The 40,531-nt window shown below is 30.0% G+C and carries 37 protein-coding genes and 1 pseudogene (1 of these 38 running past the window's edge); 9 read left to right on the forward strand and 29 right to left on the reverse strand.

The annotated features are described in order from the left end of the window. A protein-coding gene (gene uvrC / locus ACFQZW_RS07395) for an excinuclease ABC subunit UvrC (RefSeq protein WP_386782100.1) crosses the window boundary here: on the reverse strand, positions 1 to 1,239 show its 5' portion. The gene continues 555 nt to the left of window position 1, outside the view; the window shows 1,239 of its 1,794 coding nt (coding positions 1-1,239); it begins with the start codon at positions 1,237 to 1,239; its stop codon lies beyond the left edge, outside the window. A gap of 170 nt (positions 1,240 to 1,409) precedes the next feature. Here uvrC and ACFQZW_RS07400 point away from each other — a divergent pair, with 170 nt between their 5' ends. Continuing rightward, positions 1,410 to 2,642, forward strand: coding sequence for a pyridoxal-dependent decarboxylase (locus ACFQZW_RS07400; RefSeq protein WP_298287826.1), 1,233 nt, complete (start codon positions 1,410 to 1,412; stop codon positions 2,640 to 2,642). Here ACFQZW_RS07400 and ACFQZW_RS07405 read toward each other — a convergent pair. The 11 genes and pseudogenes from ACFQZW_RS07405 to ileS all read right to left on the reverse strand — a co-directional run bounded on the left by ACFQZW_RS07405 (position 2,639) and on the right by ileS (position 11,960). Next, complete coding sequence (locus ACFQZW_RS07405; protein ID WP_386782103.1) at positions 2,639 to 3,349, reverse strand: aromatic aminobenezylarsenical efflux permease ArsG family transporter; 711 nt, start codon at positions 3,347 to 3,349, stop codon at positions 2,639 to 2,641. The two genes, ACFQZW_RS07400 and ACFQZW_RS07405, sit on opposite strands and share 4 nt — an antisense overlap. Beyond that, a complete protein-coding gene (locus tag ACFQZW_RS07410) occupies positions 3,350 to 3,766 on the reverse strand; it encodes a nitrophenyl compound nitroreductase subunit ArsF family protein (protein WP_386782105.1) in 417 nt (138 codons plus the stop codon). A 19-nt stretch (positions 3,767 to 3,785) separates the two neighbouring features. Then, positions 3,786 to 4,763: a permease gene (locus ACFQZW_RS07415; RefSeq protein WP_386782107.1), complete on the reverse strand. Its 978-nt coding sequence runs from the start codon at positions 4,761 to 4,763 to the stop codon at positions 3,786 to 3,788. Positions 4,764 to 4,775: 12 nt separating this feature from the next. Continuing rightward, a complete protein-coding gene (locus ACFQZW_RS07420; protein ID WP_372802185.1) occupies positions 4,776 to 5,078 on the reverse strand; it encodes a thioredoxin family protein in 303 nt (100 codons plus the stop codon). 51 nt (positions 5,079 to 5,129) lie between these two features. After that, positions 5,130 to 5,435, reverse strand: coding sequence for an ArsR/SmtB family transcription factor (locus ACFQZW_RS07425; RefSeq protein WP_298265746.1), 306 nt, complete (start codon positions 5,433 to 5,435; stop codon positions 5,130 to 5,132). A gap of 69 nt (positions 5,436 to 5,504) precedes the next feature. Then, a complete protein-coding gene (gene arsB, locus ACFQZW_RS07430; RefSeq protein WP_298287814.1) occupies positions 5,505 to 6,536 on the reverse strand; it encodes an ACR3 family arsenite efflux transporter in 1,032 nt (343 codons plus the stop codon). A 42-nt stretch (positions 6,537 to 6,578) separates the two neighbouring features. Then, a pseudogene (locus ACFQZW_RS07435) lies at positions 6,579 to 7,052 on the reverse strand (DUF6428 family protein). A 25-nt stretch (positions 7,053 to 7,077) separates the two neighbouring features. Next, positions 7,078 to 7,410, reverse strand: a complete 333-nt coding sequence (locus ACFQZW_RS07440; protein WP_298287812.1) for an ArsR/SmtB family transcription factor — start codon at positions 7,408 to 7,410, stop codon at positions 7,078 to 7,080. Between the two features lie 85 nt (positions 7,411 to 7,495). Beyond that, entirely contained in the window at positions 7,496 to 8,086 is a 591-nt protein-coding gene (locus ACFQZW_RS07445) for a lipoprotein signal peptidase (RefSeq protein ID WP_386782112.1), read from the reverse strand. An 82-nt stretch (positions 8,087 to 8,168) separates the two neighbouring features. Next, positions 8,169 to 8,549, reverse strand: a complete 381-nt coding sequence (locus tag ACFQZW_RS07450; protein WP_298265737.1) for a TraR/DksA family transcriptional regulator — start codon at positions 8,547 to 8,549, stop codon at positions 8,169 to 8,171. Positions 8,550 to 8,552: 3 nt separating this feature from the next. Beyond that, positions 8,553 to 11,960 carry an isoleucine--tRNA ligase gene (gene ileS / locus ACFQZW_RS07455; RefSeq protein WP_386782115.1) on the reverse strand — a complete coding sequence of 1,136 codons (3,408 nt, stop codon included), beginning with the start codon at positions 11,958 to 11,960 and terminating at the stop codon, positions 8,553 to 8,555. 145 nt (positions 11,961 to 12,105) lie between these two features. Here ileS and ACFQZW_RS07460 point away from each other — a divergent pair, with 145 nt between their 5' ends. Further along, positions 12,106 to 12,996 (forward strand): metallophosphoesterase, encoded by an 891-nt coding sequence (locus ACFQZW_RS07460; protein ID WP_298265733.1) that lies wholly within the window; start codon positions 12,106 to 12,108, stop codon positions 12,994 to 12,996. On the opposite strand, the gene ACFQZW_RS07465 is transcribed toward ACFQZW_RS07460, so the two are convergent. Next, positions 12,993 to 13,736 carry a TerB family tellurite resistance protein gene (locus tag ACFQZW_RS07465; RefSeq protein WP_298265732.1) on the reverse strand — a complete coding sequence of 248 codons (744 nt, stop codon included), beginning with the start codon at positions 13,734 to 13,736 and terminating at the stop codon, positions 12,993 to 12,995. The genes ACFQZW_RS07460 and ACFQZW_RS07465 overlap by 4 nt on opposite strands. A 148-nt stretch (positions 13,737 to 13,884) precedes the next feature. Here ACFQZW_RS07465 and ACFQZW_RS07470 point away from each other — a divergent pair, with 148 nt between their 5' ends. Both ACFQZW_RS07470 and ACFQZW_RS07475 read left to right on the forward strand, forming a co-directional pair. Continuing rightward, a complete protein-coding gene (locus ACFQZW_RS07470; protein WP_298265730.1) occupies positions 13,885 to 14,295 on the forward strand; it encodes a BrxA/BrxB family bacilliredoxin in 411 nt (136 codons plus the stop codon). Between the two features lie 65 nt (positions 14,296 to 14,360). Then, positions 14,361 to 15,014, forward strand: a complete 654-nt coding sequence (locus ACFQZW_RS07475; protein ID WP_298265728.1) for an HD domain-containing protein — start codon at positions 14,361 to 14,363, stop codon at positions 15,012 to 15,014. 33 nt (positions 15,015 to 15,047) lie between these two features. Here the strand turns inward: ACFQZW_RS07475 and ACFQZW_RS07480 are convergent, their stop codons facing one another. From ACFQZW_RS07480 to leuS, 7 genes are all read right to left on the reverse strand, one after another. Then, positions 15,048 to 15,626, reverse strand: a complete 579-nt coding sequence (locus ACFQZW_RS07480) for a YceI family protein (protein ID WP_372802507.1) — start codon at positions 15,624 to 15,626, stop codon at positions 15,048 to 15,050. 97 nt (positions 15,627 to 15,723) lie between these two features. Next, positions 15,724 to 16,308, reverse strand: coding sequence for a Crp/Fnr family transcriptional regulator (locus ACFQZW_RS07485; RefSeq protein ID WP_298265724.1), 585 nt, complete (start codon positions 16,306 to 16,308; stop codon positions 15,724 to 15,726). Positions 16,309 to 16,333: 25 nt separating this feature from the next. Continuing rightward, the gene (locus ACFQZW_RS07490; RefSeq protein WP_386782120.1) at positions 16,334 to 17,107 is read right to left on the reverse strand and encodes an enoyl-CoA hydratase/isomerase family protein; all 774 of its coding nucleotides are present in this window, start codon (positions 17,105 to 17,107) and stop codon (positions 16,334 to 16,336) included. A 4-nt stretch (positions 17,108 to 17,111) separates the two neighbouring features. Then, entirely contained in the window at positions 17,112 to 18,566 is a 1,455-nt protein-coding gene (locus tag ACFQZW_RS07495) for a sensor histidine kinase (RefSeq protein WP_386782122.1), read from the reverse strand. 84 nt (positions 18,567 to 18,650) lie between these two features. After that, positions 18,651 to 19,415, reverse strand: a complete 765-nt coding sequence (locus ACFQZW_RS07500; RefSeq protein ID WP_386782124.1) for a hypothetical protein — start codon at positions 19,413 to 19,415, stop codon at positions 18,651 to 18,653. After that, positions 19,415 to 19,672 carry a SemiSWEET family sugar transporter gene (locus ACFQZW_RS07505; protein ID WP_298265718.1) on the reverse strand — a complete coding sequence of 86 codons (258 nt, stop codon included), beginning with the start codon at positions 19,670 to 19,672 and terminating at the stop codon, positions 19,415 to 19,417. The genes ACFQZW_RS07500 and ACFQZW_RS07505 overlap by 1 nt, the downstream gene beginning before the upstream one ends. Before the next feature lie 8 nt (positions 19,673 to 19,680). Then, the gene (gene leuS, locus ACFQZW_RS07510; protein WP_386782127.1) at positions 19,681 to 22,494 is read right to left on the reverse strand and encodes a leucine--tRNA ligase; all 2,814 of its coding nucleotides are present in this window, start codon (positions 22,492 to 22,494) and stop codon (positions 19,681 to 19,683) included. A 121-nt stretch (positions 22,495 to 22,615) separates the two neighbouring features. Between leuS and ACFQZW_RS07515 the strand changes: the two genes are divergently transcribed. Beyond that, positions 22,616 to 23,386, forward strand: coding sequence for a patatin-like phospholipase family protein (locus ACFQZW_RS07515; protein ID WP_298265715.1), 771 nt, complete (start codon positions 22,616 to 22,618; stop codon positions 23,384 to 23,386). A 108-nt stretch (positions 23,387 to 23,494) separates the two neighbouring features. Then, positions 23,495 to 24,409 (forward strand): DMT family transporter, encoded by a 915-nt coding sequence (locus ACFQZW_RS07520; RefSeq protein ID WP_386782130.1) that lies wholly within the window; start codon positions 23,495 to 23,497, stop codon positions 24,407 to 24,409. A gap of 1 nt (position 24,410) precedes the next feature. Here ACFQZW_RS07520 and ACFQZW_RS07525 read toward each other — a convergent pair whose 3' ends face one another. Then, complete coding sequence (locus tag ACFQZW_RS07525; RefSeq protein ID WP_298265711.1) at positions 24,411 to 25,334, reverse strand: ketopantoate reductase family protein; 924 nt, start codon at positions 25,332 to 25,334, stop codon at positions 24,411 to 24,413. Positions 25,335 to 25,363: 29 nt separating this feature from the next. Beyond that, on the reverse strand, positions 25,364 to 26,134 hold the full coding sequence (locus ACFQZW_RS07530; protein ID WP_386782132.1) for a transporter: 771 nt from the start codon (positions 26,132 to 26,134) through the stop codon (positions 25,364 to 25,366). A 77-nt stretch (positions 26,135 to 26,211) separates the two neighbouring features. On the opposite strand from ACFQZW_RS07530, the gene ACFQZW_RS07535 reads away from it, so the two are divergent. Together ACFQZW_RS07535 and ACFQZW_RS07540 are read left to right on the forward strand one after the other, a co-directional pair. Next, entirely contained in the window at positions 26,212 to 26,868 is a 657-nt protein-coding gene (locus ACFQZW_RS07535) for a metal-dependent transcriptional regulator (RefSeq protein ID WP_298265707.1), read from the forward strand. A gap of 3 nt (positions 26,869 to 26,871) precedes the next feature. After that, positions 26,872 to 27,693 (forward strand): ZIP family metal transporter, encoded by an 822-nt coding sequence (locus ACFQZW_RS07540; protein WP_298265705.1) that lies wholly within the window; start codon positions 26,872 to 26,874, stop codon positions 27,691 to 27,693. A gap of 119 nt (positions 27,694 to 27,812) precedes the next feature. On the opposite strand, the gene feoB is transcribed toward ACFQZW_RS07540, so the two are convergent. The 3 genes from feoB to ACFQZW_RS07555 all read right to left on the reverse strand — a co-directional run bounded on the left by feoB (position 27,813) and on the right by ACFQZW_RS07555 (position 30,910). Beyond that, positions 27,813 to 29,924: a ferrous iron transport protein B gene (gene feoB / locus ACFQZW_RS07545; protein WP_298265701.1), complete on the reverse strand. Its 2,112-nt coding sequence runs from the start codon at positions 29,922 to 29,924 to the stop codon at positions 27,813 to 27,815. Positions 29,925 to 29,934: 10 nt separating this feature from the next. Then, positions 29,935 to 30,162, reverse strand: coding sequence for a FeoA family protein (locus tag ACFQZW_RS07550; RefSeq protein ID WP_298265700.1), 228 nt, complete (start codon positions 30,160 to 30,162; stop codon positions 29,935 to 29,937). A 70-nt stretch (positions 30,163 to 30,232) separates the two neighbouring features. Beyond that, positions 30,233 to 30,910, reverse strand: a complete 678-nt coding sequence (locus ACFQZW_RS07555) for an SCO family protein (RefSeq protein ID WP_298287793.1) — start codon at positions 30,908 to 30,910, stop codon at positions 30,233 to 30,235. A 162-nt stretch (positions 30,911 to 31,072) separates the two neighbouring features. Here ACFQZW_RS07555 and rseP point away from each other — a divergent pair, with 162 nt between their 5' ends. Then, a complete protein-coding gene (gene rseP, locus ACFQZW_RS07560) occupies positions 31,073 to 32,389 on the forward strand; it encodes an RIP metalloprotease RseP (RefSeq protein ID WP_298287791.1) in 1,317 nt (438 codons plus the stop codon). A gap of 228 nt (positions 32,390 to 32,617) precedes the next feature. Here rseP and ACFQZW_RS07565 read toward each other — a convergent pair whose 3' ends face one another. The 4 genes from ACFQZW_RS07565 to ACFQZW_RS07580 all read right to left on the reverse strand — a co-directional run bounded on the left by ACFQZW_RS07565 (position 32,618) and on the right by ACFQZW_RS07580 (position 40,207). After that, positions 32,618 to 35,155, reverse strand: a complete 2,538-nt coding sequence (locus ACFQZW_RS07565) for a S9 family peptidase (protein WP_386782138.1) — start codon at positions 35,153 to 35,155, stop codon at positions 32,618 to 32,620. Between the two features lie 162 nt (positions 35,156 to 35,317). Then, a complete protein-coding gene (locus ACFQZW_RS07570) occupies positions 35,318 to 35,596 on the reverse strand; it encodes a F0F1 ATP synthase subunit epsilon (RefSeq protein WP_298265691.1) in 279 nt (92 codons plus the stop codon). Positions 35,597 to 35,609: 13 nt separating this feature from the next. Beyond that, positions 35,610 to 37,118 carry a F0F1 ATP synthase subunit beta gene (atpD, locus tag ACFQZW_RS07575; protein ID WP_298287785.1) on the reverse strand — a complete coding sequence of 503 codons (1,509 nt, stop codon included), beginning with the start codon at positions 37,116 to 37,118 and terminating at the stop codon, positions 35,610 to 35,612. 173 nt (positions 37,119 to 37,291) lie between these two features. After that, a complete protein-coding gene (locus tag ACFQZW_RS07580; protein WP_298265687.1) occupies positions 37,292 to 40,207 on the reverse strand; it encodes a TonB-dependent receptor in 2,916 nt (971 codons plus the stop codon). Positions 40,208 to 40,531 lie beyond the last annotated feature (324 nt).

The following is a 40,531-nucleotide window of genomic DNA, read 5'->3' on the forward strand; positions in this document are numbered from 1 at the left end:
TGGTTTTCCATCTTTGAAAACTACACAAGCCGCAACTGGGTTGGTGCCTTGTATGTTAGAATTATCAAAACATTCTATATGGCGTGGTTCTTCACTTAAACGCAGATCTTTTTTCATTTGCGCCATTAAACGATTCACATGTCTATCTGGATCCACAATTTTAATTTGTTTAAAACGCTCTTGCCTATAATATTTTGCATTTCTTAAACTCAACTCTACAATTCGCTTTTTATCTCCAAGTTTAGGGATGGTTACTTTTATGTTTTCGCCTAAATCTACTTTAAATGGCACGTAAATTTCTACTGATTGAGAGTTAAAACGCTGTCTAATTTCAAAAATTGCTAATTCTAATAATTCCTTATCTGTTTCGTTTAATTTTTTCTTTATTTCTGTAGTATGTGATTGAATAATAGCTCCGTTTGAAATTTTGAAAAAATTTACATAGCTATAACTTTCATCTGAAACAATAGAGAAAACATCAACATTAGTTATTGAAGGATTAACTACTGTTGATTTTGCTTGATAATTAGCTAATAAGTCAATCTTTTCTTTAATTTTTTGAGCTTCTTCAAATTCCATTTCTGCTGCAAAATGTAACATCAAATCTTGAAAAGATTTTAAAGAATCTTTAAAGTTTCCTTTAATTATATTTCTAATAGCAACAATATCGTTGTTATAATTTTCTTCCGTTTGGTAACCTTCACAAGGCCCTTTACAGTTACCAATATGATAATCCAAACACACTTTATACTTTTGATCTTGTATATTTTTTTCACTCAAATCAAAATTACAAGACCTTAAATGGTACAATTCTTTAATTAAATCTAATAAAGCCTTTGCAGTTCTTACTGAAGTATAAGGACCGTAATATTCTGAACCATCTTTAATAACATTTCGCGTTAAAAAAACTCTAGGAAAACGCTCTTTTTTAATGCAAATCCAAGGGTAAGTTTTATCATCCTTCAACATTACATTGTAACGAGGTTGGTATTTTTTTATTAAATTGTTTTCTAATAATAATGCATCTGTTTCAGTATTAACAACAATATGTTTGATATCGGTAATTTTTTTAACCAATACTTTTGTTTTTCCGTACTCGTGATTTTTTGTAAAATAAGAAGCAACTCTTTTTTTTAAATTTTTAGCTTTTCCTATATATAAAATTGTGCCATTCTTATCATAATACTGATAAACACCTGGTTGACTTGGTAATGTTTTTATGAGAATATCTAAATCCAAAAATATGTGTAATTTGAAATTTAAAAATACTATTTTTTATTGAAATTAATTTTTATTTAAAAGCTTAAATTGAAAAAGCTTTTACTAATAAAAAAAGCTTATTTTTGCGAAAAATTTAAAAAACTATAATTTACTAAGCTTTTTTTAAATAATATATAAACTGTAAATGAATGAAATACTGGAAAAAATATTCAAAGGAACAATTAATTAAAAGAATTGATGAAGCTTTAGCTTCAACCATAGATTTTCAAAATAGTAAGCACTTAGGATATCCTGTTTCAAAATTAGATGAAAATGTGTTTAATACTAGTGGGGCTTTTTTAAATGATTCTCCCTTGTTAAAATCATTTATTGCTAACCCAAATAATATTGGTTGCCATACGTTAGGAAAATCTGAACCTGCTTTTAAAGGCTCTCAAGAGTTGGAAAAAGAAGTGGTAAAGGTTCTTGCTGAAGATATTTTCAAAGCTAAAGAAAATGAGTATGATGGTTATATTGCTACAGGAGGAACTGAAGCTAATATACAAGCACTTTGGATTTATAGAAATTTATATAAAAAAGAATACAATGCTACTTTAGATGAGATGGTGATTTTATCTACCAAAGACACACATTATTCTGTTAATAAAGGCTCTAATTTATTAAGCGTTGATAATATTCAAATACCTGTTGATTTTAATTCAAGAGAAATCTTAGTTGATGAACTAGATGCTATTGTGGCTGATTTAATTGCTAAAGGAAAAAAATACTTTATGGTAATTTCAAATATGGCTACAACTATGTTTGGGTCTGTAGATAATCCAGATACGTATGCAAAAATTTTAAATAAACATAAGGTTACGTTTAAAATACATGTTGATGGAGCTTTTGGAGGGTTTATTTATCCAATATCAAATAAAAATTCTACTATTAACTTTCAAAATCCAAATGTATCGTCTATAACAATTGATGCTCATAAAATGCTACAAGCTCCTTATGGAACTGGGGTATTTTTATGTAGAAAAGGATTAATTGAAAATGTTTTAACTAAAGAAGCTCAATATGTTGATGGGATGGATTTAACCATTGTTGGAAGTCGTTCTGGAGCAAATGCTATAGCTGTTTGGATGATTTTATTTAGTTATGGGTATTATGGGTGGTTTGAAAAAATAAATACGCTTTTACTACGTACCGAATGGTTCTGCAAACAACTAGATGATCTAAATATTGAATATTTTAGAGATCCATTTATGAACATAGTTACACTAAAATCTGAATATGTTCCTTCTAAATTAGCTCAAAAATTTGGTTTAGTGCCTCAAACGCATGAAGGAAATAACAATTGGTATAAAGTAATTATGATGGACCATGTTGAAATTGACGATTTATTAAAATTTGTTGAAGAATTAAAGAGCATCAATTAAGCTATTATTTCTGCAAAAATTAATACATAGTAAACTCCTGTAATCATAAAAATTATTCCAGCTGTTATTCTTATAAGTTTTTCGATTTTTGTAATTCTAGTATAAAAAAGCCCTATTTTATTTGCCGTAAAAGCTAATAAATATGTAAATATTATAACTGGTAACCCTGTACCTAATGCAAAAATAATAGGTAAGTATAATCCATCAATATTTGTAATAGTCATTGGAATTAATATTCCAAAATATAACGCACCACTGTAAGGGCAAAATGCTAAAGCAAAAATTGCACCTATTACAAAAGAGCCTAACAGTCCTTTGTTTGTAAATTTTTCAGATAATTTTTCAGTAAAATTGACTTTGTTTAAAATTTTTAATCGAATTATATTTAGCATGATTAGCCCAATAATAATTAACAAAGGCCCTAAATATTTTTCTCCATTTTGACTAAAAAAACGTGCCACATGATATTTACTAGCTCCAAAAAATAAAATTAATCCAATAATGGTATAGCTAAATGCTCTACCAAAAGAATATAAAATTCCACTTAAAAATACTTTTTTTTTGCTTGAAATATTTTTTGAAATATATGCTGTAGCGGTAATATTTGTTGCTAAAGGGCAAGGACTAATTGCTGTCATTAACCCAAGGGCTAAAGCAGAAATAATTGGTATATTGTAATTTTCAATAAGTGATTGTAAAAAATCCATTTATACTTTTTGCAGTTGCTTTTCTAATTTAGTTTTCAATTTTTCAGAAAATTCTTGTTGTTTTTTACCATACATAAAAGCAAATTGAGTTAGATCTACTTGTTTTTCATCTCCATTATTTATCACATTTAAAAACAACGAAGTTCCTGATGCATAAAATTTTTCAGCTATTTGATGATTTTCTTCTTTATCAATATTAATTACTTTAAAAATAATTTTACCGCTTTCTAATTCTTTTTTAAAGTACGTTTCTAATGTATATTTGGTATTTGCCTCAATAGCTTTACAAGTAACACATCGGTTAGTTGTATGAAAATCAAAAACCTGAATCAGATTCTTATTTTGTGCTTTTCCATTAATAGAAAACAAGAATAAGTTAAGAATTAAAATTACTAATGCCTTGTATGAATTTTTCATTTTTAAAATTTTTAAATAGTTAAAAAATAAGGTTAAATATATATCCTGAAATGATAATGCAAAGTGTGACTACTCCAAAGAAAATTCCAATTAACTTAAATGTCATTACTTTTTTTAAAAGCATTGCTTCTGGCAAAGAAAGTCCAACAACCCCCATCATAAAAGCGATTGCTGTACCTAAAGGAATTCCTTTTAAAACCAATACTTGAACTATTGGTAAAATACCTGAAGCGTTCAAATACATTGGTACGGCCATAATAGTTGCTAATGGAACCGCTAATAAATTATCTTTCGCCATATATGTTTCAAAAAAACCTTCAGGAATATATCCATGCATTAACCCTCCAACGGCTATCCCAACAATAACATATGGAATTACTCCTTTTAAAATACTCTTTTCTTCTTTCCAAATAGTTGGCAAACGCATTATAAAAGGTGTTTTTTCAGCTTTAAAAACGGCTTCTTCTCGTTGTGAGTTTTCAAGTACATTTTTTACCCAAGGAGTTAAAAATTGCTCCAAGTTAAATTTGCCTAAAATAAATCCTGAAACAACCCCAAGTAAAATGCCACTTATAATATAGATTAGTGTAGTTTTGACTCCGAAAAGACCTAAAAATAATCCAATGGCAACTTCATTTACTAAAGGAGAAGTAATTAAAAACGCAAAAGTTACTCCTAATGGAATTCCTCCTTTTACAAAACCAATAAATAAAGGAACTGAAGAGCAAGAACAAAAAGGAGTAACCACTCCAAATAAACTTGCCATTAAGTATTCTAACCCATATAATTTATTTCTAGAAAGGTAATTTCTAACTTTATCAATAGGAAAATAACTGTTTACAATTCCCATTAAAAAAATGATAACAACTAATAAGAGTATAATTTTTATGGTATCGTAAATAAAAAAGTTTAAGGCTTTAGCCAAATGTGTGCCTTGCGTCATTTCCAAGGAATCATATACCAACCAATTGGCTAATTTTTGAATCCAATCAAACATTATAGATGATTATTAACAACAAGTATTATTAGAACAACAACCTTCACTTGGTTTATCTAAATCTTCAATTGTTTTGTTTGCCAACAAAATTTCTTTTATTTCTTCTTTTGAAGGAACTCTACCCTTTATCACAACTTCATCATTCATAACCACTGCAGGTGTAGACATCACATTGTATTCCATTATTTTCATAATGTCTTCTACTTTTTCAATCTCAATTTTTAGCTTATTTTCATTTACTACTTGTTGAATAACCTCGGTGGTTTGTTTGCATTTTGCACAACCTGTTCCTAACACTTTAATTAAAATATTCATTGTATTATGTTTAATATTTATTTAAAACAGTGAACCAATTCATTTAAAACATCAATTAAAAAATTGGCTCAATAACTCTTTTGCAACCTTCCAATTATCTTTATTGATACAATACTTTATTTTAGGGGGATTTAATTCTCCTTGGATTAAGCCAGCATTCTTTAGTTCTTTCAAATGTTGTGAAATGGTTGATTGTGCTAAAGGAAATACTTCAACTAAATCACCAGTAAAACAACAAGATTGATTTTTAAGATATTTTAAAATGGCTATTCGTGTAGGATGCCCTAAAGCTTTAGCAAAACGCGCTAATTGTTCTGTGTCTTTATGGTACTCGATATGTTCTATTGTTCTTTTCATTGTTTATCGCAAATTTACGATTGGAATTTAAATTCAAAGATGATAAAGATCATCTTTGAATCATTTTTTTTATTTAAAATACTTTTTTTTCAACCAAAAAGAAACACGCACTAATAAAATAAGTGCTGGAACCTCAACCAATGGACCAATAACGCCTGTAAAAGCTTGACCAGAGTTAAGCCCAAATACAGCTATAGCAACGGCAATGGCAAGTTCAAAATTATTTCCTGCTGCTGTAAATGCAACTGCAGCAGTTTTGTCGTATGTTGCCCCCATAGCTTTAGTGGTAATAAAACCAATAAAAAACATTATCGCAAAATAAATCAATAATGGAACTGCAATTATTAATACATCCATTGGAATTTCAACAATTAATTCTCCTTTTAATGAAAACATTACAACAATTGTAAATAATAGAGCAATTAACGTTAGTGGTGAAATTGTAGGAATGAATTTTTGAGTATACCATTGTTCTCCTTTTAACTTCACCAAAATAATTCTGCTTAAAATTCCAAGTAAAAATGGAACTCCCAAATAAATAGCAACACTTTCTGCAATTGTTGTTATAGAAATATCTACAATTGCACCTTTAAACCCAAAATATGGAGGCAAAACAGTGATAAACAACCAAGCATAAAAACTATAAGCAAATACTTGAAAAACACTATTTAAGGCAACTAATCCAGCTCCATACTCACTACTTCCTTCCGCAAGATCGTTCCATACTAATACCATTGCAATACAACGAGCCAACCCAATTAAAATTAAGCCTACCATATACTCTGGATAATCTTGTAAAAAAATGAGTGCTAAAATAAACATTAATACTGGTCCTATTATCCAGTTTAATAATAACGAAATAGTTAAAATTTTCACGTTTTTAAACACCTTTGGAAGTAAGGAGTAATTTACTTTAGCCAATGGTGGATACATCATAATAATTAAACCAATAGCGATTGGAATATTTGTGGTTCCCCTACTAAAAGAATTTATTTGTGTAGAAAATGATGGAATAAAATACCCAATTCCAACACCTAATAACATTGCCATGAATATCCATAACGTTAAATAACTATCTAAAAAACTTAATTTTTTTTTCATTTTTAATTAATATAATAAATTACCTATTTTTTTGTAACTCATTTAACAACAATTTGAGCTTGGAGTGCAACAGCTATTAGCTTCTTTTGGTAATTCAGAAAGGGCTGTGTTTGTTTTATGCTCAGGTATCTTACAATTATTTTTTGCTAAACAATCTGTTTGTTTAATAGTTTATAAAAAATTGGTTCCGTCAAAATCCAAGCCATATTTACCAATTGTAGGTCCTTGATACTCTATTTCAATATTTAAATCTCCAATATTTAAAAGCCTATCAGATAGCTCAATGATATGAATTAATTTTTCAGGATGTAAACGATGGTCGTAATCGTTAGCTTCCCATAATTGAAAATTTACAACTTCTTCATTTCTTATTGTTCCACCACAATCAATAAAATGTTTCGTTATTTTTCCTACCTCAGTTACATGAAAATGGCGCGGCACCAAACTTCCATCTGGCAATTGAAAAGCTATTGTGTCTAATTCTTTTAAATGCTGTTTAATTTGTTCTAAAGTCATAATTATTTTTAATTTAGATTAAGTGTTAACAACAATTCTTTTCTGAATGTATATTTTGATTTAAAAAATTGACGAAAAGTTTTTTAGTTTTGTTCCAAACTTCATCATTTATACAATAACAAACACTTGTACCTTCTACTTCACCTTTTATTATTCCTAAATTCTTTAATTCTTTTAAATGCTGAGAAATAGTTGGTTGAGCTAGCCCAATCTCATTCACTAAATCTCCGCAAACACAAGCGTTCAATTTAAATAATTGCTGTATAATGGCTATTCTAGCAGGATGTGCAAATACTTTAGCTACGGTTGCAATTTCATTTTGCTCCTGATTAAATTTTTCTTTTTTAGTTACTCCCATCTCTTTAATTACTTTATTGCAATATTACGATTAGTGTATTAATAAACAAATTAAAAGTTCATTTTTTATTGAAATTAATTAAGCACTATGTTTTTGGAAATGCTTTTTTATTAAATACTATTAACAACCCTACCGCTGTAGAAATTGCGGTATCGGCTATATTAAAAATTGCGTTAAAAAATGTAAAAGGTTTTCCGCCCCAAATTGGGAACCATTCTGGGAGATTTCCACTCCAAATTGGAAAGTAAAGCATGTCTACAACTTTGCCATGAAATAATTCACCGTAAGGCTTTTCAGCAAATAATGTGGCTGTAGCATTTAGAGGAGTATCGAAAATGATACCGTAAAAAACGGAATCTATAATATTTCCTAATGCACCAGCAAAAATTAAAGAAATTGCTACTATTAAAATATTAGGAGCTCCTTTTTTAATAGAGGAATATAGCCAATATCCAATACCTGTAATTGCAAATAATCTAAATATTGTTAAAAATAACTTTCCTGCTTTTCCTCCAAATTCGGCTCCCCAAGCCATTCCGTTATTTTCAATAAAATGAATACGAAACCAATCGAAAACTACCACCTCTTCACCATATAAAAAATTAGTTTTTATGTATATTTTACTAATTTGATCTATTAATAAGACTAAAACGATAATGAGAATGGATTTTTTCAATTTTTTTGATTTTATTGAACGGTATTAAAAAATGAAGCTTCCAAAGTTTAGGAAGCTTCTTAACTATTAAAAAAACAATATTTTATTGTTGCATGTTTTTTGCTTCAATGCTTAATGTTGCATGCGGAACTAATTTTAGGCGTTCCTTTTGAATTAGCTTTCCTGTAACACGACACACACCATATGTTTTATTTTCAATACGTATAAGTGCGTTTTTTAAATCTCTAATAAATTTTTCTTGACGTATTGCTAACTGTACATTGGCTTCTTTAGACATGGTTTCAGAACCGTCTTCAAAGGCTTTAAAAGTTGGAGAAGTATCATCTGTTCCATTACTACTATCGTTTTTAAAGCTACTTTTTAACAACGCTAAATCTTCTTCTGCATGTTTAATTTTCTTTAAAATAATCTCTTTAAATTCAGCTAAATCCTTATCAGAATATCTATTATTATTTTCATTCATAACTTAAACTTTTTCAATTAATATTTTAGTGTTTACATCATCAAAAGCAATTTCTATGCCTTTTTCTAACATTTCTTCAAACACCAATTCGTTTGTTAATGTTTCGGTTTTAATATAATTTTCATTTGCCTCAATTGAGCGCTCTAATATATCATTTTTTTGAATAATTAGCTTAATTTTATCTGTAACATCTAAGCCTGTTTCTTTTCGTAAGTTTTGAACTCTATTTATAAGTTCACGGGCATTTCCTTCTTTACGTAATTCATCTGATATTGTTACATCTAAAGCCACTGTTAAACCACCTTGGTTAGCTACAAGCCAACCTTCTATATCTTGTGAGGTTATCTCAACTTCATCTATGGTTAAATTTACAACATTTTCATTTACATTTAACTCAATTTCTCCTTGTTTTTCAACATTTGAAATATCTTCTTGAGTTAAATTTTGAATTGCTTGTGCCACAAACCTCATATCCTTTCCAAATTTAGGTCCAAGCACTTTAAAATTCGGTTTTATGGTTTTAACTAATATTCCTGAAGCGTCATCAATCAATTCAATTTCTTTGACATTTACTTCAGATTTTATCAAGTTTTCAACAGCTAAAATTTCTTCTCTACTTTCTTCATCTAAAACTGGAATCATTATTCGTTGTAAAGGCTGGCGAACTTTTATCATTTCTTTTTTACGCAACGATAACACCATAGATGAAATTTTTTGAGCCTGTTGCATTTTGTGTTCCAATTTTTCATCTACTAAATTTTCATCATACTTTGGAAATTCAGCTAAATGTATGGATTCAAAGTTTTCTTTTTCAGTAACTGAAATTAAATCTTTGTAAAGGTTATCCATAAAGAACGGAGCTATTGGAGAAGCTAACTTAGCTACATTTAGCATACAAGTGTATAATGTTTGATAGGCTGAAATTTTATCTTGTTCATATTCACCTTTCCAAAAACGTCTTCTACTTAAACGCACAAACCAATTACTTAAATTTTCTGAAACAAAATCTTGAATAGCACGAGCTGCTTTAGTTGGCTCATATTCTTCATAGAATTTTTCAACATTTTTAATCAATGTATTTAGTTCAGATAAAATCCAACGATCTATTTCTGGTCTATCTTTAATTTTAATTTCATCTTCAGCGTAAGTAAAATTATCTAAATTAGCATATAATGCAAAGAAAGAGTAGGTATTGTATAATGTTCCAAAGAATTTTCTTCTAACCTCATCAATCCCTTCAATATCAAATTTTAAGTTATCCCAAGGATTTGCATTTGAAATCATATACCAACGCGTAGCATCTGCTCCATATTTATCCATTGTTTCAAACGGATCTATGGCATTTCCTAAACGTTTAGACATTTTTTTACCTTCTTTATCTAAAACCAATCCGTTTGAAACTACGTTTTTATAAGCTACTGAATCAAAAACCATGGTTCCAATGGCATGCAAGGTATAAAACCAGCCTCGAGTTTGGTCAACTCCTTCTGCAATAAAATCGGCTGGGAAGAATTTTTTTTCGTCAATAAGTTCTTTATTTTCAAAAGGATAATGCCATTGTGCATAAGGCATCGAACCTGAATCGAACCAAACATCAATTAAATCTGATTCGCGTTTCATTGGTTGCCCTTTAGGAGAAACTAAAATAATTCCATCAACTACGTTTTTATGAAGATCTATTTTATCATAGTTTGCTTCACTCATATTTCCAACTTCAAAATCGGCAAAAATATCAGCTTCCATCAATCCTGCTTCTACAGATTTTTTCATTTCAGCTTTCAACTCTTTAACTGAACCTATAATAAGTTCTTCTGTTCCATCTTCGGTTCTCCAAATTGGCAATGGAATTCCCCAGTAACGTGAACGAGATAAATTCCAGTCGTTGGCATTTTTTAACCAGTTTCCAAAACGACCTTCTCCAGTAGATTTTGGTTTCCAGTTAATTGTTTCATTCAACTCAAACATTCTATCACGCTTATCAGTTACTTTGATAAACCAAGAATCTAAAGGATAATATAAAACAGGTTTATCGGTTCTCCAACAATGTGGGTAACTGTGACGATATTTTTCTACATGAAATGCTTTGTTTTCTTCTTTTAGTTTAATTGCAATATCTACATCTAATGAACGCTCTGGCGTCTCCCCTTCATTATAATATTCATTTTTCACATATTTCCCAGCAAATTCACCCATATGTTTTGTAAATCTTCCTTGCAAATCTACTAAAGGAACAGGATTTCCAAAATCATCTAACACTAACATTGGCGGCACTTCTGGGCTTGCTTGTTTTGCAACCAAAGCATCATCAGCACCAAAAGTTGGTGCGGTATGTACAATACCTGTACCATCTTCCGTTGTTACAAAATCTCCTGCAATAACTCTAAATGCATTTTCTGGATTTTTGTAAGGTAATACGTATGGTAATAATTGTTCATATTTAGCCTCTAAAATATCAACTCCTTTAAATTCATTAACAATTATATAAGGAATCTTTTTGTCGTTTTCTTTATATTCAGAAAGTTGTGATTCATTTTCTACTTCAAAAAACTTTCCTGAAAATTGTTTACCAACCAAATTTTTGGCTAAAATTACATTGACTGGTTTAAATGTATATTGATTAAAAGATTTTACCAACACATAGTCTATCTTTTTTCCAACAGTTAATGCTGTGTTTGATGGTAAGGTCCAAGGAGTAGTAGTCCAAGCCAAAAAGTGCACATCTCCTTCAACATTTTGCAACATGGTTGGCAAGGTGTTTTTAATTGCTTTAAACTGAGCTACGGCTGTGGTATCGGTAACATCTTGATAGGTTCCTGGCTGATTTAATTCATGTGAGCTTAAACCTGTTCCTGCTTTTGGTGAATACGGTTGAATGGTATATCCTTTATAAATTAGCCCTTTTTTATACATTTGAGCCAACAACCACCAAACCGTTTCCATGTATTTTGGTTTGTATGTTACGTATGGATCTTCCATATCTACCCAATAACCAACACGCTTTGTTAAATCATTCCAAACATCGGTATAACGCATCACCGCTTTTTTACAAGCTTCGTTATATTCTTCAATGGTTATTTTTTTACCAATATCTTCTTTGGTTATCCCTAGCTCTTTTTCAACTCCTAATTCAATTGGCAGTCCGTGAGTATCCCATCCTGCTTTTCTTTTAACTTGAAAGCCTTGTAAAGTTTTATACCTACAAAAAATGTCTTTTATAGCACGTGCCATCACATGGTGAATACCAGGTAATCCATTTGCTGAAGGAGGTCCTTCAAAAAATACAAACGGTTTATTATCATTTCTTGTTGCTATACTTTTTTCGAAAATAGTTGAAGCTTCCCAAAACGCTAAAGTTTCATCTGCTACTTTAGTGAGGTTCAAACCCTTATATTCTCTAAACTTTTTACTCATTTTACTACTTTAATTCAATTAGTTTGCGAAATTACGTATTTTATTGAAAATATCATTTTATAAATTGTAAAAAATTATTTTGTTAATTCCCTGAATTTAACAGATTTAAATTAAGTTTACATTTGCATTCATTTTATATCCAAATATGATTCAAAATATTATATCAAATTCTTATAAAAACGCTAAAAGAATTCCTCTAAAAAAAGACTCAAAATTTATATTTTTTAGTGACTGTCATAGAGGGGATAATAGTTACGCAGATGATTTTGCAAACAATAGTAATATTTACTATCATGCTTTAAGAAACTATTATGAAAATGACTTTATCTATATTGAATTAGGCGACGGTATTGAACTTTGGGAAAATTTATTTTTTAATGAGATTTTTGAAGCTCATAAAAATGTTTTTATGCTTTTAAAAGAATTTTATCAAAAAAACCGACTGCATATGATTTGGGGAAATCATGATATGACTTTAAAAAATGAAAAAAAAGCTGCAAGCCTTTTTAATACTTATTTTGATAAAATTACTGGAACCCAAAAAGATTTATTAACTGGCTTAACCTTTAATGAAGGTATTGTTTTAGAGCCAGAAGGTTTTAAAAAAGATATCTTGTTAATTCACGGGCATCAAGCTGATTTTTACAATTATGTAGGATGGAAATGGAGTCGATTTTTAGTCCGAGTTTTATGGAAACCACTTCAAATAGTAGGTATAAAAGATCCTACGAGTCCTGCTAAAAATTATAAAGAATTAATAAAAGTTGAACGTCGTTTAAAAAAATGGATTTTAGCGAATAATAATCAAATGGTAATTGCTGGACACACACATAGACCTCGGTTTCCAGAACCCAACGAATTGCCTTATTTTAATGATGGAAGTTGCGTGCATCCTCGTTCTATAACTGGTATTGAAATTGTAGCTATGAAAATATCACTCATTAAATGGCATATCATTTCTAAAAAAGATGGAACATTACAAATTGTAAAGTCTGTATTAGAAGGCCCAAAAGAACTAAAACTGTACTTATCTTAAAACTGTCCTCTTTCTTTTTGAATTTGTTCGTATGCTTTTTGCACTTGTTTAAACTTATCTTCAGCACCTTTTACATGTTCTTCTCCTAAGTGTTGTAATTTATCAGGGTGGTATTTTTTCACCATTTTTCTATACGCTTTTTTAACCTCTTCATTAGTAGCAGATTTATTAATTTCTAAAATTTTATAAGCACTTTCAGAACTGTCATAAAACATAGCTTTAATAGATTCAAAATCATATTGATTGATATATAAATATCCAGCAATTGTTTTAATTGAATTTACTTCTGCTTCATTAACCGCGCCATCAGCTTTTGCAATTCCAAATAAAAAATGAAGTAATTGTAAACGCGTAGCATGTGTCATGTTTTGGCGAATTTGTAAACAAACTTGCCTTGTAGAAACATTGTTGTTTTTTATAAATCCTTTAAATAATTTAAACGCATGATTTGCTCTTTGCTCACCATACATATTGATAAAATGTAGTCTTACATACGACAACTCTCGCTGATCAATATTACCATCAGCCTTAATTACAACAGCCGAAAGTAGTAATAAACTTATTTCAAAATCACCTGATTGAGTATTTGCACTTGTAGCTCTATATGCTTTTGCACGTTCTACGTCACTTGCTGTAAAACCTTCAATAAAGTTTCCAACCACATATCCTAAAACACTTCCTATTGGTCCACCTACTGCAAAACCTAAACCGGCTCCTAACCATTTTATAAAATTTGCCATACTATTTTTTAAAAGCACAAAGATACATTGAAATATTAGTTTAGCTAAAGTATAACTTTGGTTATACTTGTTAAAATAATAATAAACTTTTAGTAATTAAACTGTTATATTTGCACACAAATTACGTCTAACAAAAAAATTTAAAAATATGTATCCACCAGAATTAGTAAAACCGATGCAACAAGAATTAGAAAGTGCAGGTTTTAAATCATTACACACAGCGCAAGATGTTGAACAAGCATTAAAACAAGAAGGAACAACTTTGGTTGTTGTAAATTCGGTATGTGGTTGTGCAGCTGGGACAGCAAGACCCGGCGCTATTGTTTCTTTAAACTTTGATAAAACACCTAAAAATTTAGTTACTGTTTTTGCAGGTGTTGATGCTGAAGCTACTGCAAAAGCACGTGAGTTTATGATTCCTTTTCCTCCTTCATCACCGGCAATTGCATTATTTAAAGATGGTGCATTAGTTCATATGCTAGAAAGACATCATATAGAAGGAAGACCTGCAGAAGTAATTGCTTCTAATTTAGCTGGAGCATACGAAGAATATTGTTAAAAACAACTTATAAACAATCTTTAAAATCCGTTTAATTAATTGAACGGATTTTTTATTTTTAGAAGATGAATAAACAACTAATAATTTCTAAAACTGAAGAGTTTGTAAAACAAACATTAAAAAATGCTGAAGGTGGACACGACTGGTTTCATATTTTACGTGTTTGGAACAATGCCAAATTAATTGCTGAAAATGAAAAAGTAGATATTTTTATAGTTGAGTTAGGTGCATTATTACATGATATTGCTGATTCAAAATTTCACAGTGGAGATGAAACCTTAGGCCCTAAAGTTGCTCGTGAGTTTTTAAAAAAAATTGCTGTTTCAGAAGAAATTATACTTCATATAGAAAACATAATTACAAATATATCTTATAAAGGTGGTAATTTTAAACAAACTTTTACTTCTCCTGAGCTAGCTGTTATTCAAGATGCCGATAGGTTAGATGCTATTGGTGCTATTGGAATAGCTAGATGTTTTAATTATGGTGGATTTAAAAACAGACCGTTATACAACCCTCAAATTCAACCAAAATTAAATCAAACAAAAGAAGAGTATAAAAATTCTGAAGCACCAACAATAAATCATTTTTATGAAAAGTTATTGTTGCTAAAAGATAAAATGAATACCGCTTCAGGAAAAAAAATTGCTGAAGAACGACACCAATACATGGAAGCCTTTCTTCAGCAATTTTATAGTGAATGGAATGGTTTAAAATAAACCAAACTTCTATTTATTAACTTTTAAAAAATATTAAAATTCTAAATCTGCCACCAAATCAAACTCGTCATAAATTGCTTTGTCTTTTAAATTATCAAAAAAGGCAGTTGAACCATATCTAACATCGTACATAGTTCTATCAATTTTTAATGAAGCATTTGCTTTATTGCCATAAATAGACATATCAAAAGTAATCGGTTTGGTAATTCCTTTAATGGTTAAATTACCTGAAATTTTGTAAGAATTTTTACCTGTAGCTATAATATTTTGAAATACTAACTTTGATGTTGGGTGGCTTTTAACACCAAAAAAATCATCAGATTTTAAATGTCCTTCTAATTTTGTTTTATATTCACCTTCCATATCAGTGTTACTAATTGAAGTCATATCCATGATAATTTCTCCTCCTGTCAGTTCTCCGTCAGTAAAACTTAACGTTCCTGACTTAATACCTATAACACCTTCATGTGATCCTGTTACTTTATACCCTTTCCAAACTACTTTACTTTCTTTAACTTTAATAGCTTTGTCTCCATTATTAAACATTGTAAATGAGAAAGTAATGAATGCAAGTATTGCTATAATTCCTAAATTTTTAATTGATTTTTTCATGTGATTATTGTATTTAATTTTACAATACAAAGGTCTGAATTACAATTTAGTAAAAAAATAAAGTAGATTATGAAATGATGTTAAACTAGTTTAACATTTATTGTTCTAAAATTAGCTGACTTTTAATTTTACTCAAAAATTCTTTAGTAATACCTAAATAAGAAGCAACCATATACTGCGGAATTCGTTGTTCAATTTTTGGGTAATTTTTTCTAAAAATTAAATACCGCTCTTTAGCAGACATGCTAAAGTTTCTAACAATTCTTTTTTGTGAAGCAACAAGTGCGCGTTCAACAATTTTTCTAAAAAACCTTTCTAACTTAGGAATTTGAATATACAGTTCTTCATTTGCTTCGTACGAAATTTGAATGAGCTCTGTATTTTCTATACATTGAACATTGTAATCTGCTGGCTTTTGAGCTATAAAGCTCCCCATATCCGAAGTCCACCAATCTTCAATTGCAAATAAAATAATGTGTTCTTGCCCTTCATTATCCATATAAAAAGTTTTGGTGCAACCAGAGAGGATAAAATATTCATGTTTACAAACATCACCTTGTTGAACTAAATACTGCCCTTTCAAGTACTTCTTATAGCTTATTTTAGAGAGTAGAATTTCTTCTTCCTCTTCAGTTAAACTAATATAGTTTTTAATATAATTTAATAAAGGTTGCTCTTTCATATTGCTTTAACCTATAAATAAGGTTTTAAAAGTTAGGTTTTCTTTTTTCCAAAAAAGCAGTAGTTCCCTCTTTAAAATCATCCGTTCCAAAACTAATTCCAAAGTTTTCAATTTCTACACTATAACCATTTACACAATTGGTATAATTAGCATTTATCGCTTTAATGGCTGCTCCAATTGCTACTGATGAATTTCTCATAATTTTAGCTGCTACATTTTCACATAATGGTATTAGCTCTTCCTGTTCAACAACATAATTTACCAGCCCCCATTCTTTAGCTTCCTCAGCAGAAATCATACTAGCAGACATAATCATTTCCATCGCTTTTCCTTTTCCTACCAATTGCGGTAACCGTTGTGTTCCTCCATAACCTGGAATAACTCCTAAACTTACTTCTGGCAGCCCCATTTTTGCATTAGAACTTGCTATCCTAAAATGTGCAGCCATTGCCAACTCTAATCCTCCTCCAAGAGCAAACCCATTTATAGCTGCAATTACTGGAGTACTTAAATTTTGAATAAAATCGAATAAAATTTCCTGTCCTTTTCTTGCTAATTCTGTTCCTTCCTCAACACTAAAGTTTGCGAATTCAGAAATGTCCGCTCCAGCAACAAAAGCTTTTTCTCCACTTCCAGTTATAATAATTACTTTTACGGCTTTGTCTACTTCCAAAAGTTTAAAAGCCTCGTGTAATTCTGCAATGGTATTTTTATTTAATGCGTTTAATTTTGAAGGTCTATTTATAGTAATTTTTGCAATTCCTTCATTTTGTTGAACTAATATATTTTCGAAATTCATCATGTTATTTTTTAGGTATTATTATTTTAAATACAGTTCCTTTATTTATTTGAGAAGTAAAATCAATAGTTCCATTATAAGCTTCTACAATATTTTTTACCATTCCTAAACCTAAGCCCATTCCACTAGATTTTGTAGTGAATTTTGGTTCAAATACTTTTTCTTTGTCTTCTATTGAAATTCCTTTACCATTATCGGCTACAATTATAATCACCTGCTCATTTTTTTCAGAAACTGTTATCTCAATTTTTTTGTTTTCTACTTCTATTAAAGCTTGAGTTGCATTTTTAACCAAATTGGTAACAATTCTTATCAATTGAGTTTTATCTAATTCAGCAATAATTACTTCTTTATCTGAAAAATAAGAAATATAATCTTCCGCAAAAATATCTAGAGCATATTTAACAACTTCAACTACATTTAGTTCTTCTCTATTTTGAGTTGGCATTTTTGCAAAATTTGAAAAAGCTGAAGCAATAGAACTCATTGTGTCAATTTGTTGAATCAACGTTTTACTAAATTCATTGATTTTTTCATAAATTTTTGGATCATTTGGATCGAACTTACGTTGAAAACTTTGAACTGTTAATCGCATTGGGGTTAATGGATTTTTTATTTCATGAGCTACTTGCTTTGCCATTTCACGCCAAGCTTGTTCTCGTTCACCTTTTGCCAATTTTACTGCGCTTTCTTCTAATTCATCAATCATTTCGTTATAAGCACTAACTAGTGTGTACATCTCAGCACTAGCATCTTTTAAAAATATTTTTTCGTTACGCCTATTTAAACCAGTTAAGCTCATTTTGTCAGTCACCGCTTTTATAGAACGTGTAATGTAGCTAGAAATAAAATAAGCTAAAATAATTGCAATTAAAAACATTAATAAATATACATACGCCATTCTAATTAAAAACTCTTGTAAATCTTTGTCTTGCGCTGTATTATCTTGTAAATATCTTAAATTTAAAATTCCAATAGGTTTAAATTTATTATCTGTTATATAAGAATAAGAAGATTGAAAGCTATTTCCTTCAATGGTTTTAATATTAATATACCTATGCTTAAAGCTATTCATTAGGTTATTGATAATTGTATCAGATAAATTAGAAAGCGCATCACTTTTCACAAATCCAGATTGAGTACCAATGGCCATATTTCCTTTTAAATCATAAATATTGATTTCTAATTTCTCAATGGCTGAAATTTCGTGGATTTTATCTTTAAAAATATTGTATAAATTGTGCTCATCTACAGGGAAAGTATTCCCTCTTTCTAACCAAAAATTAATAGATGCTTTTACCGATTCTTCTTTTCTTTCTAATCGTCCTTGATTGTATTCGTCTGTTTGTTCTTTATATTGATAAATGGTTACTGCTGCAATTAAAATTGAAGCCAACAATATCAACAAAATCATTGCTAAAAAAATTCGAATTCGTAATGAAAGATGTTTTAGTTTCATACTTAATTTTGAAGTAAATATACTTAATAAATTTAAGGGTAAGAAACAATAAGTATACCAGTAACTTAGTTTAAAATATAAAAATTACTTCTTGTTTTTATTTTTAATTTTTCTAATTGTAGGAGAGGTTAAATAGAATAGGTAAAATCCTGAAAGTATGGTTGCTATTCCTAAGACTGAAAATACTCTAAGCACCCAATTTGTAATATGGTCTCTAGTAGAATAATCCATCGTATGCAACATCCACAAAAAGTCAAAACGTCTCCAGTTATTATTTCTTACACTGGTTATTTGCCCTAATTCAGTAGCAACATAAACAATGGTTTCAGATGGATGATTTAAAGTGAAAGCAAAAGCCGGCAAAGGTTTTCCTCTATATTCATGATGTTTTCCAACAGTATTTTTTTCAATAAATTCAGTTTTTAAAATACGTTGAGTTGAATCTTTTAACCGTTGTTTTACTAATTTTAAACATTCACTTTTAGAAAATGGTGGATGAATACTCCCTGTTATTGGAGAAATTAATTTGGTTTTTAAAACTGTTTCTTTAAAAAAATTAAATTGAATTAAAGGCTCTTCAAAAGCTTCAATAAGTTGTACAGAATGAATGGAGTCTATCTCTTTTGCCTTTTTTAATGAATCAACACCTTTTTGAAAAACATCAAAATTAATATTCTTAAAATATTTTTTATTTTGTTTAAGTAAGGTTTCTCCGTGTACATCATCCATATTATTCCAACTAAAATACAAACCTCCTAGTGTCCAAAATAAAAATTGAATTCCAATAAAAATACCTAAGTAACGATGAATTTTTCGGAGATTATAATTCTTATTATTTCGAAATTTCACTATTGATGTTTAATTTTTAGAATAATTAATAGTAATGCTAAAATTCCAGTAATAATATTCGACACTATCATGGCCAAACTATTTAAATGGAATCCATAAATTAACCACAACATAATTCCTATAAAAAATATAAGGTACATTGGTAATGATAAACTTTCGGTAGATTTAGTTTTCCAAGCTTTATACACTTGTGGAACAAAAGCTGACGTTGTTAAAAAGGCAGCTACTAAACCTACTATTTCGAAAGTATCTATCATTTAAATTTTTACCCTACAATATTTATAATTTTTCCAGGTACAATAATCACTTTTTTAGGAGTTCTCCCTTGCAATTGATCTTGTGTTTTTTGATGTGCCAAAACTGTTTTTTCAATATCTTCTTTACTCATATCTAATGGCAGTTCTAATTTGAAACGCATTTTACCATTAAATGAAACTGGATATTCTTTACTGCTTTCTACCAAATGTTGGGCTTCAAAAATAGGGAAATCTTCTGTAGCTACAGAAGATGTATGTCCTAATTTATGCCATAATTCTTCAGCAATATGTGGTGCATAAGGTTCAATAATAATGGCTAAAGGTTCTAAAATTGCACGTTTATTGCATTTTAAAGCTGTTAATTCATTTACCGCAATCATAAATGTTGAAACCGATGTGTTGAATGAAAAATTAGCGATATCTTCTTCAACTTTTTTAATGGTTTTATGCAATGTTTTTAATTCATCCTTTGTTGGTGCATCATCAGAAACTGAGAACTCCCCATTAACAATGTACAATTTCCATAATTTTTTTAAGAAACTATACACCCCTGAAATACCTGAAGTTTTCCAAGGCTTAGATTGTTCTAATGGCCCTAAAAACATTTCAAATAAACGCAAACTATCTGCTCCGTATTCTTCACAAATTTCATCTGGATTTACTACATTGTACTTAGATTTGGACATTTTTTCCACTTCACGCCCAACAATGTATTTTCCATCTTCTAAAATAAATTCTGCTTCTTTATATTCTTCTCTCCAGTTTTTAAAAGCCTCTATATCTAATTCATCTGAAGCATTTACAAAAGAAACATCTGAATGGATTGGCTGAACTTTAAAATTTGACTTTAACCCTTTTGAAACAAATTTATTTTCACCTTCAACACGATATACAAAAGCACTAGTTCCAGTAATCATTCCTTGGTTAATGAGTTTTTTTGCATATTCATCGGTAGGTACAAAACCTCTATCGAACATAAATTTTTGCCAAAAACGAGAGTATAATAAATGCCCTGTTGCGTGCTCGCTACCACCAATGTATAAATCTACATCTTGCCAATAGTTAATGGCTTCTTTAGAAAACATTTCCTCGTTATTATTAGCATCCATATAACGATTAAAGTACTGCGAACTTCCTGCCCAACCTGGCATAGTATTTAATTCTAACGGAAAAATAGTTTCACCGTTAATCAAATCAATACTTACAACTTCATTTTTAACAGTATCCCAAGCCCAAACAGTTGCATTTCCTAATGGTGGTTTTCCATCTTCTGTAGGTAAATACTTTTCTACTTCTGGTAACACAATTGGTAAATACTTTTTGCTTATCATTTGTGGCAAGCCATTTTTATAATATACTGGAAATGGTTCTCCCCAATAACGCTGACGACTAAAAACGGCATCGCGTAAACGATAGTTTATTTTTCCATAACCAATTCCTTTTTGTTCAATTTCGTATATAATACGTTTCATGGCTTTTTTATACGTTAAGCCATTTAAGAAATCTGAATTTGCAATTTTAATTCCTTCTTTAGTTGAACATGCCTCGTTAGAAATATCTACTCCTTCAAAAATATTAGGTATTTCAATATTAAAATGTTTCGCAAAAGCATAGTCACGCTCGTCTCCACAAGGTACAGCCATTACGGCTCCAGTACCATAGCTTGCTAATACATAATCGCCAATCCAAATTTGCACCTTTTCACCAGTAAACGGATGCAATGCATACGCTCCAGTAAAAACTCCAGAAATGGTTTTTACATCCGCCATTCTATCTAATTCACTACGTTTTGCAGTTGCTTTTACATAAGCTTCAACTGCTTCTTTTTGCTGTGGCGTAGTAATTTTTGAGACCAATTCATGCTCAGGAGCCAAGGTCATAAAACTCACACCATAAATTGTATCAGGACGCGTAGTAAACACCTCTATTTTAGCATCAAAATTAGCAACTTTAAATGATACCATAGCACCTTCTGAACGCCCAATCCAATATGTTTGAGCATCTTTTAACGGCTGTGGCCAATCAATTTTATCCAAGCCATCTAATAACCGTTGTGCGTAAGCAGTAATTCTCATACTCCATTGCTTCATTTTTTTTCTAACAACAGTATGTCCACCACGTTCAGAAACGCCATTTACAATTTCATCATTAGCTAATACTGTTCCTAAAGCAGGACACCAGTTTACTTCTGTTTCCGATAAAAATGTTAGTCTGTATTTTAATAATATTTTTTGTTGTTCCTCTTCAGAATAGTTTTTCCAATCTTCAGCAGAAAAAACAGCTGTATCTTCGTCGCAAGCTGCATTTATTTTACTGTTTCCTTCAGTTTCAAAAATTTGAATTAATTCGGAAATAGCTCTGGCCTGATTTGCTTCATTGCAATAGTAAGATTCAAATAATTGAATAAAAATCCATTGCGTCCATTTATAATAATTTGGATCTGAAGTTCTTACTTCTCTAGACCAATCGAATGAAAAACCTATTTTATCTAATTGTTTTCTATAAGTAGCAATATTTGCTTCTGTAGTAATTGCAGGATGTTGTCCAGTTTGAATAGCATATTGTTCTGCTGGTAAACCAAAAGAGTCATAGCCTTGAGGATGCATCACATTAAATCCTTTATGACGTTTGTACCTAGCATATATGTCAGAAGCTATATATCCTAAAGGATGACCCACATGCAATCCTGCCCCCGATGGATATGGAAACATATCTAACACATAAAATTTAGGTTTTTCTGAGGTGTTTTCAGCTTTAAAAGTTTGATTATCTGCCCAAAATTTCTGCCATTTTGCTTCAATTTCTCTAAAATTGTATTCCATGCTATCTGTTCCTTTTTAAAAGCGCAAAGTTACGTTTTATATATATAATTATAAAGCGTATTTTTATAGAACAAAAATTAATTAAACTCAGATAACAAGTACTCTAATTTTTAACGCTATTATGGAAAAAGAAATTGGTTTAGTACTCTCTGGTGGAGGAGTGAGAGGAATTGCCCACATTGGTTTTTTAAAAGTTTTACTTGAAAACAATATTGTTCCAACTCAAGTTTCAGGCACCAGTGCTGGCGCTTTAGTTTCAGCTTTATATGCTGCTGGATATCAACCTGAAGAAATGTTGTTGTTTTTTAAACAAACTCCTTTATTAAAACTATCATTATATGCTTTAAATAAGCCTGGAATTATGGATAGTGAAAAATACATTACTTTTTTTAAAAAATATTTTCCCGAAGATTCTTTTGAAAGTTTAAAAAAACCTTTAACCATTACAGCTACAAACTTATTAAATGGAACGTTAGATTTTTTTAATTCTGGACAACTTATAAAACCATTGATTGCCTCTTGTGCATTACCTCCTATTTTTTCACCTATTGAAGTGAATGGAAATTTATATTCCGATGGCGGTGTTCTAAATAATTTTCCTATTGAACCTTTAAAAGATACGTGTTCAATAATATTAGGAAGTTTTGTAAACCCAATTGAAGAAATTGATAAAACTGAGATTAACTCATCTATGAAATTAATGTATAGAGTATACCATATTGGCTTAGATGCTAGTAATATTAAAAAATTTTCAGAATGCAATTATGTATTCTCCCCAAAAAATATTGATAAAGTTGGTGTTTTGGACGCTAATGGTATAGACAAAGCTTATAAAATTGGTTATGAATATGCAAAACAAGAAACTGAAACTATTTTAGAAGCTTTAAAGTAATTATTCTTCTTTTTTAGATGAAGTAAAACATTATAAAAAGGTAAAATAATACCTATTTATTGTTTTAGTTATTTGTACTTTTCCAAAAAAATTAATTCATATTTAAATTTGAGTACTAATAATTACAAAGCTCATTTAGCACTTCTTGGAGCCAACATAATATATGGAGCCAATTTTTTAATAGCTAAAGGATTAATGCCAAATTACTTTAAACCTTCTGGTTTGGTTTTATTAAGAGTTTTTACTGCTGGTATCTTGTTTTGGATTGTTAAACAATTTGTTAAAGAAAAAGTTGAAAAAAAAGATTTTATACTACTAGCTTTTTGTGGGCTCTTTGGAGTTTCAACAAATATGCTTCTTTTTTTTCACGGACTTAGTTTAACTTCCCCTATTGATGCTTCAATTATTATGACAACAACTCCTGTAATTGTTTTAATATTAAGTGCTTTTATTTTAAAAGAAAAAATTACCCTCAATAAATATTTAGGCATTTTAATTGGTGGTATAGGAGCTGTGTTATTAATATTGTATGGAAAAACTGCGGAAGGAACAAGTTCGTTTTTAGGAAATTTATTTGTTTTTTTAAATGCTTGCTCTTATGGTTTATATTTGGTATTTGTAAAACCATTGATGAAAAAATATAAAGCCATTACAGTTATTAGCTGGGTGTTTTTATTTGGGTTTCTTTTTGTACTTCCCTTTGGAATAAAAGATTTAATCACTACAAATTTTAGTGTATTTACTACCAACACCTATTTAGCATTAACATTTGTAATTATTGGAACCACCTTTTTAACTTATTTATTTAATATTTATGCACTAAGCCATGTACCTCCTTCGGTAAATGGAAGCTATATTTATTTACAACCTGTTTTAAGTTTTATAATAGTAAGTATTTATGCCTACTCATTTGGGCATGATAAATATGCACAAGACATTAATTTAATTAAAATACTAAGCTGTTTTATGGTAATTATTGGAGTTTATATGATTAGTAAAAAATCAAAAATTAAAGTTTCTTAAACTATTCTCTAGCTCTTTTTTCTTGAGGTAATAAACAATTATAAATAAAGGAGTTTATAGGTGTTGGAACTCCTAACTTTTCACCAAGTTTAACAATGGTTCCATTTTGTGCTTCTAACTCTGATGGTTTTCCCTCCATAATATCACGCTGCAAAGATGCTGTTGTAATATAAGGTTGGCTTTCAATAATTTTAAACTGTTTTTCAATACTTTTTTCTGGTAAATTAATATGTAGAACCTTAGCTATTGCTAAAACTTCTTCAGCGGCTTTGTACATTAATAATTTTATTTCAACATTCTCTAACATTTCTCCTATGGTTGAACGTGTTAATGCTCCCATACCACTCACCGTTGTTATAAATAAAAATTTAGTCCAAATTTCCGTTTGAATATCTTCTGTAAGGGTTGTTTTAAATCCAGCCTTTAAAAACAACTCTTCTAATTTCAATGCTCTCTTCGTTTTTTTATTGTCAAGTTCTCCAAAAACAATAGTTGGCTCATAAGAAACATGATTTACCACACCATAATCTTCAATCATACTTACTATTTTACACAATCCACCAAGTACATGTTTTTTATCAATTACTGAACATAATATATTTTGATTTTCAACACCATTTAATAATGGAATTACCATAGTGTTCTTCCCTAGATGAGGTTTAATCTCTTTTGCAACTTCTTGTAATTGCCAAGTTTTAACACCAATTAAAATAAGATCTATATCTTTAACTTTTGAAATAGAATCAACAGCATTTGCTGGATGTACTAAATAATTACCTTTAATACTTTTTAATTGCAATCCATGTTGTTGAATGGTCTGTAAGTGTTTACCTCTCGCAATAAACGTTACATTATTCCCTGCTTGTTCCAATCGTGCTCCAAAATAACCGCCAACACCTCCTGTACCATAGATAACTATATTCATTTTATTGGGTTTTACTCAAAAATAATAAATTACAAATTCTTTTTTGTTAAAAAGTTATCAATTTTCCAGCTAAAACCAGTTGAAAAATAATTCATCTTATTATTCAATCCTGTACCATAAGAAACATCTAGTTGTAAATTTGGATTTACTAAAAATGTAAAACCCATATTAAAATTAGTTTCAATTTGATTTTGTTCAGCCCAACTACCATAAGGTTCTATATAAACACCAATAGTATTGGAAATTGAATACCCTAAAGCCAATGAATATGTTAATGAATTTTCTTTTTCTACAAAGCTATATCCAATATTATAACCCAATCCAATTTTTGAGGTTAAATTATGAGAAATAGCCAGTTTATTAATAAAACCTGTACTATTGGTTGTCAATTCTTTAGTTGCAGTAGGAATTAAAAAATGTGTTAAAAATGCAATTTTAATATTTTGATCAATTTTATTTAAAACTTGAAATTTAACTCCAAATTCAAAATCATTAAATCCACTATATTTTTCATTCAAACCTATTAAGTTAACTTCAGTAGTTTCATAATGTGAAGCCATTCTTAATTCAATACTGTTAGTAATTCCATGTCTAATTAAAATTGAAGGAGCTATAAATTTATTGATAGATTCTTCGTTATCAACAAAATAAAGGACGCCACTTTCAATTTGAAAGTTTTTTTTCTCAATGGTTACAGAAGATTCTGTTTGATCTGGTCTATCCGTTACAATTTCCTGAGCAAATAAGTTTTGACTAGCTATTAAAATAAAAAACAAAAGTATTTTTTCAGTGGTATTCATTCGTAAATATTTTTGCAAACCTATTATATTTTTTAGACTTATCTAAATATTTTATTATATTTGCCTAAACAAACCTTATGTTAAGTCAAACAGAAGAAAATTATTTAAAAGCTATTTATAGTATTGGGTTACATACTGGAAAAAGTGTGAGCACCAATAATATTGCTGAAGAATTAGACACCAAGGCCTCATCTGTTACAGATATGATTAAAAAATTATCAGAAAAAAAATTGGTAGACTATAAAAAATATCAAGGCACTAACCTTACTTCTAAAGGAAAACAAATTGCTGTAAAAATTGTTAGAAAACACCGCTTATGGGAAGTTTTTTTAGTAAATAATTTAAACTACGCTTGGGATGAAGTACACGATTTAGCTGAACAATTAGAACATATAAAATCAGACACTTTAATTAACAAACTTGAAGAATTTTTAGAGTTTCCTACCCACGATCCACATGGAGATCCTATACCAGATAAGGAAGGAAATATAGAACATCATAAAAACGTAATGCTTTCCTCTATTGAAGAAAATAACACTTGTAAGGTTTTAGGTGTAAAAGACTCTTCTTCTGCTTTTTTAAAATTCTTAGATTCTAAAAAAATAACTTTAGGGAGTAGTATTAAAGTAATCTCCAAAGAAGAGTTTGACAATTCAATTACTATAGAAATTAATAACGAATTATTTTCAATATCACATCTTATATCAAAAAATTTATTTGTAAAAAAAATATAACTAATGGAACAAATTATTAATTACTTTGAAAGTATTAATCCCATTTTAGCCGCGTTTTATGCAACAATTTTCACTTGGGGTTTAACAGCTTTGGGAGCTGCACTTGTATTTTTATTTAAAGGTATGAATCGTGCTGTTTTAGATGGAATGCTTGGGTTTACAGGTGGAGTTATGGTAGCAGCTAGTTTTTGGAGCTTATTAGCTCCTGGAATTGAAATGAGCCCTGGAGAAGGCTTTATTAAAGTAATACCAGCTGTTGTAGGTTTTGCATTAGGGGCACTTTTTTTATTTGGTTTAGATAAAGTGCTTCCTCATTTACATGTAAACTTTAAAGAATCAGAAAAAGAAGGTGTAAAAACTCCTTGGCATAGAACAACTTTATTAGTTTTAGCAATTACGCTACATAACATTCCTGAAGGACTTGCAGTTGGAGTTTTATTTGGAGGAGTTGCAGCTGGATTTGATGGAGCAACTATTGGTGGAGCAGTGGCTTTAGCTATAGGTATTGGATTACAAAACTTTCCAGAAGGCTTTGCAGTGTCTATGCCAATCAGAAGGCAAGGTTTAAGTAGATGGAAAAGCTTCTTATATGGTCAATCTTCTGCAATTGTCGAACCTATTGCAGCAGTAATAGGAGCTTGGGCTGTAATGACTTTTCAACCAATTTTACCTTATGCACTTTCTTTTGCAGCTGGGGCAATGATATTTGTTGTAGTTGAAGAAGTTATTCCTGAAACTCAAAGAGATAAATATACAGATATTGCCACGCTTGGTTTTATTGGAGGGTTTATTATTATGATGACATTGGATGTTGGTTTGAGTTAAAACAAACTAACAACTACAATTTGAATCACAATTAGTATTCTTTTTAGATTTAAAAAAATATTTTTTCACTAAAAAAGCAATGGCTAGACCTACTGATATATATACTAAAATATCTTGCATTAACTTAAAATATTAAATGTTATAACAGAAACAATATAAGCTAAAGCCCCCATACCAGTAACTTGTAATAAAGGCCATTTCCAACTTTTAGTTTCACGCTTAACAATTGCTAAAGTACCTATACATTGCATAGCAAATGCATAAAAAAGAAGTAGCGACATTCCTGTAGCAAAATTGAACCTTTTTTTACCAGTTACTGGATTCACTTCAGCTGCCATACGCTGTTTAATTGTTCCAACATCTTCACCTTCGCTTTCTACACTATAAATAGTTGCTAATGCACCAACAAAAACTTCACGAGCTGCAAAAGAACTTATCAAAGCAATACCAATTTTCCAATCGTACCCCATCGGTTTTATAACTGGTTCAATAGTTTTTCCCATAGTTCCAATATACGATTTCTCCAATTTATAAGATGCAATCTTTTTTTGAAGTGCTTCTTCAGATAAATTTTTAGAAGATGGCTCAGCCTTCACAATTTGTTCTGCATTTGTAAAGGAATCCGATCCATTAGATGCTAAAAACCATAATACAATTGACAATGCTAATATAATTTTCCCAGCTCCAAAAATAAAAGCCTTTGTTTTCTCAACTACTTCATAAAAAACATTTTTTACAGATGGTAATTTATAATTTGGCATTTCAATTACAAAAAAACTTCTGCTTTTTATTTTTAGCACTTTATGAAGCAATATTGCTGATAAAATTGATGCAGTAAATCCTAACAAATACAAGCCCATTAATGTTAAACCTTGTAAATTAAAAATACCTAGCACACGTTTACTTGGTATAATTAATGAAATAAGAATGGCATATACAGGTAAACGAGCCGAACAGGTAGTAAAAGGCACTACTAAAATAGTAATTAAACGCTCTTTCCAATCGCTTATATTTCTAGAGGCCATAATAGCTGGTATAGCACAGGCAGTTCCTGAAATTAATGGGATAACACTTTTACCACTCATTCCAAATTTACGCATTATTTTGTCCATTAAAAATACCACTCTACTCATATAACCTGTTTCTTCTAAAACAGAAATAAATAAAAATAAAATGGCAATTTGAGGGATAAAAATTAAAACTCCACCAATACCAGGAATTACTCCTTCTGCAATTAAATTGGTAAAAGTACCTGGCGGTAAATTATTTTTAGCCAACTCACTTAAACTTGCAAAAACGGTATCAATTAAATCCATTGGGAAACTAGCCCATTCAAATATTGATTGAAAAATCAACAATAAAATGGTTGCAAAAATTACATAACCAAAAATTTTATGAGTTAAAATTCTATCTAATTTTGAACGTAAATCAGTAGCGATAGTTTTGTCAACCTTATACGTCTTTTTTAAAATCTTGTTAATAATTTGATACCTGTAAATAGTTTCTTTATGTTGATACTTTTTAATTTTATCGATGTTTTTTTTAAAAGAATCAATTTTAATGTGTTGATTTTCTGATAAAAAATGACAATTAGGTTGTTGAGTAATTAATAACCAAGATTTGTATAACGAATTTCCAGAAAACTCAGATTTCAATTCATTAAAAAAATTAGGGTCAATTTTTTCAGAAATATTTGCAAGTGTTTCTGTATCCCAATTTTTATAATTTTGAAGCTCTTTTTTTAAAGTATCTATCCCAATATTTTTTCTAGAACTTATTAAAACTACTTCAGATTTTAATTCTTTTTTTAAAGCTTCAACATTGATAGAAATTCCTTTTCTATCCATTTGATCAACCATATTAATAGCTAAAATGGTTGGAATTTTTAAATCTTTAATTTGAGAAAATAATAATAAATTCCGTTTTAAATTTTCAACCTCAGCTACTACAACTACAGCATCTGGGAATGCTTGATTGTTTTCATTTAAAAGCGTATCTAATACAATTGTTTCATCTAAAGTTGAAGGATTGATACTGTAGGTTCCCGGTAAATCAATAATTTCGGCTGTTAAAGTTTCAGAAATTTTACATTTTCCTTGTTTTTTATCAACAGTAATCCCAGGATAGTTTCCAACTTTTTGTTTTAATCCAGTAAGTTGATTGAATAATGACGTTTTTCCAGTATTGGGATTTCCAACTAAAGCTATATTAATCACCGAATTATTTTTCATTATGTTATTACTATAGCTTTGTAATATTTATTAGATTGGCCATATCTTTTCTAATGGCTAAATGGCTTCCGTTTACTTTTATATATAATGGATCTTTTAATGGAGCAACTTGTAATAGTTTTACTTTTTTCCCAGGTAAACATCCCATTTCTAATAGGTTTAAAGGGATAACATCTAAACAAAAATCTTCTATAACTCCAACTTCTCCAATTCGTAAACTTCCAATAGTATCTCCCATTATTAAGAATAATTATAAATAATGAGCAAATATACTAAATTAGAATGATTCTAAACAATGACAATTGTCATTAATCTAAATATTCATTTTTTAAAATCTTAATATCAGCTATAAGTCTTTGAATATCATCTAGATCAGTCCCATCATAATACCCTCTTATTTGTCTTTTTTTATCAACTAAAACAAAATTTTCGGTATGAATAAAATCTTGCAACCCTCCATCTCCTTCATCCAAAACAGCAAAATAACTTTTACGAGCTAGTTCATAAATATGCTTTTTAGTACCAGTAGTAATATTCCATTTTGAATCAATTACTCCTTTTTTAATTGCATATTCTTTTAAAATAGGAACGCTATCCATAACTGGAGTCACAGAATGAGACAAAAATTTAATATCATCATCTTCTTTAAATACTTCTTGTAGCTTTCCCATATTGTTAGTCATTACTGGACAGATAGTCATACATCTAGTAAAGAAAAAATCTGCTACATAAATTTTGTTTTTATAATCTTCTTGTGTAATTGTATCTCCATTTTGATTGATTAATTTGAAATCTAACACTTTATGATTTCTTCTAATGTGCAACAAACTTTCATCTACTAATTTCGGATTTACATCTGCCGGATTGTATATAGGTAATTTTTTTTCAGGTGTTAAAAGTGTATATATTGCGTAGATCATAATTACCGAAAATAGCCCCATAATGACCAAGGTTGGAAAAGATTTTTTAAAAAATTGAGTGTCCATTGTTTCAAAAAGTTTAAAACACAAATTTAGCACAAATTGATAGGATACTTGGTGTACTATTTTAAAACTTTGTTAAAACCTTTAACAACCTAATTAATCTGTTTTTACAACTGTATTTAAAAACGTACATTTGTGCGATTTTAGTTAATTGAAAATACATATATGGAAATAATAATAAAGGCATCACAATTTATTTTAAGTTTATCATTTTTAATCGTATTGCACGAGTTAGGGCACTTTATTCCCGCAAAATTATTTAAAACTCGTGTAGAAAAATTTTACTTATTTTTTGATTATAAATTCTCTTTATTTAAGAAAAAAATTGGTGATACTGTTTATGGAATTGGATGGATTCCTTTAGGAGGATATGTGAAAATATCTGGGATGATTGATGAAAGTATGGATACTGAGCAAATGAAACAACCAGCTCAACCTTGGGAATTTAGATCTAAACCAGCTTGGCAACGTTTAATAATAATGCTTGGAGGTGTTATTGTAAACTTTATTTTAGGTATTGTAATTTATATCATGATTACTTTTGTTTGGGGTGTAGAATTTGTAAAGCCAGAAAATGTTAAAAATGGTTTTGCTGTTCATGAAACATTCAAACAATATGGCTTTAAAGATGGAGATAAAATTATCAAATTTAATGGTGCCGAACCATTAGATGTTACAGATATAAATAAACATTTATTTTTAAGAGATATCACATCTTTAGAAGTAATTCACGAAGATGGTATAAACGAGACTATAGCAATTCCAGAAGATATTGGAGAAGTTATGTGGCAAAATGGTGTTATGGAACCTTTTGAGGTTAGAACCACTGCTGTAATTGATACTGTTGTTGTGGATTCTCCTGCAGACAAAGCAGGATTGTTAAAAAATGATAAAGTTATTTCTGTAAACAATGTTCCTGTAAACTATTGGAATGAATTCACACAATTAGTGCTAAATTCAAAAGAAAATATTGCTATTACTGTAGACAGAAATGGAAGCCATAAAACTATTGATGTTACACCAAATGAAAATCGAACTATCGGGGTTTCAACATCTAAAATGCGTGGAGTAAAAGTAGAGCACAAACAGTATAGTTTTTTAGAAAGTATTACCAAAGGAAATTCTTTAGCTATTTGGACTTTGAAAGATTATATCACCCAATTTAAATACGTTTTTACAAAAAAAGGAGCTACTAGTATTGGCGGGTTTATAGCCATAGGAAATATTTTCCCTTCTACTTGGAGTTGGAAATCGTTTTGGGGAATTACAGCCTTTTTATCAATTATGCTTGGTTTTATGAATTTACTACCTATACCTGCTTTAGATGGAGGGCATGTGGTGTTTACTTTATATGAAATGATTTCAGGTAGAAAACCAAATGATAAATTTTTAGAATATGCTCAAATCACAGGGTTTTTAATTTTAATTGCTTTACTTATTTTGGCCAATGGAAACGATATTGTAAAGCTTTTTAGCAAATAAAAAAGAATCTTCATTAATAAATATTTATAAAACACTAAGAAAAATCTTGGTGTTTTTTATGAAGAATATACTTAAAACTCTACCTAAACACCATAAATTATAATAACATAATACTCTTTAAACTATACTTTAGAACAATTTATATATTAATAGTAAACCTATATAACAACTAAAAAAGGCTTATTCAAAATTTGAATAAGCCTTTCTTTTAGAAACATTATGGTTTAATTATTTTTTTGGTTTATCTCTATTCATTTCAATAATATCAACATTTGAAGCTTCTACTCCTAAAAAGTATTTGCTAAAGTGATCTGCACGTAACCAAAATGAATACTCTGTCATTCTACCAAATCCATGACGTTGTCCTGGCATAATCATAAATTTGAATCGCTTATTAGCTTTAATTAAAGCGTCAGCCATTCTAATAGTTCCTCCAGGATGTACATTGTTATCAACATCGCCATGAATTAACATTAAGTGTCCTTTTAGATTCGCCGCTAAAGATTGATTTTTATCAATACTATATTTGTATCTAATATTTCCATCGGCATCAAGTTCTTCTTTTACCCCATGATGTGTTTCACTCCACCAACTATTATACATTGAGTTATCGTGATTTCCTGCAGAAGATACAGCTGCTTTAAAAAAGTCTGGATATACTAACATTGCAGCGGTTGACATAAATCCTCCTCCAGAGTGACCATAAATACCTACTTTATTAATATCAATAAACTGATATTTATCTGCCAATTGCTCAGCTACGTACTTTTTATCAGCTAAACCATAATCTCTCAAATTTCCATACCCATAATTATGGTACCATTTCGAACGATCTGGATGTCCTCCTCTATTTCCCATCGTAACAACAATAAATCCAACTTGTGCCATTCTATCTAAACGATCCATTCTAACGGAAAAAGATTTATTTACGGCTTCAGTTTGCGGACCTGGATATACGTACTCTAATAATGGATACACTTTTGTGGAATCAAAATCAAAAGGTTTATACATTACACCATAAATATCTGTAATACCATCATCAGCTTTCATTTTAAAGGTTTCAGGGAATTTATACCCTGTAGCGAATAATTGCGATAAGTCTGCCTCTTCTAGCTTCATTATCAAACTTCCGTTATTACTTCTTAATTCAGATTTTGGAACAGTATTAACTCTTGAATAATTACTTACAAAATAATTATTAGAATCTGATAGGCTAGTACTTGTGGTAAAATCACCTTTATTTAAAGTTTTTAAACCTGTACCGTCTAAATTAATTCTGTATAAGTGTTCGTAATAAGGATCGATGTTTCTATCTACACCATTAGCTGTAAAATATAATACATGTTCTTTTTCATCAACATTTTCAATACTAGCCACGTGGTATGACCCATTGGTGACTTGCTTTTTTAAATTCCCTTTAGTATCATACAAATAGATGTGTGCCCAACCATCACGCTCAGCCCAATGCAACATTTCGGTTTCATTATTAAATAACACTAATGGTCTAGCTTCAATATAAGTATTGAATCGTTCTTTAACCAAAACGGTAACATCTCCCGTATTAATGTCAGCCACACAAATATCTAATTTCTTTCGATCTCTACTGATAGTACTGAAATATACTTTTCCTTTTTTAGATAATAATAATGATGGTTGAAAATCATCATCATAGTTAGATTTTTTTCTAGGAGCTCTGTATACCGTTAAACTTTGTTGTTTTACAGTATCTAATTTTATTTTGTTAACATCTTTAGATGGAATATCAAAAATTAACAATTCACTTTTATAATATTCTTGTTCACCTGGCATATGGTATTTATACGTTTCTAAGGTCGGTCTTTTTTTAGAAACCGAATTAATTACCCATAAATCTTTTATATGACGTGAATCTGTTCTTTGGAAAACAAATTTTTTGGAATCATGTGACCATGTTCCCCAAATACCCTTCCTGTCATCTTTCTTTTCTTCTTTGGTCTCATTGTTTTCACCTCTAGATCCACCACCATATCCATAATATTCTTCTCCATCTTTTGTCCATTGATGTTCCACAATAGTTGTGTCTTTTTCATCTTTAACAGCCTTTAAAAAATTCTCTTTATCCATCCAATGTAAATTGAAATTTTTAGAGAATAATACAATAGAACTGTCTGGAGCTACGTTTGCCCAACGCAGCCATTTTTTTTCATCTTTTTTAGTATCTAAAATGGTTAGCTTATTATCTCCTAACTTATACTCTAAGTGATAAACCTTCTTTTCCATTTTAGGTTTCTTTTTCTTAACTTTTTTTACTTTTGTTGAATCGTTTTCAATTATTTTTTTGTCATCATCTTTTTCATCTTCAACAACTTCAACCTCTTCAGTAGCAGTTACTCTAAAACGAATGGCTGTTTCGTTTTTCACAAACTTAAAACTAAATTTAGGTAAATGTTGAGCATCATATGGATCTTTGGTAATTTCGGTTAACCATTTTGCCATTTTCTCATTATCAAATAATTTGATTCTAGTTCTTCTATCCGCATCAACCAAATAATAATTAGAGCCTTCAGACGTTTTATATTGATACCAGAAACGGTTTCCTTTTTTTAACCAATGTGGATTAACTCTTGTAGAGTGCACCAGTTTTGCAAGATTTTCTGGTGAAAACTTATCTGCCAATCTATAATTTGGAGTTGGCACTTTTTTAGTTGTTTGCTCGTTAACATATAGTTGTGCTGAGACTATACTTGAGCTCATAACTATTGCAAATAATAATAGGGTTTTTCTCATAATATAATTTAGGTTAATTTTAGATATAAAAACAGTAAAGTTCTCTATTTACACTAACATAACAAACCCTTAAAAAAATTTTATTATTTTTTTAACAATTAAACAAAAAAAATCCTCGTTGTACAACGAGGATTTAAATTTATATAGCTTATTGAAACTTTTTTAATCTGCAAGTATAATTACCTTATTTTCTTTCATTTCAATAGTTCCACTTTTAATAGGTAAAGTATACTCTTCTTTAGTATTGGTAAATTTATTTTCAAATTGCTCTTCAATTTTCACATTTTCACCTTTAAATTTTATAATACCTTCAACAAGTAATGAAACTATAGGTGCGTGATTATTTAACATTTGAAATTCACCATTAATACCTGGCACTGAAATTACATCTACATCAGTGTGTAATAACGTTGCTTCTGGTGTTACAATTTCTAAAATCATTTTTTTAGTTTTTTTAAGCTTCTGCTAACATTTTTTCACCTGCATCAATTGCATCTTGGATAGATCCTCTTAAGTTAAATGCTGCCTCTGGATATTTATCCAACTCACCGTCCATAATCATATTAAATCCTTTAATAGTATCTTTAATATCAACTAATACACCTGGAATACCTGTAAATTGTTCTGCTACGTGGAAAGGCTGAGATAAAAAACGTTGTGCTCTACGAGCTCTATGAACTACTAATTTATCTTCTTCAGATAGTTCTTCCATCCCTAAAATAGCAATAATATCTTGTAATTCTTTATAACGTTGCAATAACTCTTTTACTCTTTGAGCACAATTGTAATGCTCATCTCCTAAAATGTCTGCAGTTAAAATTCTTGATGTAGAATCTAATGGATCTACAGCAGGATAAATACCTAACTCGGCAATTTTACGAGATAATACCGTTGTTGCATCTAAGTGCGCAAATGTTGTTGCTGGAGCTGGATCTGTTAAATCATCTGCAGGTACATATACCGCTTGTACCGATGTAATTGACCCATTTTTTGTTGAAGTAATACGCTCCTGCATAGCACCCATTTCAGTTGCTAATGTTGGTTGATAACCTACCGCTGATGGCATACGCCCTAATAAAGCTGATACTTCAGAACCCGCTTGAGTAAAACGGAAAATATTATCTACGAAAAATAATACATCTTTTCCTTGTCCTTCTCCTGCGCCATCACGGAAATATTCTGCAATTGTTAAACCTGATAAAGCAACACGTGCACGTGCTCCTGGAGGTTCATTCATTTGTCCAAAAACAAAAGTTGCTTTAGATTCTTTCATTCCAGCTTTATCAACTTTGGTTAAATCCCACCCTCCATCTTCCATAGAGTGCATAAAATCATCACCATATTTAATAATACCAGATTCTAGCATCTCTCTTAAAAGGTCGTTTCCTTCACGTGTTCTTTCTCCAACACCTGCAAAAACAGATAACCCTCCGTGACCTTTAGCAATATTATTAATTAACTCTTGAATTAATACGGTTTTACCTACACCGGCTCCACCAAACAATCCAATTTTACCTCCTTTTGCGTAAGGTTCAATTAAGTCAATTACTTTGATTCCTGTATATAAAACTTCAGTTGAAGTAGATAAATCTTCAAATTTTGGAGCTTGACGGTGAATTGGCAATCCATTTTCACCTTCTTTTGGTAAGTTCCCTAAACCATCAATTGCATCTCCAATTACATTAAATAAACGCCCATAAATATCATCTCCAACAGGCATTTGAATTGCATTACCTGTTACAAAAACTTCAGTTCCTCTACTTAATCCATCTGTTGAATCCATTGAGATAGTTCTAACTGTGTCTTCACCAATATGAGATTGTACTTCTAATACTAAAATTGATCCATCTGTTTTATTAATTTCTAATGAATCGTATAATTTTGGAAGCTCTACCCCAGATTCAAACTCAACGTCAATAACTGGACCAATAATTTGCGCAACTTTACCTGTAACCTTTGTCATTACTTTAACTATTTATTTTTTAGATATTTAATCTTTTGAGGTTAACCTCTTTTTTCGAAGTGCAAAGATAGTTTTTTGATTTAATTTTGAAAAAAATAAAATAAGTTTTTTTCAAAAAACAAACGCCCTAAAGATTTAGAGCGTTTATAGTATCATTTATAGATTGATAAATATTATGGATTGATTGTCCAAGAGGCAAAATATTGCGAACCTATTTTCCCGTTTCCAGGAGCACTCAAATATTCTTTACCTCCTAAATTGGCAGCCCCAATTTTAAAGGTAGATTTCCATTTAGAAACTGTATAATTTATTTGTGCATCCACTACCGTTTTGGCATCAATTATAGCATCTGCAAAAGAAGATTCCCACATATATTCATCATTCCAACGAACGTTGATATTAAACCCTAAGTTTTCAATTAAATTTTCGTTTCCAATTGAAAATTTCACTTTATGCTCTGGAGTGTTAAATCCAGCTTCATAATCAGGGTCAGTAGATTGATCAAAATCAAATTTCGCATACGTATAATTTAACCCTACATTATAATCACCAAATATTTTACTTGCTAAACCTATGCTACCACCATAAGAAGAAATATCTGCTTTTGAATTGGTATATACTTGAAATGGTTGGTAATCACCATTACCAATAGCAATTAAAGCTGCTGGAGTTGGACCTCCTAATTGCGCAGGTAAAGGTATGATGTCAGAAAAATCAACTTTACCATATAATGGAGACACTACAGTTTTATTACCTATAAAATCTTCATATTGATTGTAATAAGCACTAACATCTAAAGAAAATTTTCCAAAACCTGCTCTATAACCAACTTCATAAGCTGTAACTTTTTCAGGTTTTACATATTCAAAATTAGCTACTTTTAATAAGGATGGGTTTGGTGATCCTGCTGCAGCACTTGCTCCAAATGCATATAATGAAGCTAATGTATATGCATTTTCATAAGCAACTCTACCACTTAGTTGTACTGAGGAAGGAAACCCTAACATTTGAGCAGTACTACTTGTTTCAATTGGATTTGATGTATACCTGTCTAAATTATCTGGTGCAGAACCTACTAATATTGCTTGACCCGCATCTAGCCCAATATATTGATCTTGAGTTGTAGGATTTCTAAATCCTGTTTGAAAAGAAGCTCTTAAATTTCTTGTTTTACCTTGACCTAAAGAATAGGATACTGAAACTCTGGGTGATACATTTCCATCAAAGTTTTTAGCTTTATCATAACGAATAGAACCTGTAAATTTTAACCTGTCATCAATAAATTTCTTTTGCAGTTGCATGTATGCTCCATACTCATTATAATCTATTGCTCCATCATAATCAGTAAAAATTGTTCCTGATGAATTTAAAGAATACTGTCTCCAAGAACCTCCAACTTGTATTTCTGCGAAATCTACCACATCTGCAAAGTTATAATTACCATCTGCATGATATATTCTTGAATTGTCTTGAAATTTTGCACCAGTTATTAAACTTGGATCTGAAGTTACAGCCTTTAAAGCCTCTTTAAACTCTGGTGTTCCAGGCTGTAATGTAACTGTAGCATCCGCATATTGTCTAGCTCCAGCATGCAATTGAGAAGAAGCGGCTTGTACATCAGTCATAGATCCTCCACCTGCAAGTATTTGTCCTGCTGCTTGCGCATAAGCTCCCGCATAAGTTCCAAACCATTGAGATGCTGTTTGCTTATTTAAGTTTATTCCAGCAAAACGCATATCATAAGAATCTCCTGCATCTTCATCAGTCATATAAGCTCTTACAAAGAAATTATCATTTTTAATTTCTAATTTATGTTGCTGCATAAAAAAGTTATCTATTGAATACCTGTTAGCTCCTTGATAAATTGTATTTCCTTTTCCAAATTTTGCATTATAAATAATTTCTAAATCGTCTGCAAAAGGTCTGTAATGAAAAGCTATATCTACTTTTGCACTTTCAGCTACATAATCTGTTAAATCTCTTTCCTTATAACCTGTACGCGACACATTATCTTCAGGTAATATATTACTAGTCCCTGGAGGTAATTGACCTATTGATTCTAAATATTGTCCAACTCCTTTTAGATGTTTAAAAGAAGTTGCTCCTAATGTAACTTCATCACCATATACATTTAATTGATCAAATGCTGTTTGGTCACTAGTAACTGGAACAACAGTATCTGGATTCCCAGCTCCATTATCTAAATATTGATTATAGTCAGTTGCATACCATTCGGTACCTTTTAAAAATGAAAAAGAAGCTTTTGCAGCAAATTTATCGCTAAATTTATAAGCCATTCTAATTCCTGCATCCACAAAATTATTATCCCCTGCATCTTTAGATGAAGTTATTCCTGTTTTACCATATACACTTACACCTTCAGAATTAAATGGATTTTTGCTTGTCATAAATAAAATACCATTAAAAGCATTTGCTCCATACAAAGCAGAAGAAGCTCCAGGCAACAATTCTACAGTATTTACATCTAGCTCAGACATTCCTAACAAATTCCCCAAATTAAAGTTTAATGCTGGAGAAGAGTTGTCCATACCGTCTACCAACTGCATAAAACGTGTATTTGCAAATGTTGCAAAACCTCTTGTATTTACAGATTTAAATGTTAAACTATTAGTGTTTACATCTACTCCTTTTAAATTTTCCAATCCATCGTAAAATGTAGGAGACGAAGTATTTTTTATTTCTCTCACATCCATTCTTTCAATAGTTACTGGAGATTCCAAAATACGTTCAGGTGTTCTGGATGCCGATACAACTACTTCATCTAAAGCCGTTGCCGACTCTTCTAGAAGCACATTAACTTGTTGATTGTTTTGAGTAATTTCAACCTTAGCAGAAGAATACCCAATTAAAGAAATTTCTAAAGAAAAAGGCGGATTTTGAGCCACTTTTAAAGAAAAATTTCCATCAAAATCAGCTGTAGTTCCCATAGATTTTCCTACAACTTTAATATTAGCACCCGGAATTGGCTGCCCTGTTTTTGCTTCTTTTACGGTTCCTGTAATTGTGGTTTGGGCTACCATTACAGAACCTAAAAAAAGTGCAAAACAAACACTTAATAATTTTTTCATAATATCCTTTATAGTATTGATTAACATTTTTGCAAAATACAATTTTTTTCTAATTTTCTTAAAATTTGGTTAAAAAAAAGTAATTTGATAAAAATCAATGTTTAAATATTTCATTTTATTAATAATTTACAACTCTTCTTAAATATAATTTATTTCGAATTTACTTCATAAAATATCATATTTATACTCGAATAAATGTTCTTTAAACTTTAATTATTACTAATAATAAATAAACATTTACATAAAAAAAGCTTCCAAATTAGAAGCTTTTTTTATAGGTTGTCAAATTATATTTATTTAATCCGTTTTAAAATTCCAAACTTG

Source organism: Lutibacter aestuarii (assembly GCF_042676885.1).
In the GTDB taxonomy this organism is placed as follows: Bacteria; Bacteroidota; Bacteroidia; order Flavobacteriales; family Flavobacteriaceae; genus Lutibacter; species Lutibacter aestuarii.

What these genes read in the sequence shown, in the direction of transcription:
- ACFQZW_RS07490 (WP_386782120.1), bottom strand. Translation starts at nt 17,107, where the DNA reads ATGAATTTCGAAAATATATTAGTTCAACAAAATGAAGGAATTGCAAAA.
- ACFQZW_RS07485 (WP_298265724.1), bottom strand. Translation starts at nt 16,308, where the DNA reads ATGAAAGAGCAACCTTTATTAAATTATATTAAAAACTATATTAGTTTA.
- ACFQZW_RS07505 (WP_298265718.1), bottom strand. Translation starts at nt 19,672, where the DNA reads ATGATAGATACTTTCGAAATAGTAGGTTTAGTAGCTGCCTTTTTAACA.
- atpD (WP_298287785.1), bottom strand. Translation starts at nt 37,118, where the DNA reads ATGACAAAGGTTACAGGTAAAGTTGCGCAAATTATTGGTCCAGTTATT.
- ACFQZW_RS07420 (WP_372802185.1), bottom strand. Translation starts at nt 5,078, where the DNA reads ATGAATATTTTAATTAAAGTGTTAGGAACAGGTTGTGCAAAATGCAAA.
- ACFQZW_RS07460 (WP_298265733.1), top strand. Translation starts at nt 12,106, where the DNA reads ATGATTCAAAATATTATATCAAATTCTTATAAAAACGCTAAAAGAATT.
- ACFQZW_RS07415 (WP_386782107.1), bottom strand. Translation starts at nt 4,763, where the DNA reads ATGTTTGATTGGATTCAAAAATTAGCCAATTGGTTGGTATATGATTCC.
- ACFQZW_RS07495 (WP_386782122.1), bottom strand. Translation starts at nt 18,566, where the DNA reads ATGAAACTAAAACATCTTTCATTACGAATTCGAATTTTTTTAGCAATG.
- ACFQZW_RS07410 (WP_386782105.1), bottom strand. Translation starts at nt 3,766, where the DNA reads ATGAAAAATTCATACAAGGCATTAGTAATTTTAATTCTTAACTTATTC.
- rseP (WP_298287791.1), top strand. Translation starts at nt 31,073, where the DNA reads ATGGAAATAATAATAAAGGCATCACAATTTATTTTAAGTTTATCATTT.
- ACFQZW_RS07470 (WP_298265730.1), top strand. Translation starts at nt 13,885, where the DNA reads ATGTATCCACCAGAATTAGTAAAACCGATGCAACAAGAATTAGAAAGT.
- arsB (WP_298287814.1), bottom strand. Translation starts at nt 6,536, where the DNA reads ATGAAAAAAAAATTAAGTTTTTTAGATAGTTATTTAACGTTATGGATA.
- ACFQZW_RS07515 (WP_298265715.1), top strand. Translation starts at nt 22,616, where the DNA reads ATGGAAAAAGAAATTGGTTTAGTACTCTCTGGTGGAGGAGTGAGAGGA.
- ACFQZW_RS07440 (WP_298287812.1), bottom strand. Translation starts at nt 7,410, where the DNA reads ATGGGAGTAACTAAAAAAGAAAAATTTAATCAGGAGCAAAATGAAATT.
- ACFQZW_RS07400 (WP_298287826.1), top strand. Translation starts at nt 1,410, where the DNA reads ATGAAATACTGGAAAAAATATTCAAAGGAACAATTAATTAAAAGAATT.
- feoB (WP_298265701.1), bottom strand. Translation starts at nt 29,924, where the DNA reads ATGAAAAATAATTCGGTGATTAATATAGCTTTAGTTGGAAATCCCAAT.
- ACFQZW_RS07540 (WP_298265705.1), top strand. Translation starts at nt 26,872, where the DNA reads ATGGAACAAATTATTAATTACTTTGAAAGTATTAATCCCATTTTAGCC.
- ACFQZW_RS07405 (WP_386782103.1), bottom strand. Translation starts at nt 3,349, where the DNA reads ATGGATTTTTTACAATCACTTATTGAAAATTACAATATACCAATTATT.
- ACFQZW_RS07535 (WP_298265707.1), top strand. Translation starts at nt 26,212, where the DNA reads ATGTTAAGTCAAACAGAAGAAAATTATTTAAAAGCTATTTATAGTATT.
- ACFQZW_RS07425 (WP_298265746.1), bottom strand. Translation starts at nt 5,435, where the DNA reads ATGAAAAGAACAATAGAACATATCGAGTACCATAAAGACACAGAACAA.
- ACFQZW_RS07450 (WP_298265737.1), bottom strand. Translation starts at nt 8,549, where the DNA reads ATGAATGAAAATAATAATAGATATTCTGATAAGGATTTAGCTGAATTT.
- ACFQZW_RS07480 (WP_372802507.1), bottom strand. Translation starts at nt 15,626, where the DNA reads ATGAAAAAATCAATTAAAAATTTAGGAATTATAGCAATACTTGCATTC.
- ACFQZW_RS07565 (WP_386782138.1), bottom strand. Translation starts at nt 35,155, where the DNA reads ATGAGAAAAACCCTATTATTATTTGCAATAGTTATGAGCTCAAGTATA.
- ACFQZW_RS07550 (WP_298265700.1), bottom strand. Translation starts at nt 30,162, where the DNA reads ATGGGAGATACTATTGGAAGTTTACGAATTGGAGAAGTTGGAGTTATA.
- ACFQZW_RS07530 (WP_386782132.1), bottom strand. Translation starts at nt 26,134, where the DNA reads ATGAATACCACTGAAAAAATACTTTTGTTTTTTATTTTAATAGCTAGT.
- ACFQZW_RS07465 (WP_298265732.1), bottom strand. Translation starts at nt 13,736, where the DNA reads ATGGCAAATTTTATAAAATGGTTAGGAGCCGGTTTAGGTTTTGCAGTA.
- ACFQZW_RS07525 (WP_298265711.1), bottom strand. Translation starts at nt 25,334, where the DNA reads ATGAATATAGTTATCTATGGTACAGGAGGTGTTGGCGGTTATTTTGGA.
- ACFQZW_RS07475 (WP_298265728.1), top strand. Translation starts at nt 14,361, where the DNA reads ATGAATAAACAACTAATAATTTCTAAAACTGAAGAGTTTGTAAAACAA.
- ileS (WP_386782115.1), bottom strand. Translation starts at nt 11,960, where the DNA reads ATGAGTAAAAAGTTTAGAGAATATAAGGGTTTGAACCTCACTAAAGTA.
- ACFQZW_RS07580 (WP_298265687.1), bottom strand. Translation starts at nt 40,207, where the DNA reads ATGAAAAAATTATTAAGTGTTTGTTTTGCACTTTTTTTAGGTTCTGTA.
- leuS (WP_386782127.1), bottom strand. Translation starts at nt 22,494, where the DNA reads ATGGAATACAATTTTAGAGAAATTGAAGCAAAATGGCAGAAATTTTGG.
- ACFQZW_RS07555 (WP_298287793.1), bottom strand. Translation starts at nt 30,910, where the DNA reads ATGGACACTCAATTTTTTAAAAAATCTTTTCCAACCTTGGTCATTATG.
- ACFQZW_RS07570 (WP_298265691.1), bottom strand. Translation starts at nt 35,596, where the DNA reads ATGATTTTAGAAATTGTAACACCAGAAGCAACGTTATTACACACTGAT.